Source organism: Micromonospora sp. NPDC047730, from assembly GCF_043204765.1.
In the GTDB taxonomy this organism is placed as follows: Bacteria; Actinomycetota; Actinomycetes; order Mycobacteriales; family Micromonosporaceae; genus Micromonospora.
On record NZ_JBIDCU010000028.1, the window covers coordinates 1 to 57,097 of the forward strand.

The 57,097-nt window shown below is 70.9% G+C and carries 48 protein-coding genes and 2 pseudogenes (1 of these 50 cut by a window edge); 21 read left to right on the forward strand and 29 right to left on the reverse strand.

What is annotated here, in order from left to right:
- Positions 1-3,370, forward strand: a 3,370-nt coding sequence (locus tag ACGF5G_RS33315) for an amino acid adenylation domain-containing protein (protein WP_393270391.1), incomplete at its 5' end; no start/stop codon positions are given.
- Between the two features lie 126 nt (positions 3,371-3,496).
- Here the strand turns inward: ACGF5G_RS33315 and ACGF5G_RS33320 are convergent.
- Positions 3,497-3,832, reverse strand: coding sequence for a hypothetical protein (locus ACGF5G_RS33320; RefSeq protein ID WP_393270393.1), 336 nt, complete (start codon positions 3,830-3,832; stop codon positions 3,497-3,499).
- A 232-nt stretch (positions 3,833-4,064) separates the two neighbouring features.
- On the opposite strand from ACGF5G_RS33320, the gene ACGF5G_RS33325 reads away from it, so the two are divergent.
- Together ACGF5G_RS33325 and ACGF5G_RS33330 are read left to right on the forward strand one after the other, a co-directional pair.
- Positions 4,065-4,940: an endonuclease/exonuclease/phosphatase family protein gene (locus ACGF5G_RS33325; protein ID WP_393270396.1), complete on the forward strand. Its 876-nt coding sequence runs from the start codon at positions 4,065-4,067 to the stop codon at positions 4,938-4,940.
- Positions 4,941-5,228: 288 nt separating this feature from the next.
- Positions 5,229-5,936: a VOC family protein gene (locus ACGF5G_RS33330; RefSeq protein WP_393270398.1), complete on the forward strand. Its 708-nt coding sequence runs from the start codon at positions 5,229-5,231 to the stop codon at positions 5,934-5,936.
- Positions 5,937-6,242: 306 nt separating this feature from the next.
- Here the strand turns inward: ACGF5G_RS33330 and ACGF5G_RS33335 are convergent, their stop codons facing one another.
- The gene (locus ACGF5G_RS33335) at positions 6,243-6,986 is read right to left on the reverse strand and encodes an AraC family transcriptional regulator (RefSeq protein WP_393270400.1); all 744 of its coding nucleotides are present in this window, start codon (positions 6,984-6,986) and stop codon (positions 6,243-6,245) included.
- 54 nt (positions 6,987-7,040) lie between these two features.
- On the opposite strand from ACGF5G_RS33335, the gene ACGF5G_RS33340 reads away from it, so the two are divergent.
- Positions 7,041-8,246: an MFS transporter gene (locus tag ACGF5G_RS33340; protein ID WP_393270402.1), complete on the forward strand. Its 1,206-nt coding sequence runs from the start codon at positions 7,041-7,043 to the stop codon at positions 8,244-8,246.
- A 69-nt stretch (positions 8,247-8,315) separates the two neighbouring features.
- Here ACGF5G_RS33340 and ACGF5G_RS33345 read toward each other — a convergent pair whose 3' ends face one another.
- Genes ACGF5G_RS33345 through ACGF5G_RS33355 form a run of 3 tightly spaced genes read right to left on the reverse strand, consistent with a single transcriptional unit; the run spans position 8,316 to position 11,384 of the window.
- The gene (locus ACGF5G_RS33345; RefSeq protein WP_393270405.1) at positions 8,316-9,053 is read right to left on the reverse strand and encodes an HAD-IA family hydrolase; all 738 of its coding nucleotides are present in this window, start codon (positions 9,051-9,053) and stop codon (positions 8,316-8,318) included.
- Positions 9,054-9,090: 37 nt separating this feature from the next.
- Positions 9,091-10,224 (reverse strand): Gfo/Idh/MocA family protein, encoded by a 1,134-nt coding sequence (locus ACGF5G_RS33350; protein ID WP_393270407.1) that lies wholly within the window; start codon positions 10,222-10,224, stop codon positions 9,091-9,093.
- Positions 10,221-11,384 carry a DegT/DnrJ/EryC1/StrS family aminotransferase gene (locus ACGF5G_RS33355; protein ID WP_393270410.1) on the reverse strand — a complete coding sequence of 388 codons (1,164 nt, stop codon included), beginning with the start codon at positions 11,382-11,384 and terminating at the stop codon, positions 10,221-10,223. The genes ACGF5G_RS33350 and ACGF5G_RS33355 overlap by 4 nt, the downstream gene beginning before the upstream one ends.
- Before the next feature lie 336 nt (positions 11,385-11,720).
- Here ACGF5G_RS33355 and ACGF5G_RS33360 point away from each other — a divergent pair, with 336 nt between their 5' ends.
- The 4 genes from ACGF5G_RS33360 to ACGF5G_RS33375 all read left to right on the forward strand — a co-directional run bounded on the left by ACGF5G_RS33360 (position 11,721) and on the right by ACGF5G_RS33375 (position 14,166).
- The gene (locus ACGF5G_RS33360; RefSeq protein ID WP_350685097.1) at positions 11,721-12,152 is read left to right on the forward strand and encodes a type II 3-dehydroquinate dehydratase; all 432 of its coding nucleotides are present in this window, start codon (positions 11,721-11,723) and stop codon (positions 12,150-12,152) included.
- Between the two features lie 91 nt (positions 12,153-12,243).
- Positions 12,244-12,597, forward strand: a complete 354-nt coding sequence (locus ACGF5G_RS33365; RefSeq protein ID WP_393270413.1) for a DoxX family protein — start codon at positions 12,244-12,246, stop codon at positions 12,595-12,597.
- Between the two features lie 87 nt (positions 12,598-12,684).
- Entirely contained in the window at positions 12,685-13,593 is a 909-nt protein-coding gene (locus ACGF5G_RS33370) for an ROK family protein (RefSeq protein ID WP_393270503.1), read from the forward strand.
- Positions 13,594-13,605: 12 nt separating this feature from the next.
- On the forward strand, positions 13,606-14,166 hold the full coding sequence (locus ACGF5G_RS33375) for an NADPH-dependent FMN reductase (RefSeq protein WP_393270415.1): 561 nt from the start codon (positions 13,606-13,608) through the stop codon (positions 14,164-14,166).
- Positions 14,167-14,333: 167 nt separating this feature from the next.
- Here ACGF5G_RS33375 and ACGF5G_RS33380 read toward each other — a convergent pair whose 3' ends face one another.
- Genes ACGF5G_RS33380 through ACGF5G_RS33400 form a run of 5 tightly spaced genes read right to left on the reverse strand, consistent with a single transcriptional unit; the run spans position 14,334 to position 21,118 of the window.
- Positions 14,334-15,830, reverse strand: a complete 1,497-nt coding sequence (locus ACGF5G_RS33380) for an MFS transporter (protein ID WP_393270418.1) — start codon at positions 15,828-15,830, stop codon at positions 14,334-14,336.
- Positions 15,827-17,638: an IucA/IucC family protein gene (locus ACGF5G_RS33385; protein WP_393270420.1), complete on the reverse strand. Its 1,812-nt coding sequence runs from the start codon at positions 17,636-17,638 to the stop codon at positions 15,827-15,829. Before ACGF5G_RS33385 ends, ACGF5G_RS33380 begins: the two co-directional genes overlap by 4 nt.
- Positions 17,635-18,240 (reverse strand): GNAT family N-acetyltransferase, encoded by a 606-nt coding sequence (locus tag ACGF5G_RS33390; RefSeq protein WP_393270423.1) that lies wholly within the window; start codon positions 18,238-18,240, stop codon positions 17,635-17,637. The genes ACGF5G_RS33385 and ACGF5G_RS33390 overlap by 4 nt, the downstream gene beginning before the upstream one ends.
- On the reverse strand, positions 18,237-19,535 hold the full coding sequence (locus ACGF5G_RS33395; protein ID WP_393270425.1) for a lysine N(6)-hydroxylase/L-ornithine N(5)-oxygenase family protein: 1,299 nt from the start codon (positions 19,533-19,535) through the stop codon (positions 18,237-18,239). The genes ACGF5G_RS33390 and ACGF5G_RS33395 overlap by 4 nt, the downstream gene beginning before the upstream one ends.
- Before the next feature lie 26 nt (positions 19,536-19,561).
- Positions 19,562-21,118 (reverse strand): pyridoxal phosphate-dependent decarboxylase family protein, encoded by a 1,557-nt coding sequence (locus ACGF5G_RS33400; RefSeq protein ID WP_393270428.1) that lies wholly within the window; start codon positions 21,116-21,118, stop codon positions 19,562-19,564.
- A gap of 359 nt (positions 21,119-21,477) precedes the next feature.
- On the opposite strand from ACGF5G_RS33400, the gene ACGF5G_RS33405 reads away from it, so the two are divergent.
- Positions 21,478-23,592: a penicillin acylase family protein gene (locus tag ACGF5G_RS33405; protein WP_393270431.1), complete on the forward strand. Its 2,115-nt coding sequence runs from the start codon at positions 21,478-21,480 to the stop codon at positions 23,590-23,592.
- Here ACGF5G_RS33405 and ACGF5G_RS33410 read toward each other — a convergent pair.
- A complete protein-coding gene (locus ACGF5G_RS33410) occupies positions 23,513-24,289 on the reverse strand; it encodes an ABC transporter permease (protein WP_393270433.1) in 777 nt (258 codons plus the stop codon). The genes ACGF5G_RS33405 and ACGF5G_RS33410 overlap by 80 nt on opposite strands.
- Before the next feature lie 187 nt (positions 24,290-24,476).
- On the reverse strand, positions 24,477-25,715 hold the full coding sequence (locus ACGF5G_RS33415; protein WP_393270436.1) for a S8 family peptidase: 1,239 nt from the start codon (positions 25,713-25,715) through the stop codon (positions 24,477-24,479).
- A gap of 629 nt (positions 25,716-26,344) precedes the next feature.
- Here ACGF5G_RS33415 and ACGF5G_RS33420 point away from each other — a divergent pair.
- Positions 26,345-27,196: a hypothetical protein gene (locus tag ACGF5G_RS33420; RefSeq protein WP_393270439.1), complete on the forward strand. Its 852-nt coding sequence runs from the start codon at positions 26,345-26,347 to the stop codon at positions 27,194-27,196.
- 214 nt (positions 27,197-27,410) lie between these two features.
- On the opposite strand, the gene ACGF5G_RS33425 is transcribed toward ACGF5G_RS33420, so the two are convergent.
- Together ACGF5G_RS33425 and ACGF5G_RS33430 are read right to left on the reverse strand one after the other, a co-directional pair.
- Positions 27,411-29,048: an MDR family MFS transporter gene (locus ACGF5G_RS33425; protein ID WP_393270442.1), complete on the reverse strand. Its 1,638-nt coding sequence runs from the start codon at positions 29,046-29,048 to the stop codon at positions 27,411-27,413.
- On the reverse strand, positions 29,045-29,524 hold the full coding sequence (locus tag ACGF5G_RS33430) for a MarR family winged helix-turn-helix transcriptional regulator (protein WP_393270444.1): 480 nt from the start codon (positions 29,522-29,524) through the stop codon (positions 29,045-29,047). Before ACGF5G_RS33430 ends, ACGF5G_RS33425 begins: the two co-directional genes overlap by 4 nt.
- Positions 29,525-29,621: 97 nt before the next feature.
- Between ACGF5G_RS33430 and ACGF5G_RS33435 the strand changes: the two genes are divergently transcribed.
- Positions 29,622-30,245: a TetR/AcrR family transcriptional regulator gene (locus ACGF5G_RS33435; protein ID WP_393270447.1), complete on the forward strand. Its 624-nt coding sequence runs from the start codon at positions 29,622-29,624 to the stop codon at positions 30,243-30,245.
- A gap of 93 nt (positions 30,246-30,338) precedes the next feature.
- Here ACGF5G_RS33435 and ACGF5G_RS33440 read toward each other — a convergent pair whose 3' ends face one another.
- The gene (locus ACGF5G_RS33440) at positions 30,339-31,610 is read right to left on the reverse strand and encodes a WD40/YVTN/BNR-like repeat-containing protein (protein ID WP_393270450.1); all 1,272 of its coding nucleotides are present in this window, start codon (positions 31,608-31,610) and stop codon (positions 30,339-30,341) included.
- Positions 31,603-32,148: an RNA polymerase sigma factor gene (locus ACGF5G_RS33445; RefSeq protein WP_393270452.1), complete on the reverse strand. Its 546-nt coding sequence runs from the start codon at positions 32,146-32,148 to the stop codon at positions 31,603-31,605. Before ACGF5G_RS33445 ends, ACGF5G_RS33440 begins: the two co-directional genes overlap by 8 nt.
- Positions 32,149-33,697: 1,549 nt before the next feature.
- On the opposite strand from ACGF5G_RS33445, the gene ACGF5G_RS33450 reads away from it, so the two are divergent.
- Positions 33,698-35,071, forward strand: coding sequence for a cation:proton antiporter (locus ACGF5G_RS33450; protein ID WP_393270455.1), 1,374 nt, complete (start codon positions 33,698-33,700; stop codon positions 35,069-35,071).
- Here the strand turns inward: ACGF5G_RS33450 and ACGF5G_RS33455 are convergent.
- Both ACGF5G_RS33455 and ACGF5G_RS33460 read right to left on the reverse strand, forming a co-directional pair.
- Entirely contained in the window at positions 35,059-36,054 is a 996-nt protein-coding gene (locus ACGF5G_RS33455; protein WP_393270457.1) for a prenyltransferase, read from the reverse strand. The two genes, ACGF5G_RS33450 and ACGF5G_RS33455, sit on opposite strands and share 13 nt — an antisense overlap.
- A 581-nt stretch (positions 36,055-36,635) precedes the next feature.
- On the reverse strand, positions 36,636-37,319 hold the full coding sequence (locus ACGF5G_RS33460; protein ID WP_393270458.1) for an MFS transporter: 684 nt from the start codon (positions 37,317-37,319) through the stop codon (positions 36,636-36,638).
- 302 nt (positions 37,320-37,621) lie between these two features.
- Here ACGF5G_RS33460 and ACGF5G_RS33465 point away from each other — a divergent pair, with 302 nt between their 5' ends.
- From ACGF5G_RS33465 to ACGF5G_RS33475, 3 genes are all read left to right on the forward strand, one after another.
- Entirely contained in the window at positions 37,622-38,554 is a 933-nt protein-coding gene (locus tag ACGF5G_RS33465; RefSeq protein WP_393270461.1) for an ABC transporter ATP-binding protein, read from the forward strand.
- Entirely contained in the window at positions 38,551-39,381 is an 831-nt protein-coding gene (locus ACGF5G_RS33470; RefSeq protein ID WP_393270463.1) for an ABC transporter permease, read from the forward strand. The genes ACGF5G_RS33465 and ACGF5G_RS33470 overlap by 4 nt, the downstream gene beginning before the upstream one ends.
- Before the next feature lie 543 nt (positions 39,382-39,924).
- The gene (locus tag ACGF5G_RS33475; RefSeq protein WP_393270466.1) at positions 39,925-41,136 is read left to right on the forward strand and encodes a low temperature requirement protein A; all 1,212 of its coding nucleotides are present in this window, start codon (positions 39,925-39,927) and stop codon (positions 41,134-41,136) included.
- Positions 41,137-41,415: 279 nt separating this feature from the next.
- On the opposite strand, the gene ACGF5G_RS33480 is transcribed toward ACGF5G_RS33475, so the two are convergent.
- The gene (locus ACGF5G_RS33480; RefSeq protein WP_393270469.1) at positions 41,416-41,781 is read right to left on the reverse strand and encodes a hypothetical protein; all 366 of its coding nucleotides are present in this window, start codon (positions 41,779-41,781) and stop codon (positions 41,416-41,418) included.
- Between the two features lie 365 nt (positions 41,782-42,146).
- Here ACGF5G_RS33480 and ACGF5G_RS33485 point away from each other — a divergent pair, with 365 nt between their 5' ends.
- Complete coding sequence (locus ACGF5G_RS33485) at positions 42,147-43,223, forward strand: helix-turn-helix domain-containing protein (protein WP_393270471.1); 1,077 nt, start codon at positions 42,147-42,149, stop codon at positions 43,221-43,223.
- Positions 43,224-43,307: 84 nt separating this feature from the next.
- Here ACGF5G_RS33485 and ACGF5G_RS33490 read toward each other — a convergent pair whose 3' ends face one another.
- Positions 43,308-43,880: a dihydrofolate reductase family protein gene (locus ACGF5G_RS33490; RefSeq protein WP_393270473.1), complete on the reverse strand. Its 573-nt coding sequence runs from the start codon at positions 43,878-43,880 to the stop codon at positions 43,308-43,310.
- Between the two features lie 307 nt (positions 43,881-44,187).
- Complete coding sequence (locus ACGF5G_RS33495) at positions 44,188-45,294, reverse strand: ArsR/SmtB family transcription factor (RefSeq protein ID WP_393270475.1); 1,107 nt, start codon at positions 45,292-45,294, stop codon at positions 44,188-44,190.
- Between the two features lie 242 nt (positions 45,295-45,536).
- Between ACGF5G_RS33495 and ACGF5G_RS33500 the strand changes: the two genes are divergently transcribed.
- The 4 genes from ACGF5G_RS33500 to ACGF5G_RS33515 all read left to right on the forward strand — a co-directional run bounded on the left by ACGF5G_RS33500 (position 45,537) and on the right by ACGF5G_RS33515 (position 48,319).
- Positions 45,537-45,965 (forward strand): hypothetical protein, encoded by a 429-nt coding sequence (locus tag ACGF5G_RS33500; RefSeq protein WP_393270477.1) that lies wholly within the window; start codon positions 45,537-45,539, stop codon positions 45,963-45,965.
- Positions 45,959-46,192: a helix-turn-helix transcriptional regulator gene (locus tag ACGF5G_RS33505; protein ID WP_350712691.1), complete on the forward strand. Its 234-nt coding sequence runs from the start codon at positions 45,959-45,961 to the stop codon at positions 46,190-46,192. Before ACGF5G_RS33500 ends, ACGF5G_RS33505 begins: the two co-directional genes overlap by 7 nt.
- The gene (locus ACGF5G_RS33510) at positions 46,189-47,205 is read left to right on the forward strand and encodes an NAD(P)-dependent alcohol dehydrogenase (RefSeq protein ID WP_393270479.1); all 1,017 of its coding nucleotides are present in this window, start codon (positions 46,189-46,191) and stop codon (positions 47,203-47,205) included. Before ACGF5G_RS33505 ends, ACGF5G_RS33510 begins: the two co-directional genes overlap by 4 nt.
- Before the next feature lie 121 nt (positions 47,206-47,326).
- The gene (locus ACGF5G_RS33515; RefSeq protein WP_393270506.1) at positions 47,327-48,319 is read left to right on the forward strand and encodes a DUF1152 domain-containing protein; all 993 of its coding nucleotides are present in this window, start codon (positions 47,327-47,329) and stop codon (positions 48,317-48,319) included.
- Positions 48,320-48,373: 54 nt separating this feature from the next.
- Here the strand turns inward: ACGF5G_RS33515 and ACGF5G_RS33520 are convergent, their stop codons facing one another.
- The 6 genes and pseudogenes from ACGF5G_RS33520 to ACGF5G_RS33545 form a co-directional block, all read right to left on the reverse strand.
- Positions 48,374-49,132 (reverse strand): class I SAM-dependent methyltransferase, encoded by a 759-nt coding sequence (locus ACGF5G_RS33520; RefSeq protein ID WP_393270508.1) that lies wholly within the window; start codon positions 49,130-49,132, stop codon positions 48,374-48,376.
- 162 nt (positions 49,133-49,294) lie between these two features.
- Positions 49,295-50,635, reverse strand: a complete 1,341-nt coding sequence (locus ACGF5G_RS33525) for a low temperature requirement protein A (RefSeq protein WP_393270481.1) — start codon at positions 50,633-50,635, stop codon at positions 49,295-49,297.
- Between the two features lie 378 nt (positions 50,636-51,013).
- Positions 51,014-51,784 (reverse strand): hypothetical protein, encoded by a 771-nt coding sequence (locus ACGF5G_RS33530; protein WP_393270483.1) that lies wholly within the window; start codon positions 51,782-51,784, stop codon positions 51,014-51,016.
- A gap of 866 nt (positions 51,785-52,650) precedes the next feature.
- Positions 52,651-53,499 carry a formate/nitrite transporter family protein gene (locus ACGF5G_RS33535; protein ID WP_393270485.1) on the reverse strand — a complete coding sequence of 283 codons (849 nt, stop codon included), beginning with the start codon at positions 53,497-53,499 and terminating at the stop codon, positions 52,651-52,653.
- A 294-nt stretch (positions 53,500-53,793) separates the two neighbouring features.
- Positions 53,794-54,081: pseudogene (locus ACGF5G_RS33540) on the reverse strand (integrase core domain-containing protein); the annotation flags it as partial.
- A 4-nt stretch (positions 54,082-54,085) separates the two neighbouring features.
- Positions 54,086-55,486: an IS30 family transposase gene (locus ACGF5G_RS33545; protein WP_393270488.1), complete on the reverse strand. Its 1,401-nt coding sequence runs from the start codon at positions 55,484-55,486 to the stop codon at positions 54,086-54,088.
- A 20-nt stretch (positions 55,487-55,506) separates the two neighbouring features.
- Between ACGF5G_RS33545 and ACGF5G_RS33550 the strand changes: the two genes are divergently transcribed.
- On the forward strand, positions 55,507-55,830 hold the full coding sequence (locus tag ACGF5G_RS33550; protein ID WP_393270491.1) for a transposase: 324 nt from the start codon (positions 55,507-55,509) through the stop codon (positions 55,828-55,830).
- Positions 55,831-55,990: 160 nt separating this feature from the next.
- Here ACGF5G_RS33550 and ACGF5G_RS33555 read toward each other — a convergent pair.
- Positions 55,991-56,458: pseudogene (locus ACGF5G_RS33555) on the reverse strand (transposase family protein); the annotation flags it as partial.
- Between the two features lie 212 nt (positions 56,459-56,670).
- A protein-coding gene (locus ACGF5G_RS33560; protein ID WP_393270494.1) for a 1-aminocyclopropane-1-carboxylate deaminase/D-cysteine desulfhydrase crosses the window boundary here: on the reverse strand, positions 56,671-57,097 show its 3' portion. The gene runs 617 nt beyond the window's last position; only the last 427 of its 1,044 coding nucleotides appear in the window; its start codon lies off the right edge, out of view; its stop codon occupies positions 56,671-56,673.

Below are 57,097 nucleotides of genomic sequence, written 5' to 3' on the forward strand. Positions count from 1 at the left end.
GGCCACGGGGCTACCGGGTCCGGTCGCGGTGGGCCTGGTGGACGGCCCGGTCGCCGAGGCGGGCCCGCAGGTGGTGGACGTCGACCTGGCGGTGACCGCGGCCTCGGACGGGTCCGGGCTGCGGATCGACTACGCGGCCGAAGGATTCTCCACGGACTGGGTGCGGGGCCTGCTGGACCAGACCGTGGTGTTGACCTCGGCCGGGATACGGGAACCCGAGGTCCCGCTGTCGGGGTTGCCGTTGTTGGGTGCGGCCGATCGCGATCGGCTGCTCGCGTGGGGCCGGGGTCCGGTCCGGCCGGTGCCGGACGAGCCGATCCACGACCTGGTGTTGGCGTGGGCACGCCGGACCCCGGAGGCGGTCGCGGGCGTCGCCGACGGCGAGGTCCTCACGTACGGGGAACTGGCGCGCCGGTCGGACCTGCTGGCCCGTCACCTGCGGTCAGCCGGCGTCGGCGTCGGGGACGTGGTGTCGCTGGCGCTGGACCGCAGCATGTGGACCCTCGTCGCCACCCTGGCGGTCCTGCGGGCGGGGGCGGCGTACACGCCGATGGACGTGGCCTGGCCGGCGGAGCGGATGCGGATGCTCCTGGCCGACCACGGCGCCCGGGTCGTACTCACCGTCGGCGAGGTCGCCCCACGCATCCCCCGGCCCGACGGCGTACGGGTGGTCGCCCTGGACGACGACTGGCCGACGGTGGAGGCGACCGGACCGGTCGACCTGCCGGTGGTGGACGCCTCCGGGCCGGCGTTCGTGATCTACACGTCGGGATCGACCGGGAAGCCGAAGGGCGTGGTGTTGACCCATGCCATGTTGACGAACTTCCTCACCTGGATGCGCGAGGAGTGCGCGGTCGGCCCGGACAGCCGGATGCTGCACTGCTGCGCGCCCGTGTTCGACGTGGCCCTGGGCGAGGTCTTCACCGCGCTGACCTCCGGCGCACGCGTCGTGGTCTGTTCCCGTGACGACCTGCTCGACGCCCGCCGGTTGACGGAGCTGATCGCGAAGGAGCAGACCAGCCACGCGTTCTGCCCGCCCACCAACCTGGCCGCGGTCGACCCGGCCGACTGCCCGAGCATGTCGTGCGTGACCCTCGCCGGTGAACCGATCCCACCCCGCATGGCCCAACGCTGGCTGGCCGCCGGCACCCGCCTGATCAACGCGTACGGCCCGGCCGAGGCATCCGTCGCCTGCACCTGGTACGACGCCAGCGCCGGCTGGGACGGCGCGTACGTGCCCATCGGCTGGCCCATGCCCAACCGACAGATCCACGTCGTCGACCCACAGCTGAACCTCGTCCCCATGGGCGTCCCCGGCGAAATCCTCATCACCGGGTCCGGAGTGGCCGACGGCTACCTGAACCGCCCGGAGCTGACGGCCGAACGCTTCGTCACCGACCCGCACGGCGGCGGCCTCGCCTACCGCACCGGCGACCTGGGCCGGTGGAACACGGCCGGGGCGCTGGAAATCCTCGCCCGCATGGACCACCAGGTCAAAGTCAACGGCATCCGCATCGAACTCGGCGAAATCGAAGCCGTCCTCGAACAACACCCCGACGTCGGCACCGCCGTCGTCGTCCGCCGGGAAGACCAGGGAGTCGCCCGGCTGGTCGGCTACGTGACCGGCCACGACGGCCACACCCCGACGGTCAGCGAACTACGCGCCCACGCCGCGACCGCCCTGCCCGCATACATGGTCCCCGCCGTCATCATGACCCTCGACCGGTTCCCCGTCGGCGGCACCGGAAAAATCGACCGCCGCGCCCTACCAGAACCCGGCTCCCAACGCCCCGACCTCGACGTCGACTACGTCCCACCCACCACCGACGAAGAACGACTCGTCACCAGCGTCTACACCACCGTCCTCGGCATCGCAGGCATCGGCACCCACGACAGCTTCTTCGACCTCGGCGGCACCTCCCTCCAATCCGCCGCCGTCGCCACCGCCCTCGACGAAGCCGCCAACGTGCTCGTACCCGTCTCCCAGATCCACCGCACCCCCACCCCACACACACTCGCCCACTGGCTCACCACCGCACCCCGCCGGCCCAGGGCGGAACCGGAACCATCCGTCACCGGACGGGCCGGCCCGGCCAAGCCCGTCCCGCTGCCCCTGTCGGTCGCCAAGTTCGTCATGCTTCCCTTCGACCTGGTCTGCCCGGTCACCTGGTGGATCGAGGGTGACCTGAACCTCCGCGCGCTGATGGCAGCCCTCGGCGACGTGCACAAACGACACGAGGCACTGCACGCCCACTACCGACGGGTCAACCCCCCGGTCGCCATCATCCCGGCCAACCCCGGCACACCCCAACTCCGCCTACTCACCGACGCCACCACCGAACAGGACGCCCTCGACCAACTCGCCGAAGCCGTACAACAACCACTCGACTACACCCAGGGCCGCAACTGGCGCGCCGCCCTCATCCGCGAAAAAACCACCAACCGCATCCTCTTCGGCGTCGGCATCCACCACATCGCCTTCGACGGATGGTCACACGCCCTCCTCGTCCGCGACCTCAGCCACGCCTACACCGCCCGCTGCGGCGGCCACGCTCCCACCTGGGACCAGCCCGCACCCACCTTGCGTCAGTTCCACGACGAGTACACCCGGCTACGCAACGCCGCGGACCTGGAGGCACAGCGGGACTACTGGCGCGAACAACTACGCGGACTCTCCCGCCAGGGTGAAGGCCGGCCCCAGGCGCTCCTGGAGCAGACCCCGGCCTGGGGTCCGAAGACCGGGCACACCGTCACCGTCACCCGCGACGTGCTGGAACGCTGGGACCGGGCCGCCCGCGAACACCGGTTCAGCCGCTCCGCCTACTTCGCCGCCGCCTACGCCTCCGCACTGCGCGCCCTCCACCAGCAGGACGACATCGGCGTACTGATGATCGTCGCCCAACGCGGTAGCCGCATCCTCGACTCCACCTTCACGAGCAGGATCAACTCCAACTGCCTCCGGGTCCGGTTCGACGGGTCCGACGGGCCGGCGAAGGACCTGGCGCGGGCCGTCCAGCAGACCGTCGACGAGCTGATGGCCGCCCAGGACATCTCCTTCCTGGAGAGCACCGCCGACCCAACCGTCGACATGTCCCGGGAGGTGGCCAACAGCCTGCCCACCTTCGCCTACCAGGACAACGTCGTCCTGCCGCTGGACCTGCCCGGCTGCCGGACCGAGGAGGTCGTCGAGCCGTACGCCCGGGAGTGGTCGGGCGCCTGCCTCGTCGAGGTGCTTCCCGGCGAAGAGGGCGTCCTCCTGCGTGTCACCGTCCGCACCGACCTGGTCCCGCCCCCCGTCGCCGAGGTGTTGGCCGCGTCCATACTGCGCTTCCTCGAAGCCGGACCCCAGGCCAACGAACCGGGGCACTGAGCGGGAGGTTCGCTGGGCTCGCCGACGTACAGCGGCTTCGCCACCGGGCCGGCCCGGTGGCGAAGCCGGCACCAACCCTCTGTCAGCGACAGGTCGAGCGGCGCGGAGGCCGCGGTCGACGATTCGCTACTCGGCCGATCGGGTCACCGAACGCCACGCGTCGAACGCCCACCCGAGGTCGGTGGTGTCCGCGCTGGTGAAGACGGTCTCCAAGTACGTTCCGCCAGCGAAGCTGTAGCCGTAGAGGGTGTACCTGACATGGCCGCTGTGACGGTAGAGCCAGGCGGCGCGGTGGCCCACTCCGTCACGGCCGCCCTCACCCACCTTGCCTGCGGGGCCCGGTGGCAGTTCAGCATCCAGCGAGGCGATGATGTCCGCGCCGTCGGCGCACCGCCATTCGGCGCCCGGGGCAAGGCGCATCGTCCGGCCCGGCGCGCGCCACGTCGTCACGTCGTACGTCATGGGCTTCTCTCGCAGCCAGGCACCGAACAGCTCGATCGACCAACCATCGCCCAGTGACGTTCGCACGCCTCAAGTGTGCGGAGGATCGGGGTTCCCGTCGACCGGCCGGAGGTTGCCCGACAACATCGGGCGGACCTTCGCAGAGCCTCCTCGATATTTAACATCATCTTGTTAATGTCCTTCATCTCCCGGCCGGGACCGGACCGGCTCGGCCCCTGACGAAGGGATTGCCATGCAGCGCAGAAGACGGTGGTCTGACCGCGGCGCGGGCGCGCTCGTCACGGCGGTCGTGCTGGCGGCGAGCCTGCTGCCGGCCTCGCCCGCCGCCGCCGCGAACGTCCCGTTCAACGTGGCGACGCTGAACATCTACAACGGCCTCAGCCAGGCCGACTTCGTCTCCGACCTGCAACTGATCACCTCGAGGGCCGACCTGGTCGGCCTCAACGAGGTGGGCAACCGCAAGGCGTTCCTGCAGGACTGGGCCGCCGCGAACGGCTGGTGGCTGTACGCCCCCGAGCCGACGCAGGCCGCCGCCGAGGCTCTGCTGGCCAGGAAGAGCATGTTCGACGTGCTCGAAAAGGGATCGATCTTCGTGTGCGACACCAACGGGCCGGGCGAGGTGCCGCCCGCCCGCTACAACAACTGGGTGCGGTACCGGCACAAGCAGAGCGGGCGCAGCGTCTTCCACATCAACGCGCACCTCAACGCCAGCATCGAGAGCAACGGCCGGCCGGAGGACCTGCCGCGCACCCGATGCGCCGAGCAGCAGATCCAGGACATCAAGAACCTGGCCGCCAGCAAGAAGGACCACGGCCAGGTCGTCGTCAGCGGCGACTTCAACATCGACTTCAGCGCCGACCGAGCGTACGGCTACGAGAAGTTCCCGTGGAAGGTCTTCGAGGCCAACTCGCTGCCGAACCTGCGCTCCTCCTACAACCTCTACGGCGAGAGGGGCACCGGGACACACGGCAATCGGCACATCGACTACATCTACTTCTGGAAGCGCCTCGAGGAGCACCAGGTCATCTGGATGACCGACTACAACATCGTCGACGGCACGAAGTCCGACCACAACGGCGTCGTCGCGACCCTCGCCATCGCACTGTAGGTCGTCGCTTTCTCCGCGACGGCCGCCAGCCATAGGGGCTGGCAGCTCACTGCGCTGCCAGCCCCGAAGCGGGTAGATCTTGGTACGAAACGGCCCCTGGAGGGGCCAGTTCCTACCAAGATCTACAGTCGGACGGCTCCGTCGGGCCGGGACGGCGGCGGTCGGGGCAGATGGTGCGGCGCAGGCCGCAGGAGCACCACTGGCAGTGGAGGATGCCCAGTACGGCCAAAGCCGTCCGGCCCGGCTAAACGCGTTGTTGTCTTACTGGCCCGTGTCTACGGTGTGGTGATGATCTCGCGACTGCTGGCAGTTACCTTCGATGCGCATGACGCGGCCCGCCTGGCGCAGTTCTGGGCCGGCATGCTCGGCCGGCAGGTCGTCGAGGACGCCGGTGGCGCGCTCCTGCCCGGCGAAGACGGCCAGATCAGCCTCCGGTTCGTCCCGAGCCGCGCGGACAAGGTGGGGCCGAACCGCAGCATGCACCTTCACCTGACCAGCGCCAGCAACGACGACCAGCAGCACACTGTGGCCACGGCGCTGAGGCTCGGCGGCGGCCACCTCGACGTCGGGCAGCGCCCCGAGGAGGGGCACGTCGTCCTGGCCGACCCCGAGGGCAACGCGTTCTGCGTGATCGAGCCGGGCAACGCCTTCCTCGCCGGGTGCGGCCTGCTCGGGGAAGTCGCCTGCGACGGCACCCGGGAGGTCGGCCTCTTCTGGAGCGAGGCGCTGGGCTGGCCGCTGGTGTGGGACCAGGACCAGGAGACCGCGATCCAGTCACCGCACGGCGGCACGAAGGTCGCGTGGGGAGGCCCACCCGTGGCCCCGAAAGAGGTGAGGAACCGGCAGCGCTTCGACCTCGCCCCGGCCGGCGGCGACCAGCAGGCGGACGTCGACCGGCTGGTCTCCCTCGGGGCCACTCGGCTCGAGGTCGGTGAAGACGGCGCCGTCGTGCTGGCCGATCCCGACGGCAACGAGTTCTGCGTGAGAGGGAACTGACCACAGCGCGGCCGGGCTGCCCGAAGGGACGCTCCAATGGCGCGTGGGGTGGCTGGCGCCGCGCCTGCGGCTGGGCCTCCGACCGTCACTGACCGGCATCGACTACTACGGGTCGCGCCTTTCGAATGGCCGAGCACGGCCGCCGATTGGCCCGCGCAGTGATCGCCGAACTGGCGTGACTGCCAGCGCCCGCCCAGTAACGTGGCGGGCTCCCGATTGTCAGCAACTCGCTCGCCTGACCGAGCAGCCACTGGTGCGCGGCCGCCTGCTCGGCCGCCCGCCACGAGCCGATTGTTCGGCCGTGAGCTATACAGCGGGGTAGGTGCCTGGGGTGTGGCCGAGGGTGCGGCGGAACACGTCGATGAAGGCGCTCGCCGACGACCAGCCGCAGCGGTGGGCCACGACGGTGACCGGCGTCTTGTCGGCCAGCAGGATCAGTGCGTGGTGCAGGCGTAGCTGGGTGCGCCACTGCGGGAAGGTCATGCTGAGGTCGCGGCGGAACATCCGGGACAGGGTGCGGTCGCTGGCGCCCACCTCACGGCCGAGTTCCGCGAGCGTACGGCTGTCGCCCGGGTCGGCCTGCAAGATGGCGCACACGGTGCGCAGCACAGGCTCGGTGGGGGCAGGCACGTGCAGCGGTTGCTGGGGAGAGGCCCGGAGCTGGTCGAGCAGCACGGCGCGCAGGCGGGCCCGTTCAGGGCTGTCTCCGCTCCCGTCACGGGTGTAGGCGACGATCAGTTCGCGCAGCAGCGGGCCGACGGTGAGCACGGTCGGAGTGTCCAGGCCGAGCGGGTTGTCCGTTGCCGGCAATCCGACCAGGTGCAGGTCCAACTCGCCGTAGGCCCGGTGGGCGTGCACCGTTCCGGCCGGCACCCAGATAGCGCGCGTGCCCGGGGCGACCCAGGATCCTCCGCTGGTCGTGACGGCCAGGACGCCGCGGGCGGCGTAGACGATCTGGTGATCGTCGTGGCGGTGCGCGTCGATCTCGCCCCCGGAGGCGAGCCGCTGAGTACGGGTGGGGGCCACCGGATCGTGGCGGACTTCCGTCATTGGTTGGCAGCTTATCGGAAGCCCGACAGAGCGGTGAGTTGGAACCATCGCTGAGTGCGAAGGCGAACCTCGATCACTCTGCTCTCCGTCGGCCATGCCTGCGTCGACATCTACCAGGGCACCGTCGCGGCGCTGGTGCCGTTGTTCGTCGCCGAACGGGCGTACACCTACGCGACGGCATCTGGCATCGTGCTCGCCGCCTCACTGCTTTCTTCGGTCGCGCAGCCGGTGTTCGGCGCGCTCACCGACCGCTGGTCAATGCCCTGGCTGCTGCCCGTCGGCACCGTGCTGGGCGGGGTGGGCATCGCGCTGAGCGGACTGAGCGGCAACTACACACTCACTCTCTTCTTCGTGGCGATCTCCGGCATCGGCGTGGCCGCCTACCATCCTGAATCCGCGCGCATCGCCCGCGAAGCCAGTGCCGGCAGCCACACCGCCATGGCGTACTTCTCCACCGGCGGCAACGTCGGCTTCGCGCTGGCACCGCTGATGGTCGCCGCCGTCGCGGCCATCGGTGGCCTGGGCTGGACGCCGCTGATGGTGATGCCGGCTCTCGCTGGCACTGCGATGGCCCTGCCCGTCCTGCGCGCTCTGGCCAAGCGCAGGAGCGCCGAGAACGGAGCATCGGCGCCGGTCGGGCGCGACGACACCGCCTCGTTCGTGCGGCTGACGCTGGCCGTGGTGTTCCGGTCGATCGCCTTCGTCGGCCTGAGCACGTTCATCTCCCTGTACGCCCAGCAGCGCATGAACGGCAGCTCTGCGGCGGGCACTGTCGCCCTGTTCGTGCTCTACCTCGGCGGTGTGGTCGGCTCGGTGCTGGGTGGTTCCGCGGCAGCCCGATGGGGCCGGGTGGCAGTCGCCCGCTGGTCCTACGCGATCACTGTCATCGCGATCACGGGCGTGGTGTGGGTGCCTGGACCGGCCATGTATCTGTTCGTGGCCCTGACCTCGGCCGGCCTCTATGTTCCCGTCTCGCTCCAGGTCACCCTCGGGCAGGACTACCTACCCACAAAGGTCGGCACCGCCAGCGGCATCACCCTCGGCCTGACCGTCGGCATCGGTGGCCTCGCCAGCCCTGCCATCGGCGCGGTGGCCGACGCGACGTCGCTGCGAACCGCGCTGACGCCGCTCATCCTCATGCCGATGCTCAGCTGGCTGTTGTTCCGAACCCTGCCTGAACCGGAAGTGCCGAAGCCCGATCTCGAGGAACGCGCGGAACAGAACCGGCCGGTCCTGCCCTCCCTGGCTTCCGTCGACTGATGCTCGGGTTGCGCTGGACGAGGCGGTGGCGCGTGTCGCTGACCGGTTCGCGCGGCGTCCAGTGCCAGGTCAGGGAACCAGGGCCGCCGGGCAGTGTTCGAGCAGATCCCCCGGAGCATGCGCGACCAGATCCGGCCCGGCGGCCAGCAGCGCACCGACATCCCCACCGTGCCACGTCGTGGCCACGGTCGTCGCCCCCGCCTCCCGCCCGCTCAGCAGGTCGATCACCGCATCTCCGACCATCATCGCCTGCGCGGGCGGCACGTCCATCAGCCCCAGCGCCTGGAGCACGATGTCCGGTGCCGGCTTCGGGCGGGCCACCTCGTCGGACCCGATCACATGGTCGAACAGCCCCAGCACCCCGAGCGTGTCGAGCAGCGAGCGGGCCCGTGGGCCGCTCTTGCCGGTCGCGATGGCCATCCGGATGCCCCGGTCGTGCAGGGTCTCCAGCGTCTCCCGTACGCCGGGGAAGAGCGGCACGAGGTGCGCCATCCGGTAGCTCTCCCGGACGAACGGCTCCTCCATCTCGAGCGGCAGCCCCATGAGCCGCATGATGTCCGGGAAGTACCGGCCCATGTGCCGGTTGTACTCCTCGAACGGGGCCGGCCCGTCCCCCACCACCTCCGCGTACGCGATGCTGAACGCCTCGCGCATCACGGCCGAGCTGTCGACCACGACGCCGTCGAGGTCGAACACGACCGCCCGGATCGGCCCCCGGGCCGGCGCCGGGCCGGCCACGTCGACCGCGGCCGAGGCCACGTCGAAGGTGGCCGGTGTCGTGTCGACGGTGGATGGTGGATGGCTCATGACTGCTCCCGGAAGCGAGTGGGGTCGACGGTGGTTCTCACCGGTCGCGATGGCCCGCCAGCGCGTGCTGCCGCTCCGGCTGTGTGGGCCGGGCGCAGCGGTAGATCCGTTCGATGATGTCGATGGTGCGGCGTGCCTCGGCGACGGCCGCGCCCCGGCTGGCGGGGTCGGCGAGCAGGCCGGGGAGGGCGTCGAGCTGGCGGGCGTACTCGGTGCCGATCGGCTCGGCGGGCAGCGGCAGCCGGACGGTCTCGCCGTCGCGGGTGCGGGTCAGCACCGGCTCCGGGTCACGGTTCGGGCTGAAGCCGAACGTGCAGCGCAGGGTCGCCGAGCCGGCCGCGCCGTGCACCGTGATCGTCGTACGGTCCAGCGCCTCGTGGGAGGCCCAGCACGCCTGCAGGGTGACGGACGCGCCGGTGTCGGTGAGCAGGAAGCCGCGGGCGGTGTCCTCGACGTCGCCGGGGGTACGGCCGGCGGTGTCGGCGTCGCTGCGCCAGGCGGCGTGGGCCGCGCTGTCGTTGACGAAGTCGTCGGAGACGCTGCCGACGGCGTGGGTGATCCGGGTCGGGCCGAGCATCGGCAGCACCGTGTCGAGCAGGTGCCAGCCGAGGTCCACCAGCGCGCCACCGCCGGAGAGGTCGCGCCGGGTGAACCAGCCGCCGGCGTCGGGCACGCCCCGGGCGCGAACCCAGGCCACGTCGACGTGCCGGATCGGCCCCAGCTCGCCGGCCGCGTCGGCCAGCGCCCGGACGTCGGCCCGGTAGCGGGCGGCACTGCCGGCGAGCAGCACCGAGCCGCCGTCGCGCTCCGCCTCCGCGAGCAGGGTCGACTCGGCGGAGGTCAGGCAGACCGGCTTCTCCAGGAACACCGGTACGCCCCGGCGCAGCAGCCGGGCGGCGACGGCGGCGTGCAGGTGGTTCGGCACGGCGACCACCACCAGGTCGGCAGCGCCGACCGGCAGCTCGTCGACGTCGGCGTACGCGGCGGGGACGTGGTGGCTGTCGCGGGCCCGGTCGCGGACGCCGGGCTCCGGATCGATCACGGCGGTCACCGTGAAACCCGGGTGCGCGGCGAGTCGGGGCAGCCAGATCTCCCGCCCGGCCCACCCGAGGCCGGCCACCGCGACCCGCACCGGGCGGTCGGTCGCGGCGGCCGAGGGCAGGCTGGTCATTCGGCGAGGACGTCGGCGAGCACGGCCGCGATCTCGTGCATCTGCTGCTCGGTGCCGAGCAGGGTGCGGTGGTGCAGCCAGATGCAGTCGGCGTGGATCTGCTCGACGTTGGGGCAGCGGGCCGCGATCGCCTCGACCGACTCGTCGGGGGCGCCGGCCTTCCAGAAGCCCTCGCACCGGTAGATGGCCCGGAACGCCACGAACGCGGGGACGCCCCGCGCGATCAGCGCGTCCACCACGGCGCGGCGGCGCTCCATGGTGATCCCGGGGACCCGGAACATGGCCATGTAGTGCGGGTTGCGGTCGCCGCGCTCGTCGCGACCCTGCGGCACCACGCCCGGGATCTCGGCGAGCAGGCTCGCCAGCAGCGGCCAGCGCTGCTCGCGCACCGCGATCTGCTCGTCCAGCCGGCCGAGCTGGGCGCGCAGCACGGCGGCGGTGAACTCGCCCATCCGGTAGTTCGAGCCGGTCGTGCTGTGCAGGTAGTCCCGGTCGGTGCGGGGCCGGCCGCAGCTGTGCACGAGGAACGCCCGCTCGCGCAGTTCCTCGTCGGGGAAAAGGATCGCGCCGCCCTCGCCGGCGGTCATCAGCTTGCCGTTCTGGAAGCTGAACGCGGCCACCGAGCCGAGCGCCCCGGCCCGCTTGCCCTGCCACTGCGCGCCCTGGGCGTGCGCGGCGTCCTGGAGCAGCGCCACCCCGGCGTCGGCGGCGAGCTTGCTCAGCGCGTCCATGTCGGCGAACTGGCCGGCCATGTGCACCGGCATGACGACCTTGGTGCGCGGCGTGATGGCGGCCTCGACCGCGGCCGGGTCCATGTTGTAGGTGTCCAGGTTGACGTCGACCGGCACCGCGACCGCGCCGAGGCGCTGCGCGGCCAGCGAGGACGAGATGAACGTGAAGGCGGGGACGATCACCTCGGTGCCGGGGCCGACGCCGAGCACCTCCAGGGCGACCTCGAGGGCGTGGGTGCCGTTGGTGACGGCGAGCGCGTGCGGCGTGCCGTGGTAGGCGCCGAACTCCTGCTCGAAGGAGTCGACCTCGCTACCGCCCATCCGCCACCACTGGCCCTGCTCGAGGGCGCGGATCAGTCCGGCGCGCTCCTCGTCACCGAACTGCGGCCACTCGGGGAACTCCGACACCGTCGAGGGCTGACCACTCATGACTTCCCACTTCCCAACTCGGGCAGACCAGGGGCTTCGGCCGGACATCGGGCGGGACGACCCGGGACCGCCGGTACGCGGTCCGGGCCCACCGGGGCGCCGGATGGCCGGTTCGAGGTAGGTGACGCCCCCGTGGAGCCGGCGGCATCGCTTCAGCAGGCAGGACGGTAACCGAACCGGACGCCGGGTCACCGCCCCTAACAGCCCCTATGCACCCCTTAGTCCACCCGCGCGGGTGCTGTCACCGGGTCGCCCTCCGCCGACCGCATAGTAAGACTGCGGAGGACCACTCATCGGGCCTGTCGGGACAGGACCCGCGCCCCCGCGAGGTGAAGCGTGTCGGACGTGCTGCTGCTGAACGGCCCGAACCTGGGCATCCTCGGCAGGCGGGAGCCGGAGATCTACGGCACCGACACCCTCGACGACATCGAACGGGCGGTCGGCGAGGAGGTCGCCGCGCGGGGCTGGCGGGTGGTGGCCGAGCAACACGACTGCGAGGGCGCCCTGATCCGCGCGATCCAGGACCGGTACGACACCGTCGGCGCCATCGTCAACCCGGGCGCGCTGATGATCGCCGGCTGGAGCCTGCGCGACGCGCTGGCCAACTACCCGCGGCCCTTCATCGAGGTGCACCTGTCCAACGTCTGGGCCCGGGAGAGCTTCCGGCACGACTCCGTCATCGCCCCGCTGGCCAGCGGCGTCATCGTCGGGCTCGGGTCGCTGGGTTACCGGCTGGCCGCCCGCGCCCTCGTCGCGACCGTCCGCTGAGGACCGGACGCGCCGCCGGTCGCCGCCGGCCCCGCCGATCCGGCACCGGTACGGTCGTCCGCATCCTCACACCTCACCCGAAGGACCCCACATGCACATTCCCGTCATCGCCCTGACCGTCATCCTCGCCGCGGTCTTCCTGAGCACCGCCGTGCCCAAGCTGGCCGGGCAGGCGGAGATGCGTAGGCGGATGGACCACCTGGGCGTCTCCCCGGGCCTGACCCGCGTGCTGGGGGTGCTGGAGCTCGCCGCGGTCGCCGGTCTGCTGCTCGGGCTGCTCTGGGCGCCGCTGGGCATCGCGGCGGCCGTCGGCCTCGCCCTGCAGATGGTCGGCGCGGTGGTCTACCACGCCCGTGCGAAGGACCCGGCCCCCATGACCCTGACGCCGGTGATCTTCGCCGTCGCCGCGGTGGCGCTGGTGGTCCTCCACGTGCTCAAGGGCTGAGCCGTCGTGCCCGACCCGCAGCGTCCCGCCGCCGTGGCCGACCCGCAGCCTCCGGCCGCCGGGCCGGACCGGCGGGGCGCCGTCGGGATGCTCGGCGTCGACGTCGGCGGCACCAAGGTGGCGCTGCGCGCCGAGGCGGCCGGCCGGCCGGCGTACGACCGGACCTTCCGCTGGCCGCACGGCGCGGACGCGGCGGCGGACCTGGCGGTGCTGGCCGCCGAGGTGACCCGGCTGCGTGACGCGTGGGGGCCGGTCGACGCGGTCGGGGTGGCGATGCCGGCGACCACGGACACGGCGGGCGCCGTCACGACGTGGCCCGGCCGGCCGAGCTGGGCCGGCCTGGACCTCGCCGGCGCGCTGCGTCGGCTCTTCCCCGGCGCGGCGACGGCCGTGGCCGACGACGGTGACCTCGCCGCGCTGGCGGAGGCCCGGCACGCCGGCCGCGACGACGTGGTCTACCTGGGCGTCGGCACCGGCATCGGCGGCGGCGTGGTGCTGGCGGGGCGGTCGGTGCCCGGCCGCTCCTCGGCCGAGGTCGGGCACATGGTGGTGGATCTCGACGGCGAGCGCTGCGACTGCGGCCGGCGTGGCTGCCTCCAGTCCGTGGCCGCCGGCCCGGCCACCCTCCGCCGGGCGGCCGACGGTCGGGGGGCCGAGGTGAGCTTCGACGACCTGCGCGACGGGCTGCGCGAGGGCCGCGACTGGGCGGTCGACGCGGTCGACGTGAGCTGCCGCGCCCTGGCGGCGGCGGTGGTCAGCCTCGGCGAGCTGCTGGATCCCGCGGTGGCGATCGTCGGTGGCGGGTTCGCCGCCGGGCTGCCCGGCTTCGTCCCACTCGTGGCCGAGCACGCCCGGTCGGCGGGCCGGGCGGGCCGGCCGGCGCCGCCGGTGCTCCCGGCCGCCCTCGGTGCGCTGTCGTCCCTGCACGGCGCGGTGGAGCTGGCCCGGGGCCTGAGCGCCGTGCCGGCCCCCGCCAGCCCCGTCCCCACCCCGTAGAGGAGATCAACCATGGTCAGGATCGGTGTCATCGTCGGCAGTACGCGGCCCGGACGCAAGGCCGACGTCGTGGCGCGCTGGGTGCGGGACCTCGCCGCCAAGCGGGCCGACCTCACCGTCGAGCTGGTCGACATCGCCGACTACCGCCTGCCGCACTTCGACGAGGTGCTGCCGCCGTCGATGGCGCCGTCGACGCGTCCGGCCGTGCGCCGGTGGGCGACGACGGTGGCCGGGTTCGACGGCTTCGTCTTCGTCACCCCGGAGTACAACCACTCGATCCCGGGCGCGCTGAAGGACGCCGTCGACTTCCTCTTCCAGGAGTGGCAGCACAAGTCCGCCGGTCTCGTCAGCTACGGCGTGCACGGCGGCACCCGCGCGGCGGAGCACCTACGGCTGGTGCTCGGGCAGCTCGGGGTGGCCGACGTCCGGTCGCAGGTCGCGCTCTCCCTGACGACCGACTTCGTGAACTTCCGCGACTTCCGGCCGGCGGCCCACCACGAGGAGGCCGTCAGCACCATGCTGGACCAGGTCGTCGCCTGGGCCGGCGCGCTCCGCACGCTCCGCCGACCCTGACGCCGGCACCCGCCGACGTAACGCCGGCACCGCCGGCTTGACCTCGACGCCGCCGACCCCGGTGCCGACGCTGACCCCGACGCCGCCGGCTGACGCCGACGCCGCCGGCCTGACGCCGACGCCGCCGTGCGTGGCGGCGTCGGCGCGGTCGGCAGGAGGACGCGGGCTCAGCCGGCCCGCTCGGCCCGGCGCAGCAGCACGGCGGCGACGCAGCCGCCGGCGAAGACGGCCATCGCGCCCACCGTCTGGCCGGTCTCCAGGGCGGAGCGGAACGCGTCGGCGACGAGCCGGCGTTCCGCCTCGCTCCCGGCGGCGGCCAGGGCGGCGGGGAACGACCCGGCGCCGGCCAGCGCGGCGGGCAGCAGGGCGGCGAACCGGGCGTTCAGGATCGCGCCGAGCACGGCGATGCCGAGGCTGCTGCCGACCTCCGTCATGGTGCCGTCCACCCCCGCCCCGGCCCCGGCCTTCTCCGGCGGGATCGCGCTCATCACCGCCTCGACGATGGCCGGGTTCGCCACGGCGCAGCCGGAGCCCATCACGAGCAGTCCCGGCAGCAGCACCCCGTAGCCGTCCGTCGGGGCGTGGGTGACGAGGGCGAGTCCGGCGGCGAGCAGCGTCATCCCGAGCGCAATCGACCGGGGCAGCCCGAGCCGGCGGATCACCCGGGCGGCGACGCCGGCCACGTTGAGCAGGACGATGGAGAGCGCGAACGGCACCATCCGCAGCCCCGCCTCCCAGGCCGGGTAGCCGCGCACGAACTGCAGGTGCTGGGTGAGCAGGAACAGCGCGCCGGTGGCGCCGAAGGTGATCAGGACGACCCCGGAGACCGCGCCCACGAAGCGCCGGCTGCGGAAGAAGTGCATGTCCAGCATCGGGTCGGCGACCCGCCGCTCCCAGGCCACGAAGGTGGCGAGGAGGAGCACTCCCGCGCCGGCCGCGCCCAGCACCGGGGCGGCCGTCCAGCCCCGCTCCGGCCCCGCGATGACCGCGTAGACCACCGCGGTCAGGCCCGCCGTGGAGAGCAGCACCCCGCCCAGGTCGAGGCGCCCGCCGGTCGCACGGCGCGACTCCGGCACCAGCGCCCACGCCGCCACCAGGCAGACCAGCACGATCGGGACGTTGACCAGGAAGATCGCCCCCCAGGGCAGGTGGGCGAGGACGAGCCCGCCGAAGGGTGGCCCGGCCGCGAACCCCAGCGCGCTCGCCGCGGCCCAGAGCCCGATCGCGCGGGACCGCTCGGCGTCGTCGAAGACCTGCATCGCCACCGCGAGGGTGGCGGTGACCAGGAGTGCGCCGCCGATCCCCATCCCGGCCCGGGCGGCGATCAGCTGGCCGCCGGTCTGCGCGAGCCCCGCGGCCAGCGACCCGAGCCCGAACAGCACGAGACCGGCCAGCAGCATCCGGCGGCGGCCGTACCGGTCGGCGGCGCTGCCCGCCGTGAGCAGCAGGCCGCACTGGACCAGGGCGTACGCGTTGATCATCCACTGGACGTCGGCGGTGCTGGCGGACAGCTCGGTCGTGAGCACCGGGATGGCCACGGTCAGCACCGTGTTGTCGAGCACCACGGTGACCTGGGCGAGGCAGAGCACGCCGAGGATCAGCCACCGGCCCCGCACCCGGCCGCCCGCTGTCCCGCCGGCGGGCGCGACAGTCGTGGCGGTCACCGGGTCGGCGCGAAGCGGGCGATGGGGTTGGCCAGGGTGCCGACCAGTTGCAGCGCGGCCGACGGGTCGGCGAGGTCGACCATCTGCCGGTTGTTGCGCAGCTGGAGCCGGTTGAGGCAGGACAGCGCGAACTCCGGGGCGAACAGGTCGTAGCGCCGCAGCCGCTCGGCCAGGTGCGGGACGCTGTCGGCGTAGTCGGCCGCGCACCGGGCGACGGTGCGCCAGAAGGCGTCCTCGTCCAGCACGCCCTCGGTGACCAGGATCGCGTTGAGGTAGCGCAGGAAGCAGTCGAAGACGTCGGTGAAGATCGACAGCAGCTTCATGTCCTCGGGCACGTCGGCCCGCACCCGCCCCACCTGCGGGGGCAGGTCGGCGTCCGGGTCCATCACCACGATCTCCTCGGCGATGTCCTTGAAGATGGCCCGCTCGACCGTCCCGCCGTCCAGGACGAGGATGACGTTCTCGCCGTGCGGCATGAAGGCCAGGTCGTGGGCGTAGAAGCTGTGCAGCAGCGGGGTGAGGTAGGCGTCGAGGTAGCGGCGTAGCCACACCTGCGGCGCCAGCCCGGACTGCGCGATCAGCGCGGCGGCGAACGACCGGCCGTCGCGGTCGGTGTGCAGCAGGGACGCCATGGTGGCCAGTCGCCGGCCCGGCTCCAGGCCGGGCACCGGGCTCTCCCGCCACAGCGCGGCCAGCATCTTCCGGTACGGGGAGTACCGGTCTGTCGCCGCCTCGTACTCCAGGTGCCGGTACCCGATGGCGGCCCGCTCGCGGATGATCGTCAACCCGGTGCGCTTGAGGATCTCGTCGCCGTCGATCAGGTCGGCGAGCCAGTCGTTGATCGCCGGGGTGGCCTCCATGTACGCGGCGGACAGCCCGCGCAGGAAGCCCATGTTCAGCACGGACAGCGCGGTCTTGACGTAGTGCCGGGTCGGGTCGGTGACGTTGAAGAAGGTGCGGATGGACTGCTGGGCGAGGTACTCGTCCGGGCCGGGGCCGAGGCACACCAGCCGGCGCTGCGCCACCTCGGCGGCGAACGTGACGGAGATCCGGTTCCACCACTGCCACGGATGCACGGGGATGAGCAGGTAGTCGGCCGGGTCGAGGCCGAGCCCGGTCAGGGTGCCCGCGAAGGCGGCGAGGGTGTCGTCGCCGAGTTCGGCGCGGAGCAGGGTGTCGTAGTCGAGGTCGGCGGCGCAGGTGAAGGTCGTCCGGTCCCGGTGCGCGGCCAGCCAGAACAGCCGGACCGGGCGGGCGGCCTCCGGCGCGTACGCGCGGTATTCGTCGATGCCGAAGCCGATCCGGCCGTTGTTCGCCACGAAGCCCGGGTGGCCCTCGGTCATCTCGGTCTCGATGGTCTGGAAGTCGGCGTGGGCGAGGTCGGCGGCGCGCACCGCCGGTTTGTCGAGCTTGTACGCGGTGCTGGCGAGGGTGGAGCTGATCTCCTCGAGGTAGACGGGGAGGATCTCGTCGCGCAGGCCCAGCGCGCCGCGCAGGTCGAGGCAGAAGTCGAGGGCGTCCAGCGGCAGCTCGGTGTCGCCGCGGTGGCGAGTGATGCTGTCGGCGTCGATCCGCCAGTGGTCCAGGGCCAGCAGGCTCGCGGTGAACCGGTAGACCACGTCGCCGTCGTCGCCGCGCACCTCGTACCGGCGCTCCCCCGCCGCCGGGCCGTCCGCGTCGGCGGGGACCGGCTCGGGTGCGAGCAGCCGTTCGTGGGCGAACTCGGCCAGGGCCTTGCGGACCAACAGCCGGTTGGCGCGGGCCCAGCTCGCCGGCGTCAGGTGGGCCACGGATGCGGAGGGGTTCACGTGCGCAGGTCTCCTCGGGTTGCGGCGGGGTGGGTGTCGGTCGCGCCGGTCGCGGCCTCGAACTGGGCACGGGTGCAGACGCTGAGCAGCGCGTCCTTCTCGGGCTTGGCGATCGGGCCGACGACGGTGAAGCCGACGGCCGCGTTGAGCCGGTGCACCGCCGTGTTGCGCACGTCGGGCTCCACGACGACCCGCCGGGTCGCCGGGTCGGCGAACAGCCACGCCAGCACGGTGGTGATCACCGCGCGGGTGAAGCCGTGCACGGGCGCGTCGGTGGGGGCGCAGAGGAAGTGCATGCCGACATCGCCGTCGACCGTGTCGTACAGGCCGACGAGTTCGACGCGGGCGGGGTCGTACCGCTCGGCGAGGAAGGCGGGTCGCCCCTCGTGCAGACCAAGGAACGCGGCGTGGTGCGGGTGCGCGGCGATCCGCCGGTATTCCTGCGCGACCCGGGCCACGTCGGCGTCCTGCATCAGCCAGAACGCCGCCTTCGGGTGGGTCACCCAGCGGTGCAGCAGCGCGGCGTCGGCGTCCGGGTCGAGCGTACGCAGCGCGAACTCGCCGAGCCGGTCGTCGACGCGGCGGTGGACGACCTCGGTCACGACGCGGCTCCGGCCGGCACGCCGAACTCCTGGAAGGTGATGCTCTTCTCGACCGGGTAGTGCTCGCGGCCGAGCAGCTCCCGGATGATCCACGAGTTGCGGTACGGACCCATGCCCAGGTCGGGTGAGGTGATGCTGTGCGTGTGGGTGCCGGCGTTCTGCAGGAAGATGCCCCGGCCGGTGTGGTCGATGCTGTAGTTGCGGGCCACGTCGAAGCGGCCGTGGCCGTCCCAGCGGATGCGGTCGCGCACCGGCTCGAGGAACTCCGGGACCCGGTAGTGGTAGCCGGTGGCGAGCACGAGACCCTCGGTGTCCAGGGTGAAGTCGCGGTCCTGCTCGACGTTGCGCAGCCCCAGCGTGTACGTCCCGCTCGGCTCGTCGTACGCGGCGGTGGTCAGCGCGGTGTTGGTCAGCAGCCGGGTGCGTACCGGGCCGCCGATGCTCTTGGCGTAGAGCAGGTCGTAGATGTCGTTGACGAGGTCGGCGTTGATGCCCTTGAACAGCCCCTTCTGCGCGGACTCCAGCCGGTAGCGGGTCGCCTCCGGCAGGGCGTGGAAGTAGTCCACGTAGTCCGGCGAGGTCATCTCCAGGGTCAGCTTGGTGTATTCGAGCGGGAAGAACCGGGGCGACCGGGTGACCCAGTTGAGCTGGTAGCCGCAGGAGTCGATGTCGCCGAGCAGGTCGTGGTAGATCTCGGCCGCGCTCTGCCCGCTGCCGACGACGGTGATGCTGCGCTTGGCGCGCAGCGCCGCCCGGTGCTCCAGGTACTGCGAGTTGTGGATCGCGTCGCCGCCGAGCCCCCGGCAGGCGTCGGGCACGTGCGGCGGGGTGCCGGTGCCGAGCACGAGGTGCCGGGCGCGGTGGGTGACCCGCTCCCCCGTGGCGGTCACGGTGGCCCGCACGACGTAGTGCTCGTCGGCCGGGTCGAACTCGACGGACGTGACCCGCTGTCCGAACCGGACGCCGCGGAGCTTGCCGGCGGCCCAGCGGCAGTAGCCGTCGTACTCGCTGCGCAGCGGGAAGAAGCTCTCCCGGATGTAGAACGGGTAGAGCCGCCCCGACTCCTTCAGATAGGCCAGGAAGGAGTACGGGGAGGTCGGGTCGGCGAGGGTGACCAGGTCGGCGATGAACGGCGTCTGGAGACGGGTCGACTCCAGCAGCATCCCGGGATGCCAGCTGAAGGTGTCCCGCGCCTCCAGGAAGAGGCCGTCGAGGTCCTCGATCGGTTCGGTCAGGCAGGCCAGGCCCAGGTTGTACGGGCCCAGTCCGACGGCGATGAAGTCGTGCGTCGACATGCGTTCTCTCCAGCGGGGACGGGTCGTCAGCCGACGGGGCAGGTCAGCGCGGCGGTCGCCCTGGTGTGCGCGTACCAGCCGGCGTGGTCGGCGACGAGGTCGAGGACGTGGGCGATGTCGTCCAGCGTGGTCTCGGGGTTGAGCAGGGTGAACTTGAGGTGGTGCGCGCCGTCGACCCTGGTCCCGGCGACCAGCCCGGCGCCGGAGGCCGCCAGCGCCTCGCGGGCGTACAGGTTGGCGTCGTCGACGAGGTCGCGGCCGGGGCCGGTCGGCAGGTAGCGGAAGACCACGGTGCTGAGCTGCGACCGCGTGACCACCTCGAAGCGGGGGTCCTCGGTGAGCAGTTGCCAGGCGTCGGCGGCCCGGTCCACCACCTCGTCGAAGAGCGCGCCGATGGCGTCCGGTCCCATGATCCGCAGGGTCAGCCAGAGCTTCAGCGCGTCGAAGCGGCGGGTGGTCTGGATGCTCTTGTCGACCTGGTTGGGAATGCGCTGCTCGACCATCCGGGCGGGATTGAGGTAGTCGGCGTGCCAGGTGGCGTGCCGCAGCACCCGCCGGTCGCGCACCAGCAGGGCGCTGGAGCTGACCGGCTGGAAGAACGACTTGTGGTAGTCGACGGTGACCGAGTCGGCCCGTTCGATGCCGTCGAGCAGGTGCCGCCGGGTCGGCGACACCAGCAGCCCGCAGCCGTACGCGGCGTCGACGTGCAGCCAGACGCCGGCCGCCGCGCAGACGTCGGCGATCTGCGGCAGCGGGTCGATGGTGCCGAAGTCGGTGGTGCCGGCGGTGGCCACCACCGCCATCACCACCAGCCCCTCGCCGCGGCAGCGGTCGATCTCGCGGGCCAACTCGTCCGTGCGCATCCGCCGGTCGGTGTCGGTGGGCACGGTGACCACCGCGTCCGCGCCGAGGCCGAGCAGCCTGGCCGCCTTCTGCACGCTGAAGTGCCCGGCCGCCGAGGTGACGACGCGCAGTCGGGACAGCAGCTCCGGGCGGGACGGCTGCCCGGTCTCCCGGCCGGTCACCCTGGCGCGGGTCTCCTCGCGGGCCAGCAGCATCGCCTGGAGGTTGGACTGCGTGCCGCCGCTGGTGAAGACGCCGTCGGCGGCCGGCCCCAGGCCGATCCGCTCGGCCGTCCAGTCGACCAGCCGGCGCTCGATCAGCGTGCCCCCGGCGCTCTGGTCCCAAGTGTCCAGGGAGGAGTTGACGGCGCTGAGCACGGCCTCGGCGAGCAGCGCGGGGATCACCACCGGGCAGTTGAGGTGTGCCAGGTAGCGGGGGTGGTGGAAGAAGACGGCGTCGCGCAGGTAGACGTCCTGGAGTTCGTCGAGCGCGGCGCCGGTGTCGCCGAGCGGCCGGTCCAGGTCGATGCCGGCGATCCGGGGCGCGAGCTCGTCCGGTGTCACGCCTGTGAACGGCCGGTCCGCGCCGGCCACCCGGGTCGCCACCCGGTCGATGCCGGCAGCCAGCACACGCCGGTAGTCCTCGACCGAGCCGGCGGTAAACAGGTGGGCGCGGGCGCCGTTCGTCCCGGGGGTCACCCCGGTCGACGGTGCCTGGACGGTGGATCCGGGCAGGCTCATGCGGGTCCTCAGCGGTCGGGAGTGGACACGGCGGCGGGGGACGTGGACGTCGCCTTCCGCCGCGATCCGATGATCGAGCGAACTTAGGTTACCCTAACCTAAGTTCGTGTCAACGATGTTGCCGCGTCGCATCGATTTCGCTCAGTTCGACGCCCGTCGCCGACGCCCGCTCCCCGGGCGCCGCCCGGCGGGCGCCGGAACCGGCGCCGGGGCGCCGCGACGCCGAGTCCCACCAGGGGCACCAGGCTGGAGGTCCACCACCGGCAGCCGGGCCGGCCGGTCGGCTCAGTTAGGGGAGGGTAACCTAAGTTGATGGCCCTGTGGCAGGCGGCACGGCCGCCCATCCGACCCGCGCCGCGATGACCGGCGTCTATCGCGACCGGTGGGGCGTCCCGCACCTGCGCGCCGACACCGTCGACGGCCTCGCCCGCCTCCAGGGGCGGGTGGCCGCCGTCGACCGGGCCTGGCAGATCGAGGTCGAGCGGTGGCGCTCGGAGGGTCGCCTCGCCGAGCACGTCGGCCCCGCGGAGCTGGGCTGGGACAGGTTCGCCCGCCGCGCCCGCCTCGACGACACCGCGCGGCGCTGCTTCGATCGGCTCGCCCCCGACACCAGGCGGTGGGTCACCGCCTATGTGGATGGGGTCAACGAGGGGCTCGCCGAGGGCGCCGCGGCGGCGCCCGAGTTCGCGGCGGTCGGCTGCGCGCCGGGCCCGTGGCGGCCGTGGTCGCCGCTCGGCGTCTTCCTCGTCCAGCACGTGCTCTTCTCCACCTTCCCCAACAAGCTGTGGCACGCCCACGTCGCCGGCGCCCTCGGCCCGGCGGCGACCGGCCTGTTCGCCGTCGAGGGGCCCGGCGGGTCGGGCAGCAACGCCTGGGCGGTGCCCGGCGACCCGGTCACCGGCCGGGCGCCGGTCGTCGCCGGCGACCCCCACCGCATCCTCGAACTGCCCGGCGTCTACCAGCAGGTGCGCCTCGCCTGCCCCGAGTTCGACGTGCTCGGCCTCGCGTTCCCCGGCGTCCCGGGCCTGCCCCACTTCGGGCACGCGGGCGAGGTGGCCTGGGCGGTCACCAACGCGATGGCCGACTACCAGGACCTCTACCGGGAACAGGTGCGCCGCGACGGCGACCGGGTGCTGGTCCGCGAGACGGACGGCTGGGCGCCGGCGCACCGCCACGTCGAGCGGATCGAGGTACGCGGCGGCGAGCCGGAGTCCGTCGAGGTGATCGAGACGCCGCGCGGGCCGGTCGTCGACCACGACCGGGACACCGGCGAGGCGATCAGCCTGCGCACCCCGAGCCGGGTCGAGGGGCGTCTCGGCTTCGACGCGCTGCTGCCGCTGCTGCGGGCGACGAACGCCGACGACGTCGCCGACGCGCTGCGGGACTGGGTCGAGCCGGTCAACAGCGTCCTCGTCGCGGACCGGCACGGGACGGTGGTCCACCTGGTCGCGGGGCTCGTCCCGATCCGCGACGACCGGTGCCGGCGGGAGCCGGTGCCCGGCTGGGATCCGCGGTACCGGTGGCACGGCGGCTACGCGCCACCGCGCCGCACCGCCGTCGACGGGACAGCGGTCTGCGCCAACGACCGGCGCCCCGACACCGCCGACCTCGGCGCCGACTTCGCCCCGCCACACCGCGCCCGCCGCATCCGCGCCCTGCTGGCCGGCGGTGCCGGCCCGGCGGCCGTGCACATGGACACCCGGCTGGAGGCCGCGGCCCTGCGCGGCGCGCTCGACCGGCTGGACCCCGACGGCCTCGGCGAGCCGGCGCGGCGCCTGCGGGACCGGTTGCTCGCCTGGGACGGGCGGATGGGGGCCGACAGCACGGACGCCGGCGCCTTCGCCGCCTGGCGCGCGGCCCTGGTCCGCCGGCTGCACGACCACCCGTGCCTGCGCCCGCTGCGCGCCCCGAGCGCGTTCGACCCGCTGTTCACGCCGTGGACCGACCCGCTGGCGCGCATCGGCCACGCCCTCGACGGGGTGGTCGCCGGGCTGCACCGCCTGGGCGGGGACGTCGGCCCGGTGGCGGCCGGGGCGCTGGCGGAGGTCGCGGCGGGCGACCCGCCCGGGCCGTGGGGCCGACGGCACGTGCTGCACCCGGTCCACCTCGGCGTGGCGCCGGCGGTCGACGTGGCCGTACGCGCGATGCGGGAACGGGTCGCGCTGGCCGGCGACACCGACTGCGTGCTGTCCACCTCCAGCGTCCCGGGCGTCTCCGACGCGTGCTGGCGCGGCCCGGTGGCCCGCTACGTGTGGGACCTGACCGACCGCGCGGACAGCCGCTGGGTCGTGCCGTTCGGCTCCTCCGGAAGGCCCGGTGACCCGCACTTCGACGACCAACTTCCGTTGTGGGCCGGCGGCGAGCTGGTCCCGGTGGTCACCGACTGGCGGGAACTCACCCCGGAACCAGGAGCACAGGCAGCAGCTCCGCCCGGGCCGGACGCAACCGGCCCCGGGCCACGAGTTCGACGGTGATGACGACCGCGACCGCCTCCACCGCGAGGAGCCCGACCAGCACGACCAGCTGCGTGATCCCGGCCGTGAGTGGACTGGCGCCGCCCAGCAGCATTCCGACGAACGCGCCCGGCAGCGTCACCAGGCCCACCGTGCGGGTCTGGTCCAGCGCCGGCACCAGCGCCTGCCCGGCCACCGGACGGCACACGAGCAGGACGGCGTCCCGTGCCGGCAGCCCCAACGCCAGGGCGGCCTCCACCTCTCCCGCACGGGTGGTCAGTTCGTCCAGCACCCGCCGGCCCGCCAGCGACGTCGCGGTCATCGCCCCGCCGATGAGGATTCCGGCCACCGGGATGACGGCGATTCCCCGCATCGGCACGAGCCCCGCCGACAGCAGCCCCGCCACCACGGCCATGCTCCCCGCCGCGATCGGCACACCCGCCCACCAGTTCCACCGGCCGGTGATCCGCCGGCCGGAGGTGGCCGCCGCCACCGCACACATCAGCACGACGAAGGCCGCCGTCGCCCACAGCGACACCACGATCGCGGTGATCAGCAGCGACACGGCCGCCAACTGGATCGCGGCGCGGGCCGCGGCGACCAGCACCTGCCGGCCGTGCCCGAGCGCACCGGCCCGGACCACGACGGCCGCCACCACGGCCAGGGCGACCAGGGCGGCGGCCAACTCCGGGCCGACCACGAGCATCGTCGAGGACATCCGGCAAGTCTGCCGGCGCGCGGACGGCCGCGGGGCGGCGGCCTCGCACCGACCGGCGCCCGGATCTGGGCGGACGACCTCGCCGGCGGCGAAGAGCGGCCCGGACGCGGGCCGGCCCCGGGGCGGGACGCCTCGGGGCCGGTGCGACCGTTCCCGCCGGAGCCGTCAGGCCACCGGCGTCGGAGGGTCAGAAGGTCGGAGCGAGGTAGAGCAGGCGGTTCGGCGAGCCGCTGCCCGGGTTGGTGATCACGTTGGTCGTGGCCTGGCTGACCAGGTACGAGTGGACCTGGGCGGGCGTCCAGCCCGGGTTGACGCTGAGCACCCGGGCGGCCGCGCCGGCGACGTGCGGCGAGGCCATCGAGGTGCCGCTGATGGACGAGGTGGCGGTGTCGCTGGTGGACCAGGCCGACAGGACGCCCACGCCGGGGGCGAAGATGTCGGTGCAGGTGCCCCAGTTGGAGAACGAGGCCCGCGCGTCGTTGCTCTGCGAGGCGTTGACGGTGAGCGCCGTCGGGACCGAGGCCGGCGAGTAGTTGCAGGCGTTGGCGTTCGAGTTGCCGGAGGCCACGGCGTAGGTGATGCCGTCGGCGATGGAGTTCGCCACGGCGGTGTTCAGGGAGCTGTTGTAGGAGCCGCCGAGGCTCATGTTCGCCACCGCGGCCTGGCCCGCCTGGTGGTTCGACGTCACCCAGTTGATGCCGGCGATGACCTGCGCCCAGGTGCCGCTGCCCTGGCAGTTCAGCACCCGCACGGCCACCAGCCGGACGTTCTTCGCGACGCCGTAGGTGTTGCCGCCGACGGTGCCCGCGACGTGCGTGCCGTGGCCGTTGCAGTCGGCGGCCGGCAGCGCGTTGTCGATCGCGTCGTAGCCGTCGACGGCCTGGCCGGCGAAGTCGACGTGGGTGGTCCGGATGCCGGTGTCGATGATGTACGCGGTGACGCCGGTGCCGCTGCTGTTGTAGGTGTACGTGCCGCTGAGCGGCAGGGCCCGCTGGTCGATGCGGTCCAGGCCCCACGGCGGGTTGCTCTGGGTGGCGGTCGTCGTCACGGTGTGGTTCTGCTCGACGTAGTCGACGGCGGGGTGCGCGGCGAGGCGCTTGGCGGCCCGCTCCGACAGCCGCACCTCGAAGCCGTTGAGGGCGTCGCCGTAGACGTGCCCGACCGTCCCGCCGAAGCGCGCGGCCAGCGAGCCGGCGCTGCTGCGCACCTCGGCCTGCCGGGTGCCGGCGCGACCGCCGACGCTGCTGTCCTTGAGCACCACGATGTAGCTGTCGGCCACGGCCGTCGCGCCGCCGGCGCTGCGGATCTCGCCGGTGCCGGGGGCGGCTGCCGCCGGGGCGCCGATCATGGTGGTGACCATGGCGGCGCTGGCGAACACGCCGACCGCGCCGGCGAGGGTACGCCGTCGAGTGCGAGGGAGTGTCATCTCCCGGTCCTCCTACTGTCGTGGCCTTCGGGTGGCTCGTGGCGCACCCGGCAGGCGGTGGACGATGAGGAAACCTTAGCCATCATATTCATGTTCGTATATTTTTTTGGTGTTCACGATGTGAGGACGATGTTGAAGAACCGCACGTGAAAGGCTTGCGCGAACAAGGATCCAACTGAGATGGGCCGGCATCCATGGTCGTCCGGGCCGCCGACCGGGCAACCCGTCACGACGACGACGGCGGCGACGACACCCCCGCGCCCGACATGGGCGGCACCGCGGACCGACCGAAGCGCCCGGCCGCGCGGCGCCGCCCACATCGCGGACCGACGGAATGAGTGACCCTCGTCACGGGGGTGGCGCGCCCGGCGCGGCGTCCGCACTTGAGCGGTGCGAGGAGCGGAATCCCGCTGCACGGCCCGGATCCGCCTCCCCGACGCCGCCGGGCCGCCGCCACCCCCCTCGACTCAGGGCTGCCGCCTCCTACACGGAGGGTGATGGCCGGTTTCTTGGCTGCCATGACCCGGACCTCGACTGGATCGCCGGCAACTGTCGAGATTTGGAGCGCTCACTACCCTGTTGCATGATCCCCGTGCCTGGGCACACATCGACAGCGATAAGGGCTTCAGATGACCGACAGTCACCCTCCGTATGGAGGGCAGCCGGATCCGAACGTCACCCCGTGGAGCGGGCCGCCGGCCCCTCAGGGTGGGTACCCCGGATACGGCCAGCCAGGGCAGCCACCGCAGTTCGGGGCCCCGGTCCCGCCGCCGCAGAAGTCGAACAAAGGCCTGATCATCGGCCTGTCCGCCGCCGCCGTGGTGGTCCTGCTCGTGCTCTGCGGCGCCGGCGTCGGGTTCGTCCTCGTCAACGACGACGACGATCCCACCCCGGTCGCGTCCGCCACCCCGAGCGGGTCCAGCGAACCCGGCACCGACGCCACCCCCACCCCGGGGCAGTCCGAGTCGCAGGATCCCGGCAACAGCAACAACGCGGTGACCGCCCGCTACTCCAGCGACCTGGGCGACGTCTGCGAGGGCAGCCAGATCCTCAACGCGGCGCCCTACAACGGCGGGGCCGGTGCCAAGGCGTACGTCTTCTCGAACAACCCCGACCGGCTGACGTTCTGGTCGTCGAAGTCGATCGCCTCGAACAAGCCGTACTACGCCAAGAGCGCCGACTTCGAGTCGGTCTCCGTGGTCGGCTGCCTGAAGTTCGTGGAGGGCAGCGAGGGCACGCCGCGCCAGTGCCAGTACAAGGACAGCTCCGACAAGCAGGTCACCATCGACTACGTCTCGTCGCGCTACGAGCTGACCTTCTACGCGGCGAAGACCGGCGAGAAGATCGGCGACGGCGGCACCGTGAGCGCCCCGGCGAACCGGTGCCCGAGCTTCATCTCGTACAACAAGAACACCATGAAGGCGTACGCGTCGCCGGACTCCGGCACCATCGAGGCGGCCCTGGACAAGTTCCTGTCCTGAGGCGGCTCGTTCGACATCGGGGAGGGACGGTCACCGTCCCTCCCCGATGTGTTTCCCGCGTCCGCCCCACCCGTCGCGGAACAGGCTGCCTCGCCCTCGACCACGCGACCGTCCTGCGGGTGTGCGGGCCCGACGCCGACTCCACCTCCCCGCCGACGAACGGGGCCGCCGCCGTAGGAAGACGGCGGCGGCCCCGGCGGGCGTGGGGCGGACCTCAGCGGCGGGCCGACGCCTCCTTCGCCACGGCGTCCACGTCCACCTGGTCGAAGGCGGGAGCGCCGTCGACGGCGTCGGCGGCGACGGCCGCCGACGTGGCGGCGTCCGGCAGGTCCAGGCTGGTGCGGAGGGTGACCGGCTTGAGCAGGGCCGCCGCGAGGACGCCGACGACGGCGATGGCCGCGGAGATCAGGAAGATGTGTCCGGTGGCGTCGCCGTACGCGGCCCGGACGATCTGCTGGACCACGGCCGGCATGGCGTCGATGTTGAGACTGCCGGTCCCCCCGCCGGAGGTGGGGATGCCCGCGGTGGCGAGGTCCGTGGTGATCTGCTCGGTGACCCGGCGGGCGAGGACCGCGCCGAGCACCGACACCCCGATGGTGCCGCCAAGGGAGCGGAAGAACGCCACGGTGGAGCTGGCCGCGCCGATGTCCTTGAGGGAGACGGTGTTCTGCACGGCGAGGACGAGGTTCTGCATGGTCATGCCGACCCCGACGCCCACGATGAACATGGCCGCGCCGACCAGCACCAGCGACGTCTCGTGGTCGATGGTGCCGAGCACGGCGAACCCGGCCACGAGCACGACCGCCCCGACGAGGATGTAGGGCTTGACCTTCCCGGTCCGGGTGATCAGGCGACCGACGACGATCGACGAGCCGAGGACACCGGCCATCATCGGGATGGTGAGCAGCCCGGCCTCCGTCGGGCTGTAGCCGCGGCCGATCTGGAAGTACTGGCCGAGGAAGACGGCGCCGCCGAACATGGCCATGCCGACCGCCAGGCTGCCGAGGATGGCCAGGGCGGTGGTGCGCTGGCGGACCAGGTCGAGCGGGACCACCGGCTCGTCAGCCCGCGCCTCCACCCAGACGGCCAGGGCCAGCAGCAGGGCCGAGCCGCCCACCATCGCCGCGCTCTGCCAGGAGACCCAGGCGAACGAGTCGTCGACGAAGGAGATCCAGATGAGCAGCACGCTGACCCCGGCGGCGATCAGGGTGGCGCCCAGATAGTCGATCTTCACGTTGTCGCGGCGGACCGTGGGCAGGCGCAGGGTGACCTGGAGGAGGATCAGCGCGATGACGGCGACGGGGACCCCGACGAAGAAGCACCAGCGCCAGCCGAGCCAGGACGTGTCGACGATGAGCCCGCCCAGCAGCGGCCCGCCGACCGTCGCCACGGCCATGACGCCGCCGAGGTAGCCGTTGTACCGGCCGCGCTCCCGCGGCGGGATCATCGCCGCGATGGCGACCTGGACGAGCGCCTGGAGGCCGCCGACGCCGATGCCCTGGAACGCACGCGCGGCGATGAGCTGGCCGGCGGTCTGGGCGAGGCCGGCGACCACCGAGCCGGCCAGGAAGACGACGATGGCGACCTGCACCAGGAGCTTCTTGTTGAACAGGTCGGCGAGCTTGCCCCAGATCGGGGTGGTCGCGGTCGCGGTGAGCAGGGTGGCGGTGACCACCCACGTGTACTGGGTCTGCGACCCGTTCAGCGCGCCGATGATCTTCGGCAGCGCCGTCGAGACGACGGTGCCGCTGAGCATGGCGACGAAGAGCACCAGCAGCAGGCCGCTGAGCGCCTCCAGCGTCTGCCGATGCGTCATCGGCGTGTCGCCGGTCGTCGTGGTGGGTGCGCTCATCGCGCGGCCTCCAGGTTGTCGTGGTGTCCGAGGGCGGTCTCGATGTCGCGGGTGAACCGGCCGAGCGCCCCGCTCAGCGCCGCGATCTCGTCGGGCGTCCAGTCGGCGAGCGCCCGGTCGAGCACCCCGCCGTACCAGTCGAAGATCTCGGCCAGCGCGGCCCGGCCGTCAGGGGTGACGGCCAGGACCCGGGCCCGCATGTCGGTCGGGTCGGCGCCCCGCTCGACCAGGCCGAGCCCGACGAGCGAGGCGATCGCGCGGCTCACGGTCGACGGGTCCAGCCCGGTGCGGGCGGCGAGCTCCCGCGCGTGGCAGCCGGCGGGAAGCCGGTCGATCTGCATGAGCATGCCGACCAGGCCGAGCGGCACGAGCGGCCGCACGTCGGCCCGGCGCCGCCGGATCAGCCGTACGGTCCGGACCAGTTCGTGCAGCCTGGTGCCGAGTTGACGAGCGGTGCCGTCCACCGTTTCCCCCACATCGCAGATGGTTGCCGCATACAAGCATCTGCCGATCTTGCCCAATGAGCAAGTTTGCGCAATGAGAAACGAGTCACGTCGGCACTAGGCTGACGGCATGGACGAGGCCACCGGACTACGGGAGCGGAAGAAGGCGGCAACCCGCCTCGCCCTGCACGAGGCGGCCCTGCGCCTGGCCTCCGAGCACGGGCTCGACCGCGTCACCGTCGAGGCGATCGCCGACGCCGCGAACGTGTCCCGCCGGACGTTCTCCAACTACTTCTCCAGCAAGGAGGAGGCGATCTTCCACGGCGACGCCGTACGACTGCGCCGACTGCTGGAGCTGGTCCGCCAGCAACCGCCCGACGCGCCGCCGTGGCGCGCGCTGAGCCGGGCCGCCGAGCACCTCGCCGAGGAGGTGTACGGCAACACGCCCCCCTCGTGGCTGGTCCGCCGCCGCCAACTGCGGGGGCACCCGGGACTCGTCGCCCAGCAGATCGCGGCGTACACCACCATCGAGCGCGAACTCGCCGACGAGTTCGTCCACCGGCTGGTCGGTCCCGACCCGGAGCTGCGGGCCCGGGTCCTGGCGGCGACCTTCCTGGCCACCCTGCGCGTCGCCGTCCAGCACTGGATCGAGCACCCCGACGGGCCGCTGCGCGACACCCTCCGGGCCGCGCTCGCGGGGGCGGCCGCCGCACCGGCTGTCGAGGCTGCCGCTCCCCCACCCGGCACCACCTGAGCCCGCAGCGGACGGTGCGTACGCATCCGCACCACCGCTGCCCGGTTCCGCCTCGCTCCCGCCGGGCGGTGCCGGCCCGGCGGGAGCCCCGCGTCAGGGCAGGTCGGGCGCGCCGAGGAAGGACCAGGTGTTCCCGTCGGCGGACCACCACGTGCCCGGGGTGTGCGGCCAGCCGCCCTGCGCGTATCCGCCCGGTACCGGTACGGCCGCCGCGCCGGGCGCGGGCTCCACCGGGGACAGGCGCTGCCCCCCGTCGCCGCTGCTGAACATCAGCGGCCTGTCGTCGGCGACGAGACCGGCCTGGATGACCAGCGTTCCGTCGGACCGGACGGAGGCGCGAAGCTGCCGGTCACCGACGGCTGCGCTGCCGGCGGTGCGTTGCCAGGTCCGGCCGCCGTCACCACTGCGATAAACGACCAGTGTGCCGTCGATGCTGCCGACGGCGTAGACGGTGCGGCCGTCCCACGTGGCCACGTCGAGCGCGACGTCGTGGCCGGCGGTGAGCGGCCCGGCGAAGACGTGTCGCTGCCAGGTACGGCCTCCGTCGCGGCTCACCGTGATCGCGCTGCCCCGGCCGACGAGCCGGCCGTCGATCGTGTCCACGGCCGCGTAGCCGCTGCCCCAGATGCCCGCCTCGGGCGGCACGTCTTCCGCGAGCGCGGGCAACTCCAGCCCCGTGCTCTGCGCCACCTGCACGACGTCACCCGTGGCCGGGTCCGCCGCCACGATCCGGTCGGCACGCGGGCCGAGCATGTGGTTGAGCACGCGCCATCCGTCGGGCACCTGGACGGCGGTGTCCGCCGTCACCTCCCGCCACCGTTCGCCGCCGTCGACGCTCGCGAGCCAGCCCTGCCGGTCTCCGGCTCCGACGTCGATCTGGTACGACGCGATCAGCGTGCGCTGCCCGGCCGTGGCGAGGGCGACCAGCGCGTTGCCGGACAGTGGAAGCTCGCGGCTGCGCCAGGTCGCCCCACGGTCGGCGGTGCCCGACACCATCAGCACGCAGTCGTCCTCCCGGCAGTTCTTCCAGCGGAAGTAGAAGTGGTCGAGGTCCCCCGCGACCACGGGGCCCGGGCGAGGGGTCCGGGCCGCACCGGGGACGGGGCTGGTGGAAGGCGCTGGCGTCGGGATGAAGCCGGGCGTCGGGGTCCCGCCGAGGCCGGGAACGGACACCTGGGGGTCCGCGCGGTGCAGACTGGCGGAGGCGATCCCGGCGACAGCGACCAGCGCGAGCGTGGTCAGCGCGGCCGCGGCCACGCGGGTGTGCCGTCGACGGCGTGCCGCCCGGCGCCGCACCTCGGTGAAGTCCGGTCTGAAGGCCGCCTGGGCGGCCCGGTCGAGCCCGGCAAAGTCCAGGTCAGGCATGGAGAGAACCTCTCTCGTTCACGATCGCTGGTCGAACGGTGGTGCTGTCGGCGGTGTCGTCGAGGCCGACGGCGAGGGCACGACGGGCCCGGACGAGGCGGGTCTTGACCGCCTCCACGGAGCAGCCCAGGGCCTCCGCCACGTCGGCCACCGTCATGTCCGCGATGTGGTACAGCACGACGGCCTCACGGGCCGGGCGCGGCAGCCGCTGGAGTGCGGTGACGAGGGCGACGTGGTCGGGCGACATGCCCGCGGTCCCCCGCTGTCCACCGTCGAGTTGGCCGGAGCGCGCCAGCCGGGCGAAGACCATCCGGCGTCGGTGCCGGCTCCGGGCGATGTTGAGGGCCACCGTACGCAGCCACGCCTCCGGATGCTCCACCTGGCCGAACCGACCCGGCCGGGCCAGCGCCCGCACGAAGGCGTCCTGCACTACGTCCTGAGCCTCCGCGTAGTCACCGGTGATCGCGAACAACTGCGACACCAGGCGCGACGCCGCGGCGGCGTACAACTCCCGGATCTGCTCCTGGATCTCCGACACATCGTCTCCTCCTGCTCAGCCTCTGCACCCCTTGAGACCAACCAGCAGCCGCCCCGGTGACACCTCGGCTCGGCGAATCGCCGCTCGCTCGCGCACCGCAGCGACGGGCGAAGCGTCGCGGGGCAGCGACGGGTCACTGTCCAGGTTCTGGGTCAGACGGAAGTCAGGGCAGGGATCCTGCCCGCCGTGTCGGCGGCGGTGCTGATGCCCTCCGGCCGTGTCGGATGGGGCAGGAGGAATGTGCGCCGACGTCGAGTGCGAGCTGGTCGAGCTCAACGGTGAGGCTGAACGTGCGCACCTGCTGGTCAACTTCCCACCCACGGTCGCCCTCACCCGGCGCTGCCCCGACGTCAGCGCAGACAGACGGGTCGGGGAGATTTTGCCGCACGGCAATCGGAGGGCAGAGTCAGACCCTGAATACGCTGCAGAGTCCCGACGACCGAGAATGGCATAGGAAAGATAATCGGGTCAAGGGTCACCGGGCCCGACAATCGACATTCGTCTGATTGCCCGCCGGCAGGCACCCCTCGACACAATCCCCGAACCGCGGTCCCCGCTTTGGCCACGCCCCACACGCCAACCCAACAGGCAATCCGTGATCTCGGCCCCGACCCAGCGGTGATCAATTTCCTGCGAAGCGGATGCCCCGATGGGCATCGAAGTCGTGGGATTTCCTGCGGGCCCAATTCTCGTTGCCGCGCCTTCGTCACCCGCCCCGCCGACCGCCCACGGGAAACTCGCCTGGCACCACGCATCAACGCGAGCCCGCGCCGCACCGGCCGAGTTCGCCGTCGGCCCGGCTGGCCGAGCGAGGAACCCACCAGCACTTCGAGGCCGATCCGCAGCCACCCGACCAGTGGCAGCTACCAGGATCTTCACGGCCCTCGGAACACCGACCTGCCCCGCCGCGCCTCCACCCGCCTACGGCCTACAGTCCACGCCGCCGGCGGCCAGATGCTCTCCACGATTGCTGAACCAAGCGACGAATCATTGACGTATCCGCTTGCGCAACACGATTATCTGACGCAGTCGCGTTGTCGGCGAACCGTCGCCCCGAAAGGACGACAGATGAAGCCAGAGGACTTCCGCGACCTGATGCGTGAACTCTCCCGGGGTTGCCATTCTCGCCCCGGCGGGTCGCGCTGGTCGGCCACGGGCAACGACCTGCTCGCCAGTGGAAATGCGCGCCTGCCGCGGCCACTTCTCGGCGGCGCGCGAACGGACGCGACGTCCGGCGCCGCGCCGAGTTGCGCGAATTCCTCGCTCGACCTGCCGCACGGCGGCGGTGCGACGCGCACGTCCACATTCTGGCAACACCAGTTCTCGCGCGTACGGCCGCGAACCTCGCCGTCCGGAGGCTGTCCTGGCCGGCCGACGGCGCGCGCGCCACCGCGGACCTCCACGTGGTGCCCCACCCGTCCGGCCGGCGATCACCTCATGGTCATCGGCGAACTGCGCGGCTCCCGCCGGTGCCGGCGTCGACCACCGCGGTACGGCCTGCGTCAGTTCTTCCTGCCCGCACCCCAAGCCTGCGACCGCCGAGGTGACGATGCCGTCGAATCTCGCCCTGTCCCTGCACTTCTTCCTCCAACTCGCGGTAGTGCTGTTCACCTGCTGGTCGGTCGGACTCCTCCTCCGCCGACTGGGTCAGCCACAGGTCGTCGCCGACATGGTCGCGGGTTTCCTGCTGGGACCGACGCTGCTCGGTCTCCTGCTGCCCGCCCTGCAAGGCTGGCTGTTCCCGACCACGCTGCATCTGGGCGCCGGCGACGCCGGTAGCCGCATCGCCCACCCTTCGCTGATCGTGCTCTACGTGGCCGGTCAACTCGGTCTGGTCCTCTACATGTTCGTCGTCGGGATGTCGTTCCGCACCGACGTGCTGACCGGACACCTCCGTTCGGCGTTCGGGTCGTCCGTCGCTGGCGTCATCGCACCGATCGCCACCGGCGCGGTGCTGGGCTGGATGCTGGCCAGCGACCGAACCTTCTTCGACGAGAAGGTGTCCGCATGGCAGGCGGCCCTCTTCGTCGGCACGGCAATGGCGATCACCGCCTTTCCGATGTTGGCGCGCATCATCCACGAGAACAATCTCGGCGGCAGCCCCACCGGGACGGTGGCGCTGGCGTGCGCCGCCGTCGACGACACCGTCGCCTGGGTCCTGCTGGCCGTGGTGGTCTCCTCGGCCCAGGGTGACGCGTCGGTCGCGCTGCTCGCCCTCGGCGGTGGTCTGGTCTACGTCCTCGTGGTCCTGACCGTGGGTCGCGCCCTGACCGCCAGGCTCGCCCGCTGGGCCATGGACGACAACGGACTGCGTCCCGCCGGGCTCATCACCACGATGATCATCCTGCTGCTCTGTGCCGCGTACACCGAGGCGGTCGGGATCTACGCGGTGGTGGGGGCCTTCCTGTTCGGCGTCGCCATACCCCGTGGCCGCTTCACCGAGGCCCTGCGGGCGTGCATCGAGCCGGTCACGGTCCGGCTGCTGCTACCGACGTTCTTCGTCTACTCCGGCCTGGCCACGCAGTTCAGCGTGTTGACGGATCCCGGTGTGCTGCTGGTCCTGGTGATCGTGGTCCTGGTGGCCTTCCTGAGCAAGGGCGTGGCGTGCACCATCGGTGCCCGCACGGCCGGCCTACCGTGGGGCTCCGCGGCCTCGGTCGGTGCCCTGATGAACGCACGCGGACTGATGGAACTCGTCCTGCTGAACATCGGCCTGGAGAAGGGACTGGTGACGCCGGCGCTGTACACCGTCCTGGCCCTGATGACCGTCATCACCACCCTGGCGGCCACACCGCTGTACTACTTCATCCAACGTCGGTCGGGATCACCGACCCCACCGGTCTCCGACGGCGACATCGTGGCGGAGACGGAAGTCGGTCACCCGACCGGGGCGCCACGGGAGCCGTCCGCTCAACCTCGTTGAGCCGGCTCCGGACGCGCACGCGGGGCGTGATCCTGCCCGCGCTCGGAGTGTCGGCGCGCCAACCAGAGACGGTGGGCGAACAGCATCCCGTAGCCGGCGAGAACCGCGCCGAGCACGGCCAGCGCACCACCGTCCGCGGAGCGGCGCGCCGCATCCAGGATCACGCCCAGCATCGCCGCCGCGACGATCAGGGACACGTGGTTCGAGGCCCAGAACACCACCGGTGTCATGCGCCGGGGGTCGAGGTCACGCATCGCGCCGCCCCGGAGCTGCCCGACGAGCCAGGCCGACAGCGGCGCGGTGGCGGCCATCGCCGCCCAGACCAGCCACGGCACCCAGCCGAGCAACGCGAAGACGGTGAGCGTCGCGTACCCGACCAGCTGCGCACCGACGATCACCCGCACCGCCGGTCGGTAACCGATGATGACGGGCAGCGTGCGCTTGCCGACCATCGCGTCCGATCGGCGGTCGCCCAGGTTCATCACCATCATCCGCGCGACCTGCAGCACCGCGGTGGGCGCCAACACGGCCAACAGCAGCATCGGTACGGTGCCGGTCTGGAGCACCACCGCGACGGCCGGCCACAGGCCGTTGAGTATCGCGGCGACCGTCATCTCCCCCGCGCCCCGGTAGTTCAGCCGCAACGGTGGCGCCGTGTAGAACCAGGCCAGCAGCACGGCTGCGGCGGCGAGCACGCGCGCCTGCCAGGACGGCATGACAGCCACCATCAACGCCGACACTCCGAACAGGACGACTCCGGCGCGCAGCGACACCACGGGTGCGACCACCCCGTCGACGAGGGCCCGGCTGCCGCCCGTCCATGGCGTGAAGTAGACGTTCGCCCGGTCGGCCGCCAGGTCGAAATACTCGTTGCAGTAGTGCGTCATGACGTGGACCGTCCACGCGAACAGTTGCGCGACGGCGTACCACGTGAGATCGAGCGGATGGCCCTGGTGTACCGACACCGCCACGGCGAGACCCACCGGCAGGAGGTTGTACAGCAGGAAGCGGAGTCGGGCCAGTCGGACGAAACCCCGCCACGGAGTTTCGCCCTGCCCTGCCGGCGGCCCGGCCGCAGACCCGCGAGGTCCCGCCACCGACTGCGATTCCGACAACGCGTCCATCGTGTAGCGCCTCCCCCGTGTTCAGACCGCGACCACAACCTTCGTCTCCGCCAACGACAATCGCCACGATCTGTCGGGTAAGCGTCCATCGCCACGGCGGTACGACGCCCGACCGGCTCGTCCGTTGCGGTGGTATGGCGGCCGGCGTGCCGGGGGCGGCATTCGGGGAGTTCGGTCAGGTGCCAGCGCTCCCCCGCCCACCGGCTGCCGCAGGTGGATCAGCGGCGGATCAGGCGTCGACACGCTGGCCAGGCGGTCCTTGAAAAGCTGCCGATCCACGTGGGTCGCGGGTTGAAGTGGCGGTCCTCGCCAAAGAGAGCACGGACAGCCTTGTGCGGACTGCTCACCGGTCGAGGCCAGTACGCAGCGTCAGCTTGGGGAATTCCACAACGCCGGGAGTCCGGGCCAGTCCGACCACTGGCCACGGCGGTCCCGGATCGTCAGCGCCCTGGGCCACCGGTCCGGGTTGTGCCGGGGCGCGGCGTTGTGGCAGCAGGGGTGGCCGGCGGGTTGGGCCGGGACGAACGCAGGACCCACATGGCGATGCCGCTCGCTATGGTGCTGAACAGCGCGACCGTGGCCACCAGCACCTCGGCCAGGAACACCGTCCGCCAACTCAGCGCCTGCGCCAGCATGCCGCTCGCGACGGGTCCGATCAGGAGAGCGGCGCCGAGCGCGAGGCCGAGCGCCAGCCGGGCCCGGGAGCGCCAGCGGACCAGCTGACCGGACAGGGCGAGGGCGACACCGGCCACAGTTCCGGCCCCCAGCCCGACGATCACCCGCCCGACCGCCAACAGTGCCGGCCCCGGCGTGAACGCGCTCACGACGCAGCCGACGATAAGGAGTGCCAGCGCAGGCAACGCGATTACAGTGGGCCACCGCCGGCCGAGCAGGTAGCCGGGCGCGACCAGGGCCACCGCTGCCACCACGTACTGTGCGACCACGGTCGTTGTCATGCCCGCGGTGGACAGTCCGAGGTCGCGCGTGATCGCGCTGACCAGCGGTCCGAAGGGCGCGGTGAGGAGTCCGACGGCGAGCAACGCACTGAGCGTTGGGCCAGCAAGCGACCAGAGCGGGCGAACCATCGATGGTCGGGCCTGTGCGGGGTATCCGGGCGGGATCACGCGGTGAGTGTATGGACCCGACCCTCGGTCGCCAATAGCTCGCACAGAGCCCGGCGGGGGCCGCTCGGCCGTCGGCGGCAGCGTCCCGGCCCGTCCATGAGTGTCCGCCGTGATCGTCACCCAGTTTGTCACTCACCGACTCCGGGCCGCTCCGAGCAAACGCCCACCATCCAGCCTTGCGGTGGAGGGGTCTGGTGGAGGGTCGGTGTGCGGCGCGCACGGACGGTGTGTGCATACCGCATGGCCGGGGCATGACACGGCGTGGATTGGCTCTGTCGCCGGTCAGCGGCAGCCTCGGAGGCATGGACGACGTCGTAATCGAAGTGGACAGCCTGCGCCGCAACTACGGGCAGTTCGAGGCGGTCCGGGGGGTGTCGCTGCGGGTCCACCGTGGTGAGCTGTTCGCCCTGCTCGGCACCAACGGAGCGGGAAAGACCACCACGATCGAGGTGTTGGAGGGGCTGCAGCCGGCCACCTCCGGCCGGGTCCGGGTGCTCGGGCTGGACCCGGTGCGGGACCGGGCCGCGCTGCGCCCACAAACGGGGGTGATGCTCCAGCACGGCGGATTCACCGGCTCGCTGACGGTTCGGGAAACGGTGGAGATCTGGCGCTCGCTCACCGTCCGGCCGTACAGCTCCCAGCAGGTGCTGGAACTGGTCGAGCTGACCCACCGGAGGGACGTGGCGGTCGAGCAGCTCTCCGGGGGCGAGGGGCGGCGGCTGGAGCTGGCCCTGGCCGTGCTCGGCCGGCCGCAGGTGCTCTTCCTCGACGAGCCGACCACCGGCATGGACCCGGCCTCCCGGCGGCGCACCTGGAACGTCGTGCGGGAACTCCAGCAGGACGGCACGACGGTGCTGCTCACCACGCACTATCTGGAAGAGGCGGAGGTGCTCGCCGACCGGGTGGCGATCATGCGCCGTGGGCACATCGTAGCGACGGGCGCCCCGGACGACATCGTCCGCACCCTGCCCGCCCGGATCACCTTCCGGCTGCCGAAGGCGGACGTGCCCCCCGGCCTGCCGCACGCCACGCGCTCGGTCGAGGGCGACCGGGTCACGTACGAGTCGCGTCAGCTCCAGGCCGACCTGACCCGGCTGCTCGACTGGGCCAACACGAGCGACGTCCAACTTTCCGCGCTGTCAGCGCGACCGGCCACCCTGGAGGATGTCTTCCTGGACATCGCCGCCGACCACGATCCGACCAACCAGCACGCGGATCCGGAGACCGCCCGATGAGCGAGACGATGACGACGCAGACCTCGACCACCGCACCCGGCGACCGGGCCACCCGACCGTTCTGGCAGGTGACCGCGCTGCTGAAGATGGAACTGTTGGCCCTGCGCCGCAACTGGACGGCCACTGCCATGTCTGTGTGCACCCCCCTGATCATCGCCATCCTGCTCGTCAGCGGCTACGCAGGTCAGACAGTGCCCGGCGTCCGCAGGGTCGTCAGCGTCACCACCCTGGTCATGGTCTTCCTGGTGCACCATCACCTGACGACCGTGTACGCCTCGCGCCGCCAGGAACTGGTGCTCAAGCGCCTGCGCGCCGGGCTTGCCTCGGACCGCACCATCCTGCTCGGCACGGCCAGCAGCACCATCCTGATGTTCCTCGCCCAGTTCGTCGTGCTGGCCTGCTACGCCGTCGCGGTGCTCGGTCTGCCGGGGCCGACGAACCCGCTGGTCATCGCGGTGGCCCTGCTGCTGGGGTCCGCGATCATGGCGGCGTTCTCGGCCGCGCTTTCTGCGGTCACCCGCACGTCCGAAGCGGCCATGCTGACCACCCTGCCGACCATGGTGATCTTCCTGGCCACGCCAGGTGCGATGCTGCCGCTCGGCGCGCTGCCGGAGTCGCTGGAGCGGGTGCTCTGGTTCCTGCCCAGCGGGCCGTTCACCGAGGTGATGCGGGTCGGCTGGCTCGCCCACACCGACGAGGGCCAGGCGCTGACTCTCGCCGAGACCTTCGTCGCGGTGCTGCCGTCCCTCGGTGTGCTGTTGGCCTGGCTGGTGGTGTCGCTTCTCGTGGCACGCCGGTACTTCCGCTGGGAGCCCCGGCACAGATGATCGAGGGTCCCGGCATCGTGCGCGCTCCACTCGCGAAGCGCGTCCACGGCGAGCAGCAACCAGGCGGGCGCCTGCCCGCATACGACAACCAGGGGACCGAGCTGTGCCACGAACCGGACGACCATCGGGCGACCCACGCGGCGCCCGACTTCGACACAGACCCTAGCGGCGCTGGCCACCTGGCCAGGAAGGATGACCGTGGACAGGGGTCAGACGTTGAAGCGGAGCTAAGAGCCGCTCGCCCGCCACCAGCGGTAACAGCCCTCGGCACTTGTTCACAGGGTGTTTTCGGCTGTCATCGATGGTTGCTGGTCGACGACGTTTCACGCTGTCTTGTGCCCCGCGCCCAGGCGACTCCTTGGCCCCAAGCAACGATCATCTCGGCGACGAGGTCGACCGCGATCAGTGATTCCGGCATCTTCGGTGTGGCCGGCTGCCACACTCTGCCCTGTGGTAAGTGGGAACGACGGGGCGTCCGATGACAGGTCAGTGCGGGCGCCGCGCGGCATTCGACCGCTACGCGAGGGCGTCGGCGTAACCAGCGTGGAGCTCTTCTTCGATCTGGTGTTCGTCCTCGCGTTCATCCAGGTCGTTGCGTTGATGGAGGACGACTTCACCAGCCACGGCGTGCTGAACGGAATGCTTGCGCTGGCCCTGTTGTGGTCGACGTGGTCCATCTATGCCTGGTTGGGCAACAGCCTCCAAGCTCGGGTCGGGCTGATCCGGATTGCGCTGCTGTTCGTGGCGGTGGTCACCCTTGTAATGGCGGTGGCGGTCCGGCAGGCATTCACCGACCTCCGGGGCGCGGCTCTTTCCGGCCCGATGGTGTTCGTCGCATGCTTCGTGGTCGTTCGGCTGGTGCATCTGGCGCTGCGCTGGTACGCCATTCCAGGCACGGGGCCGCGCGTCGTCCTGCTGATCGCCGCGCCACTGTTCGTCGCCTCTGTCCTTCTGTTCTCCGCCGCCGTCCTGCCGCAGCGACTGTTCCACGACCCGTGGCTGGTCAAGGCGAGCCAGACCGGGTTCTGGATCCTCGCCATCGTCATCGACTACGGCCGCGCCCTGCTGATGCGGTCGTGGGGGTGGCACATCATCTCGGCCCGGCACTGGGCGGAGCGGCACGGCCTCATCGTGCTCGTCGCCCTTGGCGAGTCGCTCACAGCGGTTGGCCTGATCAGTAGCAGCGTGCCGATGACTGGATCGCTCATCGCGGCCCTCGTCTTCGCCATCGTCATCGCCGCCGCATTGGGCTGGACCTATTTCGACGTCGTCGCGATCGCCGCCGAGCGGACGCTGATCCAGAACCCCGTCCAGCGCCGGGTCGCCTACGCCCGCGACGCCTACAGCTATCTGCACCTGCCGATGATCGCCGGCATCATGCTGCTCGCCCTCGGGCTGCACAAAGTGGTGACGATCATCAAAGACAACGAACTGCACCATTCGGCCGCGCGACTGGAGGGCCTGGGCCTCTACGCCCTCTACGGTGGAGCAGCCCTGTTCCTGTTCTCCCACGTCGGCTTCCAACTGCGGATCACGCGCCTGCTCAGTCGGGTCATCTGGCCGCGTCTGATTACCGTAGCGCTGCTGGTGGCGCTCATCCCGGCGGCCAGCCAACTTTCGGCGGTGGTAGCGCTCGGCCTGTTGGCGGCTGTCTGCGCCAGCCTGGTCATCACGGAGGTCCTCGTCGCCGGCAGGCGGCGTAGAGAACTGCGCGAGGCGGCCCTAGCTGGAGGCTTTCGGCCAGAAGGCCCCTAGATCGGCCCGGAGCCGCCCCAACTTCCGCATGACCTTGCGCTCGGGTGCCATGCCGCCCGCCTGACCGGTGACATGCAACTGCCGGGGCCACCGAACCGGCCGACGAATCGGGATAACGACAGCAACGTCGGCCTATCGGTGAGTCAGACCAAGCTGGCGACCCACCCCACCATCCTCACCGTCTGCCATCGGCCCGCCCCAGGGGAGCGGGCCGCCGCCAGGCCCGCCACGTCCAGCGGACCTTGACGGCTCGCACGGACGCTGGCGGGCGGGAATGGTTCAGGTCCGCGAGGTATCCCAGTTGCCGCAGATGACCTGGTTGAACGTCCCGTACCGGCTGCAGACCCGGATGGTGATGTATCGGTTTTCCGCCACGTCCTCGTCACAGCCGATCCGCCCGCCGATGCTGTCTCCGCAATAGCCGGTGCGCCCGTAGTTGGTGTACCACTCGGCGTACGACGCATAGACGCCGGGGTATTCTTCGTAGGTGAAGTGGGTGAGGGTGATGTAGTCCCCGTTGCTCTGGAAGTTCGCCGACCCATATCCGTTGTACGAGTACGCGTCGGCGCTTGCCGGTGCGGCTACGCCCAGCACGAGCGCGAGGGTCGCCGCCACGAAAACGGCCGCTGTCCGCATCGACTTCATTCACTTCTCCCTGCTGCCGGCGAGTCCTGCCCTGCTCTGGTCCAGGAATCTTGAAGGATCACTGTCGGTTCTTGCGGCTCCGGCCGTAGTCATCTGGCGTATCCGAGTAGCAGCGCCCGGTGCGGTGCTTCCTCTCATTCGGCCACCAGCATCGACACTTACCGCGGCCGCGACGCCGTCGGTCCAATCGAGATGATTGTTTGGCCTCTGTTCCGCATCGGGCAACACCGTTCGGCCCTACCCGAAGGGTCCGGGTCGGGGCCTACGCCCATCGACGGCCTTCCGTAGGGTCGGGTAGCAACGTGGGCGCCGGCGCTCGTCCGCCGGCAACTACCGTTGCCGGTACGGGTCAGGGAGGTCTATCAGTGCTCACGGTCGTCAGAACCGCGGACACACCGGCAGCCGAGCGGCGCGAACGGTGGCGGTCCATCGTCTGCGACACCCTCGGCCCACTGGACATGCGGATCGACCCGGATGTGCCGTTGGACGGTGAGATCACGACCGGCCGGCTGGGCGATGTGGGCGTGGCGAACGTCCGTACCAGCACGCCCCATGGTGTCCACCGAACGCGCGGCCTGATCCGCAAGGGTGACGCGGACCTGTACCGTGTGGTACTGCCCATCAGCGGCCACCCGCGCCTGACCCAGGACGGCCGGGAGACGGTCCTCGCCCCCGCCACGTTCGGCGTCTACGACTTCAGCCGCCCATACGATCTGGTCTACACCGACGCGGTGGAGCTGGCGGTGTTCGGGTTTCCGCGCGAGCTGCTCCCGGTGCGGCCGGGCGTGGTTGCCGGGCTCACCGCGGTGGCGGTGCCCGCAACCGGGGTCGGCGGACTGCTCGCCCCGATGCTGGGTCGCATCGCCCGGGAAATCGGCCAGTACGATCCGACCACCGCGGCGCGGCTGGCACCGATCCTGCTCGACCTGCTGGGCACCGCCCTCTGCGAGTACACCGGGTACTCCGACCCGGTCGAGTCGTCACAGCAGGCGCTGCTGTTCCAGGTGAAGGCCTTCATCGAGCAGCACCTGGGGAACACCGACCTCACGCCCGCGGTGATCGCCGCGGCACACCACGTCTCGCTGCGCCAGCTGCACCGGCTGTTCGCTCCGGAGCAGACCTCGGTCGGCGCCTGGATCCGCCAGCGGCGCCTCGACCGTTGCCGCAAGGACCTCGCCGATCCGGCAGAGAGCGGCCTGACGGTCGGCGCCGTCGGGGCCCGGTGGGGTCTGCCCGACTCCGCGCACTTCAGCCGGCTGTTCCGGGCCGCCTTCGGCGTGCCACCCAGCGACTACCGGCGCATGTCGCTCAACCCTGTTGCCGCCAGTCGGGCTCTGGGCGCCCACGTCCACGATCCGGTCGCCGTGCGTGGTCGCACTGACGGTCATCATCGCGACCCAACCGTCCCAGGTGGTCGCCTCCGGCATGAGGATCGACTGTGATGCCTGATCCCGCCCCGCCGAAACCGTCCAGGGGCTCGGAAACCGGGCGGCGCTGGTGCGCGGCAACGCCGCCGGCGACGTCGTTCAGGCAGATGCCGCAGCCGCGCCCTGCTCGTTGACCGGTGCGTAGGTCAGCACCACGACGCCGGACTGGAACGTGGTGGTGTCCAGCAGCCGGAACGACGCCATCCCGTCGCCGTCGGCGAACAGGCGCGTGCCGTCCCCGACCACGACCGGGTAGGTCACCAGGCGGATCTCGTCAATCAACCCGTGTGGCAGCAGCCGGGTGACGAGCGCGTTGCTGCCGAAGACGAGCAGATCCCCGCTCAGGTCGGTCTTCACCTTCCCGATCCGGGTGGCCGGGTCGTCGGCGATGACCGTCGTGTTGTTCCAGGTGGGCTCGTCCAGGGTGGTGGACACCACGTACTTGGGCATCGTGTTTATCTTGTCGGCGTATCCCGCCTCGTCGGTCATGGTCGGCCAGGACGCCGCGAATCCTTCGTACGTGACGCGGCCAAGCAGCAACGCCTCGGCGTCGTGCAGCTGGCGCAGGCCCTGCTCCATCGAGTCGGCACTCACGAACTGGAACGCCCAGCGATCCGGCCGTTCAATGACACCGTCGAGCGTGGTGAACATCGAGACGACGAGCTTACCCATGGCGTTCCTCCAACAGTTGGCGCGTGTAGCGGGGTGACGGCACAAGTCTGCTCGCCGGCACCGGTTTGGTCTTGGACGTGCGCGCCAGGGACTTGACCGACCGCGCCACGTGGAAGCGCCACCGGGCGGAAACGCTGCTCGGTTTGAAGGTCCGGGGTGGAGGCAGGCGTCGAAGCGGTCGGTGCCGCTGCGCGGGCCGGTGCTGCCGGCCGGGTCGGTCCCGCCCGCGCCTCGGGCATGATCTAGGAGGCCACGCAGCCGGGATCGCGACCGTCCTCGGGGCCGCCGCCGACCTGGCACCGCTCCCCTACCGGACGAACGACCTCGGCCCCGTCCGCGGAGGCTGGCGGCCCTGGTGATGCACGGCCAGGCGCTCCGCGACGGCAGTCGCCTGGGACGGCGCGGCGACGGTTCCGCTGAGCATCTGTTCCCCCAGTGCGGTGAGGTGGTGCCGCACGGTTCGACCCTGACGGACGGTGGAGACGAGCCCCGCTCCGCGGAGCACCGTCGCGTGCTCGCTGGCGCTCGCTGCCGAGATCGCCAACCGATGGGCGAGCTCGCCGGTGGTGCACGGCGCGGTACCGATGCTGTGCAGGGCGTACGCCCGGGTGCGTCCGACAAGGTCGACCAGCGCGGACAGCCGGTCCGCTCCGGGGGGCTCGGCCATGACGGCGGCCAGGTCAAGGGGTCCGCGCATCGCGGGCAGAAAGAGCATCGACGGTGCCCCTTCGTCCAGCCCGCTGGTCCACAAGACAGGTCGTGGGTCGAGGAATGCCGACGGCACGAGCAGCAACCCTCGTCCGCCGAGGTGGATGTCGGTAGTGGTCGCACCATGGCCCACCTCCAGCACGGGGTAGCGCCAGCGGGCGAAGGGCATCAGCCCGGCCAGTAGGCCCTCTACGCCACTGGTGGCGAGCAGGTGGGTGAGGGCGGCGTGCTCGGTATCGAGCCGAGCCTGGATGTGAGACCAGTGCGGCGCCACCGCGACCTTGTGGTAGTCATGCAGGAAGGTCGCCAGGCGATGCCGGTCGGCCCGGTTGCCCGCCGGGTCACCCACCCCGGCTGGCCAGCGACGATGGTCCCCGTAGCGCCACCTGGTGTCCGCCGCGGCGACCAGCTCGGCGCGCAGGTGTTCCGGGCGCACGGCGAGCAGCGCGGTCAGTCCCTCCTCGATGGACTCGGCCGGGCCGGTGAGGGTGAACAGGTCCAGCCACCTGTTGTCGAACAGTGAGGCGCACGGATGCACCAGGCCGGAAGAGGACCGAGCGACCCGTGTCGACCAGCCCCGCAACCCGTCACCCGGCTGGCCGCGCCGCAACCGCCCGAGGCTCAGATACGTCTCGGCCAGGGGCCCCCAGCTCCGCATCAGCCGGACCCGGGCCAGGTCCTCGGCTGTGAACTGGACACGGTACATGAGCCCTCCGACATGCGCTCCGGTCGATTGTCACCCTACGTGCAGGCTGCGCTCACCGTCACGCCGGGTCGGATCCTTCAGGCGAGAGCCATAGGCGTCGCCGATCTCGGCCAGCACTTCCGATCCTGCGTCGGTCAGCCGAATGACCGCCCCCCAGGATCGATGTAAAGTTTTCTAGACACGAAGTCAAAGATTCGCTACCTTCGGGATGTCAAAGATTCCAGACATCCGGAGGGCTCGTCATGACGCACGAAGAGAAACGCGCGTGGATCAGGCTGGTCGTCGCCGTGCTCGGCTACTCCGCCTACGTGGCCCTCACCGTCAGCCGCGCCGATGGTCGTTCGCTGCCCGACGTGCCGTACGCGAGCGCCCTGTTGTGGACGGTCGGCGCGGCCATCGTCGCGTCGATCGTGGCGGAGACCGGCATGGCCGTCGTGAATCCGGGCGCGCCGCGCGTCAAGGACGTGCGGGACCGCGAGATCGGGCGGCTCGGCGACCACGTCGGCCAGTCGTTCGTGGTCGTCGGCGCGGTCGCCGCGATGCTCATGGCCATGGCGGACTGGGACCGGTTCTGGATCGCCAACGTCATCTACCTGTGCTTCGTGCTGTCGGCGATCCTCGGCGGCATCACCAAGGTCATCGTGTACCGCAGGAGCCTCCCGCAGTGGTGAAGCCGACGCAGGTCACCAACTGCATCCGCGCGCTGCGCTTCGCGCACGGCGAGATGACCCAGGCCGAGCTCGCCGAGCGCATCGGCGTGACCCGGCAGACCCTCATCGCCATCGAGCAGGGCCGCTATTCGCCATCCCTGGAAATGGCCTTCCGGATCGCCCGGGTGTTCGGCGTTCCGCTCGACGACGTGTTCCAGTACCCCGACTCCCCCGAGGAGAAGTCGTGAAAGCGATCGCCCACGACGTGTACGGCCCGGCCGACGTGCTCGAGCTCCGCGAGGTCGACAAACCCTCGGTCGGAGACGACGAGGTGCTCATCGAGGTACGCGCCGCTGGCCTGGACCCAGGCGTGTGGATCTTCATGACCGGCCGGCCCATGGCGGTGCGGCTCGCGGCCGGGCTGCGCCGGCCCAAGGTCACGGTGCTCGGTCGGGCCGTCGCTGGTGTGGTGGTGGCGGTCGGCGCCGGCGTGACCCGCCTGCGCCCCGGCGACGAGGTGTACGGCACCTGCCAGAGCGGCTCGTTCGCCCAGTACGCGACGGCGCGGCAGCACCGGCTGGCACCCAAGCCGGCCAACCTCACCTTCGAGCAGGCCGCGGCGATGCCCATCTCCGCGGTGACCGCGCTACAGAGCATCCGCGACGCACGCGTGCAGCCCGGACAGCGGGTGCTGATCACCGGCGCGGCCGGGGGCGTCGGGTCGTTCGCCGTCCAACTGGTCAAGGTATATGGGGCAAGCGTGACCGGCGCCTGCAGCACCTCGAAGATCGAGCTGGTGCGTTCCATCGGTGCCGAGGACGTCATCGACTACACCCAGCACGAGATCGACCGTGACGGCGCGCGATACGACATCATCATCGACACTGCCGGCAACCGGCCGTTGTCGCTGCTCCGGCGCGCAACCACGCCGCGCGGGACGATCGCCCTCGTCGGTGGCGGCCACGCCACAGGCTGGCTGCTCGGCGGCTTCCAACGCCAGCTGGCCGCGCCGTTGCTCTCACTGTTCGGCAGCCAGCGAGTGTGCGGCGTGGCCGCTCGGGAGCGCTATGAAGATCTCGAGGAACTGACCACCCTCACTGAGGCGGGCTCGGTCACCCCGGTCATCGACCGCACCTACGCTCTCGCCGACGCGCCCGACGCGATGCGCTACCTCGCCCAGGGCCATCCCGCGGGGAAGATCGTCGTCACGGTGCAACCCAGCCGGGAACGGCACAGCACGATCCCCGCGACCGCGATATAGCTGGCGCTCGCGTGAAATGACCCCTATCGGCCGGACGCCGGCATCTTCCTCGGGGTCCCGCCGCACGCGGGCGCCCCGGCGCTCTGTCAGCGGCATGGGCGTGACGGATCATTGAGCGGTGATGAACCCTGCCGCGCTGCCGGCCCAACCCGGTGCGTTCTCGTTGGCCGTTCCGCCGCTGTTTGCCGCGCTGGCTCCGGCGCGGAGCATCCTCATCGCCGGAGCGGGCGGCGGGTTCGACGTGTACGCCGGCCTGCCCTTGGCGTTCGCCCTGTGGCGCGGTGGCGCACAGGTGCACCTGGCCAGCCTGTCCTTCTCCGAACTCGAACTGATCGACCGGGACGCGTGGGTAGCGGAGCACGTCGCGGCGGTGCAGCCGGACACCACCAGCCCGGACTGGTACTTCCCCGAACGGACGCTCGCCCGGTGGCTGGCAGCTCAGACGCTGCCGTCGACCGTGTACGCCTTTCCGCCGCTCGGTGTCCAGCCGTTACGGGCCGCGTACCGACACCTGGTCGAACAACTCGACATCGATGCGGTGGTGCTGGTCGATGGCGGCACCGACGTCCTGCTACGCGGCGACGAAACCGATCTCGGCACCCCGGTGGAGGACATCACCAGCCTGGCCGCCGTGGCCGTGCTGGACGTGCCGGTCAAGCTGGTGAGCAGTCTCGGCTTCGGCATCGACGCCTACGACGGCGTCAACCACGTCCAGGTGCTGGAGAACCTCGCCGCACTCGACCGCGACGGCGGCTACCTCGGCGCCCTGTCCATCCCCGGTTCCAGCCCGGAGGCGGCGCTTTACCGCGATGCTGTCGCCGACGCCCAGGCCGCCACCCCGGACCGGCCGAGCATCGTCCAAGGACAGATCGCCGCCGCCACCAGCGGCGCGTTCGGAGACGTCCGGTTCACCCGGCGCACCGGCGGCGGCGACCTGTTCGTCAACCCGCTGATGGCGATCTACTTCACCGTCGACCTCGACAAACTCGCCGCCCGATGCCTGTACCTCGACCGCATCGAAAACACCGTCGGCAGACGACAGGTCATCACACGCATCCAAGCGTTCCGCGACGAACTCCTCAACGCACGCGTCCCTCGCGCGTTCCCCCACTGAACGGCCGGACGGCGGCACGAGCGGAAGCCTCAGGGAAGCCGTTCGGTGAGCGTTTCAGCGGGGTGCACGTCTGGCCTCGACGAGGGTCCGAGTCGAGTGGGCCACGAAGGAGCCGTGGTGGCGAATGTGGGCGTCCAGTCGCTCGAGGGTGTCCCGGTACCGCTCCACTGTGAAGTCGGGCACCCACCAGACGCATTTACGCAGGGTGTAGACGACCGCGCCGATGTCGAAGAACTCCATCCGGCAGCGAGCGGTGCGCAGGTCCACGATCTCGAGCGCGGCCGCCCGCGCTGCCGCGGCCTCACGATCGGGGTGACGACCAAGCCGCTCCTGCGGCAGCGGGCCGAGGAAGAACTCGATGAGCTCGAACGCGGATGCCGGCCCGACGTGCTGGGCGAGGTACGTGCCGTCATCGGTGAGCACGCGGGCGATCTCGCTCCAGTCGGGGTCCACTGGATGGCGGCTCGTCACCAGATCGAAGCTGGCGTCGGGGAAGGGCAGGGGCCGGCCTTGCTCGACGGGCACGACCTCGACACCGCGGGGCGACAACGTCTGACGGGCACGCTCGACGTTCGGGCGCCAGCCTTCGGTGACGACCATTCTCGGCGGTAGGTGCGGCACCTCGGCGATGATCTCGCCGCCACCGGTGTCGATGTCCAAGGCCGCGGTGACGTGGGGCAGGCGCGATGCGATCAACCGCGAGTACCCCCACGGCGGCCGCTCTTCCGTTGCCCGGCCCTCAAGCCAGTCGAAGTCCCAGCCGGACACGTCCACTGCGGCGGCCTCATCGACCAGCTCACTGAACGTACGCACACCGAGAATCCTGCCGGAATCGTCAACTGGTTTGCGTGGCCACGCGTTGCCTGACCGGCGACGTTCGACACCCCAGGCGAGGCAGTGCGTGTCGATGGTGATCCCGGCGGCGTGGCGATCGAGTACGCCCTGCACGACCGCGGCGGGCCGGATGCGGGTTCCTCAAACCTGCATCCGGGCGGCCAGGCCCGACTCGCGCAGGCGGCGGCGCTGCCCGTCGGCCACGATGACCTCCACGACGATCAGAATGAAAGAGACAGCCGCCAGCAGGCCCAGCGCACCGATGGCCGATATCCGCCGTGCGACAGGGACGAGCGCGGCCAGCACCAGAACGGCGGCCACCCGGGTCCAGATGATCGTCCTGATCGTGTGGGCCATCCGCAGCTGGTAGGCGACGTTGGCCAGGAGGAAGAGGGCTATCCCCCCGTAGAGGCCGAAGAGACCGATGGCGGAGAGCCGTTCGTCGGGGTGGTGTCCTTCGATGTGGCCGACGTTCTTGACGAGCTCGCGTATCCCGAGGGCCGGCAGGAGGATGCCGGCGACCATGGGAAGGTGCAGGTAGCTGTAGGCGTCCCGGGCGAGGGCGAATCTGGTCTTCGGGTCGGCCCGCTCGAGGACCTGCTCACCGACGAGCGCCACCACGTCGAAGTAGGTCCAGAGCACCGCCCCGGTGACCGTCATGGCCAGCATGACGGCGAGCAGGAGCTGCCAACTGAGCGACACGTTGGAGCTGGACGTCCCGATCGAGATGATGTTCTCGCCCACGGCCACGATCAGGATCAACCCGTACCGCTCGCACCAGTGCCGGGCGGAGAAGATGCCGATCTCCCAGACGGGCAACGTGAAGCTGCCCACGTAGTCCACGAGCACGGCCAGCAGCCAGAGGAGGGTCACGGCGATGGCGACCTGTCGCTGGTCGGTGAGGAGTCGGTGCGGCACGAGTGCGGCGCAGACGAGCAGGGCGGTGCTGGCGACCATCGGCACTGCGGGCACCAGGATGTGCCGGGCCAGGCGCCGGGCCGAGACGGCGTACGCGTACAGCGCCAGGTGCAGCGACCGCACGAGAAAATAGCAGATGGGGAAGACGAGCGGGCCGTACAGCCCGCCGGGCCGATCGGTGAACGTGACGAGGGTCGACAGCGCCATCACGAAAGTGATCCCGGTGACCACGAACAACCCGAACCGCATCACTCCGAAGCTGGCCTGCAGGTTGTTGCTCAGCCACGCGAAGGCGCCCCAGGACCACCACAGCAGGGCCAGCACGAGCATTCCGCGAAGCACGCCCTGAGGGGTGTAGTCGCTTCGGATCAGCGCGACGAGTTGGACGAAGGCGAACACGAAGACCAGGTCGAAGAAGAGTTCCTCGGTGGCCGTGCGGGTGCCTTCGCGTACCCGCCGCCTGCCGAGCAGGCTGACGACGGCGTCGCGCAGGTGCGCGCGTACGGACTTGCGCCCTGTGGTCTTCCCCCTGTCACCTCCGGCCGTCGGTCCTTCCTCCGTCACCGCGCCAGTCTGACAGGACGCCCGGCTCGGAATGGCCCGTTTCGTACTGGTCGGCCGGATCCTATGCGGGTCGGCCGGGTGGCGCCGCCGAACGGTGGCTGGAGAAGCACAGGAAGGACCCCGAGGGGATGTCACGAGTTCGGGGAACGACTCGCGGGCACCGGATGCGGGAGGCGGTTCGCTCACGACTGCGATCCGGAAGCCGGCTGCGGTGAACTCGCTTTCACTACCTGTTCCGCCAAAAGTTGCTGCCCTTCTCCATACCCGCATCCCGTCAGCGCTGCCGGCGCGAGCGTCAGTTTGGAAGAGCGTGCTCACCCGGCCGGGATGCCCGAAAGCCTGCGGTCAGCAGCAGAGCCTCGTACCTCTCGTGCCCGCTCACGACCGTTGCGCTCCACGGTTACCGGCCCGTGGATGGCCCAGACGAAACCGGGCTGCAAGGTCATCGACAAGGTCAAGAACGTCACGCGAGCCATCGATGGACACCACCGGCAGGTGCAGTTCGACGGCCTGGCGCCGGACTTCAGCGTCCCACAGTTCGTCGCGAGCCAGTCGCAGAGCAAGCGCCTCGCTGTGGTGGCTGTCTCCCCAGTTCGCTCGGGCCCTCGCGACGTCGGCGAATCGAGCCCGCAGTGCCCGATCCCGAAACTGCGGCGTTGGCAGGAGGAAGGCTGCCTGCTCTGGCCACGTCAGCAGCGGAGCGACGTCGCCGGGCAGAGTTCGGAAATCATCGACCAGGACCGGACGGTCGGTGGGCATCGCGAGCAGGTCATCGACAACGAACCCGAACGTTTCCCCGTGCAGGCTCGGCATCGACTCGAAGATCTCCTGGGCGCTGCGGCTGTTCCATCTCTGCGCCGGCGGAGCTTGCAGCAACGCCCAGAGGTACGGCTGCTCGTGCGCGGTGCACCGGCTGGCGTAGTTGCGCTCCGCGCGATCGCCGTCGTAGATCAGCACGTCGTAGCGCTCGGCTAGGGCTTGGGCGAGGGTGCTCTTGCCTGACCCGGTACCGCCGGCCAGCCATCTCACATGCGAGAGGCGGCGAGCAAGATCTACACCTTGGTTATCAGCAGCCACGCCACGAGAGACTGCCGATATCGCGGGCAAAGAAACAGTCTTGTTCTTTCCTGGGCGGCCGGCGAAGATCAAGAAAGGGAGCTTGGTATGCGGGTGCGGACGCGGCGGATCGCTGAGGGCTGGGGTTCGGGGCGGAGCCCCGAGGTTTCAAGGTCTGGCAATCCCGAAGCGTGGCCGGTCGGCCCGGCCGATGCCAGCCGGAGGCCGCCAGCAGGTCGGGGCCGAACCGGCACAAGCCCGCTGTGCGGGCCGCCTTGATGCGTCGAGAGAACAACTCGGCAGGCAGAGACCGGTCGCTGGAACCTGACCGACGGTCAAGCAACGCCAGCCAACTCCAACTTGACTGATCTTGGTCTCCAGAACGCCGAAAAGGGCCGACCCGATGTCCGGATCAGCCCTTTGACCTGCGTCGGGACGGCCGGATTCGAACCGACGACCCCTTGACCCCCAGTAGTCCGGCGGCCCAGCGGCATGCTCGCGCACGTTTGCCCAGGTCGTCTGAAGCATAAACCGACCGAGTAAAGGAGTCCTCGCACCACTCCCCCGCCACCATCCCTCGGCTTCCCTGCCCAGACGAGGAGGTCGTGACCTCCCGCCGACTGACGTCGTGGGAGTCCATGTCAGATGATCGACACGAGGCCAATACCAACACGGCTGTGCCTTCTCGGCGCCATCCCGCTCGACTAATCGGCGCTCTACCTGGATCGAAACGGGGTCCGGGCTAGCTGCGGGGCCCGCCCAGGCTGGAAGGGATTCTTCGACGGAGGCAGCTGGCGGGCTAACTCCGCCTTCGGCCAATCGGCAGCGACGGTAACGCAAGCCGCTGCGGCACTCTCTGGCGGTGGCCATAACGACGCGCCAACTAATGCGAACCGCACTTCTACGACACCGAACCCGCACGCTTCGCATCGGTGGTATCCGGAGAGGCATGCGAGCCGTCACACGTTCACTCTCCGGGAGGTCGGCTTCTCGGGATGCGGGCGGTTTCGGGTCGCACCAGTGCGGGCGTGCGTCGCGTAGAGAGCGAGCCCCACGAAGACCAGGCCGCCGACCAAGTTGCCGACCACTGTGGGGATCTCGTTCCACACCAGGTAGTCGGCGATCGAGAAGTCGCCGCCGAGCATCAGGCCGGCCGGGAACAGGAACATGTTCACCACCGAGTGCTCGAACCCCATGTAGAAGAAAATCAGGATCGGCATCCACATGCCGATCACCTTCCCCGACACCGACGTCGAGATCATCGCGGCGACGACGCCGGTGGAGACCATCCAGTTACACAGGACACCGCGGATGAAGAGGGTCAGCATCCCGGCGGCACCGTGGTCGGCGTACCCGACCGTCCGAGACGTGCCGATCGCGCCGAGCCGCTGGCCGACCTCGTTCGGGTCCACGCTGAAGGCGAAGGTCAGGATCACGGCCATCATGAGCGCGACGGTGAGCGCGCCGGCGAAGTTGCCCACAAAGACCAAGCCCCAGTTACGCAGGACCGAACGCAGTCTGACGCCCGGCCGCCTGTCGATCAGTGCGAGGGGAACAAGGGTGAACACACCGGTCAGGAGGTCAAACCCGAGCAGGTACAGCAAGCAGAACCCGATGGGGAAGAGAAGGGCTCCGACGAGGGGTTGCCCCGTCTCCACGGTGATGGTGACCGCGAACGCCGCAGCGAGCGCGAGGATGGCACCGGCCATGTACGCACGGATCAACGTGTCTCGGGTGGACATGAACACTTTAGCCTCGCCCGCGTCGATCATCTTCGCGACGAACTCCGATGGGGTCACATAGGACATGGACTCGATCCTTCTGGTGTGGGCAACCACGGACCTGCCGGTGTGCCCCAAGATCCGGGCTGTCCGGTCGGTCTCGGCACTATAGATGTCTTTCGTCGTAACACCATGAGGATCATCGAGGCGCGTCAGATCACCCCGTTTTGTCGGAGTAGGGGCTACCAGGCGCCCACCCTGCCCGCAGGCGATGCGGCGCATCGGGCGCCTGGCGTACGCGATCCTCGAAGGCACGCTGGTCCGCACCGACCGGCTTGGGCTGCGTCAAGGATCTTGGACAGGTCTTCGTGGATTTGCTGGTCAGGCTGCTATCAGGGTCTGGTGTTCGGTGAGGGCTTCGGCGGGGGTGCGGTAGTCGAGGGCTGAGTGCAGTCGTTGCCGGTTGTAGAACACTTCGATGTACTCGGCGATGGCGAATCGGGCGCGGGCGCGGGTGTCGAAGCGCTGCCGGTGATACATCTCGTTCTTGAGGGTGGCGAAGAACGATTCGGCGGCGGCGTTGTCCCAGCACACACCGGTACGGCCCACGCTCGCGCGTATCCCGGTTCGCACGCAGTAACGGGCGAACTCGGCGGAGGTGTGCTGGGCGGATTCAACCGGTCGTCGCAACACCGGGTTGTTGGAGCGATTGTAGGTGTTCGTCGAGGGCTTCGGCGGGTGTCTTCCAGCCGAGGGTTTTCCATGGCCGGCTGTTGAGCGCGTGGGCGACAGCGTTGATCTCGTCGGCACTCCACCGGGACAGGCCGGTGCCTTTCGGGAAGTACTGCCGCAGCAGCCCGTTGGTGTTCTCGTTGGTGCCGCGTTGCCAAGGGCTGTGCGGGTCGGCGAAGAACACCGGGACGCCCGTTTCGACCGTGAAGCGTGCGTGCGCGGACAGCTCCTTGCCGCGGTCCCACGTCAGCGATCTGCGCAGCTGCTCGGGCAACTGGATGATCGTGTCGGCGAGGGCTTTGCTCATCGTGATGGCCCCGTAGCCGGCGAGAGCGGGGCCGTTCTTCGTCCGCGGGATCACACCCCAGCCGGCCTCACGAGGCAGGTGGATCAGCATCGTGAACCTCGTGGTCCGCTCGACCAGTGTCCCGATCGCGGAGCGCTGCAACCCGATGATCAGATCTCCTTCCCAGTGCCCGGGGACGGCACGGTCCGCGACCTCGGCGGGCCGCTCACTGATCAGCGTGCCGCTGGTGACGTGCGCCCACGCGCGTTGCTTCGCACGCGCCCGGGGAACACGAAGAGCCCGACCGGTCCGCAAGCAGGTGACGAGTTCACGCTTGAGGGCGCCACGGCTCTGGACATAGAGCGCCTGGTAGATCGCCTCATGGCTGATGCGCATGGACTCATCCTCCGGGAACTCGGCCCTGAGCCTGCGGGAGATCTGCTCCGGGCTCCACCCATTCGTCCATGCCCGATCGGCCCGGTGAGGCTTGTTGCGGCCCTTCCACTGCGGGCCCTGCGGCCCAGCGACCAGCCGGCCGTCCGCTGTCCGGATCGCACCCGCAAGCCGCTGCTGGACGTACTCCCGGAGCCGATCATTGGCCAGCAGCTTCGCGGTCTTCGGCCGGCGGGCTCGACGCTCAGCATGCCACTGCGCGGTCGAAGCCTTGTAGTCCAACCGGTACGTCCTGGTCGAGGCGTTACGCCGCAACTCCCGCGAGATCGTCGACGGGTCCCGGCCGAGCTGGCGTGCGATCGCACGAACACCCATGCCCTGCGCCCGCGACAGAGCGATGTCCTCCCGTTCGCTGAACGACAGATAGCGGCCCGACACCGTCGGCGGCAACGCAGGATTCACGCCGCCAGCGTGCCGGAACCACCGGAACCCGACCGGCGACGACACACCCGCCGCCGCGGCCGCGTCCTCGGTCATCACACCGGATCGGATCGCAGCCCAGAACTTGACCCGGTCCTCACGCCACGCCACCGTCGGCCGCCCCGGCGAAGGGATCTGACCCCGATACTCCCGAACCCGCTTCTGCCCCGGCCCAACACCCATCGCTTCACCTCTCCGACAGGGTGTTGCGACGACCGGTTGAATCCGCCCAATACGGCAGCGGCGGCTTCGCCGCCGCCTGCCGCCAACACGGCATCCGCCGCTCGATGGGCCGGATCGGCTCGTCGTATGACAACGCACTGGCCGAGGCGTTCTTCGCCACCCTCAAGCGTGAACTCGACGTCGACCACCGCCGTTGGACCAGCGAGGCTGACGCCCGTCGCGACGTGTTTCGGTGGATCGCCTTCTACAACCACCGGCGTCGCCACTCCGCGCTGGGCTATCTCAGTCCCGCCGATTACGAACAGACCCTTCAACCGACTACGCTGCACCAGACTGCGGCATAGCCCGGTGTCCACATCCCGGGAGGAACCTCAGGCCTCCGGCCCAGCCTTGACCCCGACACCGCACACACGCCTGCCCGAAATCCTGCCGGAAGACGGGCAAAACAAATGCCACCGGGTCAAAACCCCACCCTTGACCGGCCCCGCTCCTTCATGGATGACACAGAGCAAAATCGTCAACGCCGATCACACCGGGCGTCCGCCCGGTGGGCAACGGGATGCGCAGCAGGGCGCGCAGGGCCGTGTGACGGGACAGGCCCATGGCGAGTATCGCCAGCAAACGCGACCCTGCCCGGCCCGCTAACTCCTTGACCACGGCTTTGACCTGCCTGTTCAGACGGGCCGTGCGGCGCTGGTATCGCTCCAACACCCCGGGAACCTGTTCCCGGAAGGTGTGGCGGCAGCCGCGCGTGGGGCACACCAGACGCCGCGCCCGCACGCGGACCACCACCCGGCGCCCGTCGACCGGAACGTCGGCCGCCGTCCGCCAGTGATAGCCGTGGACCCGTCCCGACGAGGCCCCGCACATCGGGCAGACCGCGGTGTCCTGCGGCGTCCGGGCCCGCACCACGATCTGCTCACCCTCGTCGACCACGTCCTCGATGATCAGCGGGGACAGCCCCGAGAACACCGCCTTTACAAGCTCATCGAGATCCTCCGCATAGGAGTCAACGACGCCTCGCCACCCTCCGTCACCACCGAATGTGAGACAGGGCCGTTAACTTGACACTCCCGCTTCACGATCGACGGCGTTTCGGGCACCTGACCGTAATCCAACCCGGATCCCGCAGGTCAAGCCGGCCCACTGACGAGCACCTGACCAGTCACTTGGCGCCGTACAGGTCAACCCTCGGCTTCCTTGATCAAGTCGGGTGCATAGCCGAAAAGGCCGGGAAGCCCTCCGGTGTGCAGGAACACCACCGTCTCTGTCGCGGCGATGTCGCCTGCGCGCGCCGCGTCAATGAGCGCTGCCGCAGCTTTGCCTGTGTAAACCGGGTCGAGGGTGATGCCCTCCGTGCGCCCGAACAGGCGAATGGCCTCCCATACCGCCGGCGAGGGCAGTCCGTAACCCAAGCCTAGGGCTCTTTCAGTCACGTGGACGCGTGTTAGTGCTGGTGCCGGGACGCCCAGCATCGTCGCCGTCTCACCGACGAGCTTATGGATGACGGCTGACGCGTCTGCCGCCGGCTCGGACACCGAAGCGGCGTCGATCCTCACCGGCCAGTCCAGCAGAGCCGCACCGATCGCCAGGCCGGCAGCGGTGCCCGCG

Excerpts from the sequence above, each read along its gene's own strand:
- ACGF5G_RS33405 (WP_393270431.1), top strand. The coding sequence starts at position 21,478 with ATGACCGGCGTCTATCGCGACCGGTGGGGCGTCCCGCACCTGCGCGCC.
- ACGF5G_RS33350 (WP_393270407.1), bottom strand. The coding sequence starts at position 10,224 with ATGACCAGCCTGCCCTCGGCCGCCGCGACCGACCGCCCGGTGCGGGTC.
- ACGF5G_RS33320 (WP_393270393.1), bottom strand. The coding sequence starts at position 3,832 with ATGACGTACGACGTGACGACGTGGCGCGCGCCGGGCCGGACGATGCGC.
- ACGF5G_RS33490 (WP_393270473.1), bottom strand. The coding sequence starts at position 43,880 with ATGGGTAAGCTCGTCGTCTCGATGTTCACCACGCTCGACGGTGTCATT.
- ACGF5G_RS33355 (WP_393270410.1), bottom strand. The coding sequence starts at position 11,384 with ATGAGTGGTCAGCCCTCGACGGTGTCGGAGTTCCCCGAGTGGCCGCAG.
- ACGF5G_RS33470 (WP_393270463.1), top strand. The coding sequence starts at position 38,551 with ATGAGCGAGACGATGACGACGCAGACCTCGACCACCGCACCCGGCGAC.
- ACGF5G_RS33440 (WP_393270450.1), bottom strand. The coding sequence starts at position 31,610 with ATGCCTGACCTGGACTTTGCCGGGCTCGACCGGGCCGCCCAGGCGGCC.
- ACGF5G_RS33335 (WP_393270400.1), bottom strand. The coding sequence starts at position 6,986 with ATGACGGAAGTCCGCCACGATCCGGTGGCCCCCACCCGTACTCAGCGG.
- ACGF5G_RS33330 (WP_393270398.1), top strand. The coding sequence starts at position 5,229 with ATGATCTCGCGACTGCTGGCAGTTACCTTCGATGCGCATGACGCGGCC.
- ACGF5G_RS33500 (WP_393270477.1), top strand. The coding sequence starts at position 45,537 with ATGACGCACGAAGAGAAACGCGCGTGGATCAGGCTGGTCGTCGCCGTG.
- ACGF5G_RS33400 (WP_393270428.1), bottom strand. The coding sequence starts at position 21,118 with ATGAGCCTGCCCGGATCCACCGTCCAGGCACCGTCGACCGGGGTGACC.
- ACGF5G_RS33450 (WP_393270455.1), top strand. The coding sequence starts at position 33,698 with ATGCCGTCGAATCTCGCCCTGTCCCTGCACTTCTTCCTCCAACTCGCG.
- ACGF5G_RS33415 (WP_393270436.1), bottom strand. The coding sequence starts at position 25,715 with ATGACACTCCCTCGCACTCGACGGCGTACCCTCGCCGGCGCGGTCGGC.
- ACGF5G_RS33345 (WP_393270405.1), bottom strand. The coding sequence starts at position 9,053 with ATGAGCCATCCACCATCCACCGTCGACACGACACCGGCCACCTTCGAC.
- ACGF5G_RS33535 (WP_393270485.1), bottom strand. The coding sequence starts at position 53,499 with ATGTCCTATGTGACCCCATCGGAGTTCGTCGCGAAGATGATCGACGCG.
- ACGF5G_RS33325 (WP_393270396.1), top strand. The coding sequence starts at position 4,065 with ATGCAGCGCAGAAGACGGTGGTCTGACCGCGGCGCGGGCGCGCTCGTC.
- ACGF5G_RS33370 (WP_393270503.1), top strand. The coding sequence starts at position 12,685 with ATGCTCGGCGTCGACGTCGGCGGCACCAAGGTGGCGCTGCGCGCCGAG.
- ACGF5G_RS33545 (WP_393270488.1), bottom strand. The coding sequence starts at position 55,486 with ATGGGTGTTGGGCCGGGGCAGAAGCGGGTTCGGGAGTATCGGGGTCAG.
- ACGF5G_RS33375 (WP_393270415.1), top strand. The coding sequence starts at position 13,606 with ATGGTCAGGATCGGTGTCATCGTCGGCAGTACGCGGCCCGGACGCAAG.
- ACGF5G_RS33365 (WP_393270413.1), top strand. The coding sequence starts at position 12,244 with ATGCACATTCCCGTCATCGCCCTGACCGTCATCCTCGCCGCGGTCTTC.
- ACGF5G_RS33410 (WP_393270433.1), bottom strand. The coding sequence starts at position 24,289 with ATGTCCTCGACGATGCTCGTGGTCGGCCCGGAGTTGGCCGCCGCCCTG.
- ACGF5G_RS33395 (WP_393270425.1), bottom strand. The coding sequence starts at position 19,535 with ATGTCGACGCACGACTTCATCGCCGTCGGACTGGGCCCGTACAACCTG.
- ACGF5G_RS33420 (WP_393270439.1), top strand. The coding sequence starts at position 26,345 with ATGACCGACAGTCACCCTCCGTATGGAGGGCAGCCGGATCCGAACGTC.
- ACGF5G_RS33495 (WP_393270475.1), bottom strand. The coding sequence starts at position 45,294 with ATGTACCGTGTCCAGTTCACAGCCGAGGACCTGGCCCGGGTCCGGCTG.
- ACGF5G_RS33435 (WP_393270447.1), top strand. The coding sequence starts at position 29,622 with ATGGACGAGGCCACCGGACTACGGGAGCGGAAGAAGGCGGCAACCCGC.
- ACGF5G_RS33425 (WP_393270442.1), bottom strand. The coding sequence starts at position 29,048 with ATGAGCGCACCCACCACGACGACCGGCGACACGCCGATGACGCATCGG.
- ACGF5G_RS33480 (WP_393270469.1), bottom strand. The coding sequence starts at position 41,781 with ATGAAGTCGATGCGGACAGCGGCCGTTTTCGTGGCGGCGACCCTCGCG.
- ACGF5G_RS33515 (WP_393270506.1), top strand. The coding sequence starts at position 47,327 with ATGAACCCTGCCGCGCTGCCGGCCCAACCCGGTGCGTTCTCGTTGGCC.
- ACGF5G_RS33465 (WP_393270461.1), top strand. The coding sequence starts at position 37,622 with ATGGACGACGTCGTAATCGAAGTGGACAGCCTGCGCCGCAACTACGGG.